This is a genomic window from Ketobacter sp. GenoA1, from assembly GCF_003671475.1.
Lineage (GTDB): Bacteria > Pseudomonadota > Gammaproteobacteria > Pseudomonadales > Ketobacteraceae > Ketobacter.
The window spans coordinates 1-57,671 of the sequence record NZ_RCHM01000046.1; the positions used below are offsets into that span (position 1 = coordinate 1).

48 protein-coding genes (1 of these 48 running past the window's edge) are annotated in these 57,671 nt (G+C 55.8%); 30 read left to right on the plus strand and 18 right to left on the minus strand.

Features of this window, described 5'->3' with window-relative positions; translation table 11 throughout:
* From D9N13_RS22800 to tssI, 7 genes are all read right to left on the minus strand, one after another.
* Window positions 1-422 (minus strand): formylglycine-generating enzyme family protein (locus tag D9N13_RS22800; protein ID WP_290594290.1); only part of this gene is annotated, 422 nt, incomplete at its 3' end.
* Between the two features lie 29 nt (window positions 423-451).
* Window positions 452-1,204 (minus strand): formylglycine-generating enzyme family protein, encoded by a 753-nt coding sequence (locus D9N13_RS22805; RefSeq protein ID WP_290594291.1) that lies wholly within the window; start codon window positions 1,202-1,204, stop codon window positions 452-454.
* Window positions 1,205-1,296: 92 nt separating this feature from the next.
* The gene (locus D9N13_RS22810) at window positions 1,297-2,115 is read right to left on the minus strand and encodes a formylglycine-generating enzyme family protein (RefSeq protein WP_290594292.1); all 819 of its coding nucleotides are present in this window, start codon (window positions 2,113-2,115) and stop codon (window positions 1,297-1,299) included.
* A 29-nt stretch (window positions 2,116-2,144) separates the two neighbouring features.
* Window positions 2,145-3,026, minus strand: coding sequence for a formylglycine-generating enzyme family protein (locus D9N13_RS22815; RefSeq protein ID WP_290594293.1), 882 nt, complete (start codon window positions 3,024-3,026; stop codon window positions 2,145-2,147).
* Window positions 3,023-6,292, minus strand: coding sequence for an OmpA family protein (locus D9N13_RS22820; RefSeq protein WP_290594294.1), 3,270 nt, complete (start codon window positions 6,290-6,292; stop codon window positions 3,023-3,025). The genes D9N13_RS22815 and D9N13_RS22820 overlap by 4 nt, the downstream gene beginning before the upstream one ends.
* Window positions 6,293-6,332: 40 nt before the next feature.
* Complete coding sequence (locus D9N13_RS22825) at window positions 6,333-6,983, minus strand: peptidoglycan-binding protein (RefSeq protein ID WP_290594295.1); 651 nt, start codon at window positions 6,981-6,983, stop codon at window positions 6,333-6,335.
* Between the two features lie 32 nt (window positions 6,984-7,015).
* Entirely contained in the window at window positions 7,016-9,307 is a 2,292-nt protein-coding gene (tssI, locus tag D9N13_RS22830) for a type VI secretion system tip protein TssI/VgrG (RefSeq protein WP_290594296.1), read from the minus strand.
* Between the two features lie 106 nt (window positions 9,308-9,413).
* Here tssI and D9N13_RS22835 point away from each other — a divergent pair, with 106 nt between their 5' ends.
* A complete protein-coding gene (locus D9N13_RS22835) occupies window positions 9,414-10,154 on the plus strand; it encodes a nitroreductase family protein (RefSeq protein ID WP_290594297.1) in 741 nt (246 codons plus the stop codon).
* On the opposite strand, the gene lnt is transcribed toward D9N13_RS22835, so the two are convergent.
* The 3 genes from lnt to D9N13_RS22850 are packed head-to-tail and all read right to left on the minus strand — an operon-like array spanning window position 10,115 to window position 13,079.
* Complete coding sequence (lnt, locus tag D9N13_RS22840) at window positions 10,115-11,707, minus strand: apolipoprotein N-acyltransferase (protein WP_290594298.1); 1,593 nt, start codon at window positions 11,705-11,707, stop codon at window positions 10,115-10,117. The two genes, D9N13_RS22835 and lnt, sit on opposite strands and share 40 nt — an antisense overlap.
* Window positions 11,704-12,237, minus strand: a complete 534-nt coding sequence (locus D9N13_RS22845; RefSeq protein ID WP_290594299.1) for a hypothetical protein — start codon at window positions 12,235-12,237, stop codon at window positions 11,704-11,706. The genes lnt and D9N13_RS22845 overlap by 4 nt, the downstream gene beginning before the upstream one ends.
* Entirely contained in the window at window positions 12,237-13,079 is an 843-nt protein-coding gene (locus tag D9N13_RS22850) for a lipase secretion chaperone (protein WP_290594300.1), read from the minus strand. The genes D9N13_RS22845 and D9N13_RS22850 overlap by 1 nt, the downstream gene beginning before the upstream one ends.
* 378 nt (window positions 13,080-13,457) lie before the next feature.
* Here D9N13_RS22850 and D9N13_RS22855 point away from each other — a divergent pair, with 378 nt between their 5' ends.
* The 19 genes from D9N13_RS22855 (at window position 13,458) to D9N13_RS22945 (ending at window position 35,233) form a co-directional block, all read left to right on the plus strand.
* On the plus strand, window positions 13,458-14,330 hold the full coding sequence (locus D9N13_RS22855; protein WP_290594301.1) for a dienelactone hydrolase family protein: 873 nt from the start codon (window positions 13,458-13,460) through the stop codon (window positions 14,328-14,330).
* A 103-nt stretch (window positions 14,331-14,433) separates the two neighbouring features.
* On the plus strand, window positions 14,434-15,009 hold the full coding sequence (locus tag D9N13_RS22860) for a TetR/AcrR family transcriptional regulator (protein ID WP_290594302.1): 576 nt from the start codon (window positions 14,434-14,436) through the stop codon (window positions 15,007-15,009).
* Window positions 15,010-15,064: 55 nt separating this feature from the next.
* Window positions 15,065-16,126: an NAD-dependent epimerase/dehydratase family protein gene (locus D9N13_RS22865; RefSeq protein ID WP_290594303.1), complete on the plus strand. Its 1,062-nt coding sequence runs from the start codon at window positions 15,065-15,067 to the stop codon at window positions 16,124-16,126.
* A 213-nt stretch (window positions 16,127-16,339) separates the two neighbouring features.
* On the plus strand, window positions 16,340-16,825 hold the full coding sequence (locus D9N13_RS22870) for a hypothetical protein (RefSeq protein WP_290594304.1): 486 nt from the start codon (window positions 16,340-16,342) through the stop codon (window positions 16,823-16,825).
* Between the two features lie 22 nt (window positions 16,826-16,847).
* A complete protein-coding gene (locus tag D9N13_RS22875; RefSeq protein ID WP_290594305.1) occupies window positions 16,848-17,825 on the plus strand; it encodes a trypsin-like serine peptidase in 978 nt (325 codons plus the stop codon).
* A complete protein-coding gene (locus D9N13_RS22880) occupies window positions 17,822-19,129 on the plus strand; it encodes a hypothetical protein (RefSeq protein ID WP_290594306.1) in 1,308 nt (435 codons plus the stop codon). Before D9N13_RS22875 ends, D9N13_RS22880 begins: the two co-directional genes overlap by 4 nt.
* 1 nt (window position 19,130) lies before the next feature.
* Window positions 19,131-19,745, plus strand: coding sequence for a hypothetical protein (locus tag D9N13_RS22885; RefSeq protein WP_290594307.1), 615 nt, complete (start codon window positions 19,131-19,133; stop codon window positions 19,743-19,745).
* A gap of 67 nt (window positions 19,746-19,812) precedes the next feature.
* Window positions 19,813-20,844: a hypothetical protein gene (locus tag D9N13_RS22890; RefSeq protein WP_290594308.1), complete on the plus strand. Its 1,032-nt coding sequence runs from the start codon at window positions 19,813-19,815 to the stop codon at window positions 20,842-20,844.
* A 61-nt stretch (window positions 20,845-20,905) separates the two neighbouring features.
* Window positions 20,906-21,841, plus strand: coding sequence for a hypothetical protein (locus tag D9N13_RS22895; RefSeq protein ID WP_290594309.1), 936 nt, complete (start codon window positions 20,906-20,908; stop codon window positions 21,839-21,841).
* A 26-nt stretch (window positions 21,842-21,867) separates the two neighbouring features.
* On the plus strand, window positions 21,868-22,188 hold the full coding sequence (locus tag D9N13_RS22900) for a hypothetical protein (RefSeq protein WP_290594310.1): 321 nt from the start codon (window positions 21,868-21,870) through the stop codon (window positions 22,186-22,188).
* 50 nt (window positions 22,189-22,238) lie between these two features.
* On the plus strand, window positions 22,239-23,000 hold the full coding sequence (locus D9N13_RS22905; RefSeq protein WP_290594311.1) for a lytic transglycosylase domain-containing protein: 762 nt from the start codon (window positions 22,239-22,241) through the stop codon (window positions 22,998-23,000).
* A 3-nt stretch (window positions 23,001-23,003) separates the two neighbouring features.
* On the plus strand, window positions 23,004-24,605 hold the full coding sequence (locus D9N13_RS22910; RefSeq protein WP_290594312.1) for a hypothetical protein: 1,602 nt from the start codon (window positions 23,004-23,006) through the stop codon (window positions 24,603-24,605).
* Window positions 24,602-25,156, plus strand: coding sequence for a hypothetical protein (locus D9N13_RS22915; RefSeq protein ID WP_290594313.1), 555 nt, complete (start codon window positions 24,602-24,604; stop codon window positions 25,154-25,156). Before D9N13_RS22910 ends, D9N13_RS22915 begins: the two co-directional genes overlap by 4 nt.
* Window positions 25,156-26,259, plus strand: coding sequence for a hypothetical protein (locus tag D9N13_RS22920; RefSeq protein ID WP_290594314.1), 1,104 nt, complete (start codon window positions 25,156-25,158; stop codon window positions 26,257-26,259). Before D9N13_RS22915 ends, D9N13_RS22920 begins: the two co-directional genes overlap by 1 nt.
* A gap of 58 nt (window positions 26,260-26,317) precedes the next feature.
* Window positions 26,318-26,740, plus strand: coding sequence for a hypothetical protein (locus tag D9N13_RS22925; RefSeq protein ID WP_290594315.1), 423 nt, complete (start codon window positions 26,318-26,320; stop codon window positions 26,738-26,740).
* A 41-nt stretch (window positions 26,741-26,781) separates the two neighbouring features.
* Window positions 26,782-32,385: a PKD domain-containing protein gene (locus D9N13_RS22930; RefSeq protein WP_290594316.1), complete on the plus strand. Its 5,604-nt coding sequence runs from the start codon at window positions 26,782-26,784 to the stop codon at window positions 32,383-32,385.
* A 239-nt stretch (window positions 32,386-32,624) separates the two neighbouring features.
* Entirely contained in the window at window positions 32,625-32,891 is a 267-nt protein-coding gene (locus D9N13_RS22935) for a DUF4212 domain-containing protein (RefSeq protein WP_290594317.1), read from the plus strand.
* An 11-nt stretch (window positions 32,892-32,902) separates the two neighbouring features.
* A complete protein-coding gene (locus tag D9N13_RS22940) occupies window positions 32,903-34,633 on the plus strand; it encodes a sodium:solute symporter family protein (protein ID WP_290594318.1) in 1,731 nt (576 codons plus the stop codon).
* A 105-nt stretch (window positions 34,634-34,738) separates the two neighbouring features.
* Window positions 34,739-35,233, plus strand: a complete 495-nt coding sequence (locus D9N13_RS22945) for a hypothetical protein (RefSeq protein WP_290594319.1) — start codon at window positions 34,739-34,741, stop codon at window positions 35,231-35,233.
* 336 nt (window positions 35,234-35,569) lie between these two features.
* Here D9N13_RS22945 and D9N13_RS22950 read toward each other — a convergent pair whose 3' ends face one another.
* Window positions 35,570-37,111 carry an outer membrane protein transport protein gene (locus D9N13_RS22950; RefSeq protein ID WP_290594320.1) on the minus strand — a complete coding sequence of 514 codons (1,542 nt, stop codon included), beginning with the start codon at window positions 37,109-37,111 and terminating at the stop codon, window positions 35,570-35,572.
* A 372-nt stretch (window positions 37,112-37,483) separates the two neighbouring features.
* Here D9N13_RS22950 and D9N13_RS22955 point away from each other — a divergent pair, with 372 nt between their 5' ends.
* Entirely contained in the window at window positions 37,484-38,218 is a 735-nt protein-coding gene (locus D9N13_RS22955; protein WP_290594321.1) for a PEP-CTERM sorting domain-containing protein, read from the plus strand.
* 48 nt (window positions 38,219-38,266) lie between these two features.
* On the opposite strand, the gene D9N13_RS22960 is transcribed toward D9N13_RS22955, so the two are convergent.
* On the minus strand, window positions 38,267-39,028 hold the full coding sequence (locus D9N13_RS22960; protein WP_290594322.1) for an ABC transporter permease: 762 nt from the start codon (window positions 39,026-39,028) through the stop codon (window positions 38,267-38,269).
* The gene (locus D9N13_RS22965) at window positions 39,025-39,963 is read right to left on the minus strand and encodes an ABC transporter ATP-binding protein (protein ID WP_290594323.1); all 939 of its coding nucleotides are present in this window, start codon (window positions 39,961-39,963) and stop codon (window positions 39,025-39,027) included. Before D9N13_RS22965 ends, D9N13_RS22960 begins: the two co-directional genes overlap by 4 nt.
* Window positions 39,964-40,157: 194 nt before the next feature.
* Here D9N13_RS22965 and D9N13_RS22970 point away from each other — a divergent pair, with 194 nt between their 5' ends.
* Both D9N13_RS22970 and D9N13_RS22975 read left to right on the plus strand, forming a co-directional pair.
* The gene (locus tag D9N13_RS22970; RefSeq protein WP_290594324.1) at window positions 40,158-42,011 is read left to right on the plus strand and encodes a putative nucleotidyltransferase substrate binding domain-containing protein; all 1,854 of its coding nucleotides are present in this window, start codon (window positions 40,158-40,160) and stop codon (window positions 42,009-42,011) included.
* The gene (locus D9N13_RS22975) at window positions 42,011-42,640 is read left to right on the plus strand and encodes a 3'-5' exonuclease (protein ID WP_290594325.1); all 630 of its coding nucleotides are present in this window, start codon (window positions 42,011-42,013) and stop codon (window positions 42,638-42,640) included. Before D9N13_RS22970 ends, D9N13_RS22975 begins: the two co-directional genes overlap by 1 nt.
* A gap of 34 nt (window positions 42,641-42,674) precedes the next feature.
* Here D9N13_RS22975 and D9N13_RS22980 read toward each other — a convergent pair whose 3' ends face one another.
* Both D9N13_RS22980 and D9N13_RS22985 read right to left on the minus strand, forming a co-directional pair.
* Window positions 42,675-44,780 carry an EAL domain-containing protein gene (locus tag D9N13_RS22980; protein WP_290594326.1) on the minus strand — a complete coding sequence of 702 codons (2,106 nt, stop codon included), beginning with the start codon at window positions 44,778-44,780 and terminating at the stop codon, window positions 42,675-42,677.
* Between the two features lie 102 nt (window positions 44,781-44,882).
* Window positions 44,883-45,257 carry an MmcQ/YjbR family DNA-binding protein gene (locus tag D9N13_RS22985; protein WP_290594327.1) on the minus strand — a complete coding sequence of 125 codons (375 nt, stop codon included), beginning with the start codon at window positions 45,255-45,257 and terminating at the stop codon, window positions 44,883-44,885.
* A gap of 88 nt (window positions 45,258-45,345) precedes the next feature.
* On the opposite strand from D9N13_RS22985, the gene D9N13_RS22990 reads away from it, so the two are divergent.
* The 4 genes from D9N13_RS22990 (at window position 45,346) to D9N13_RS23005 (ending at window position 49,665) form a co-directional block, all read left to right on the plus strand.
* The gene (locus D9N13_RS22990; protein WP_290594328.1) at window positions 45,346-47,409 is read left to right on the plus strand and encodes a diguanylate cyclase; all 2,064 of its coding nucleotides are present in this window, start codon (window positions 45,346-45,348) and stop codon (window positions 47,407-47,409) included.
* Between the two features lie 109 nt (window positions 47,410-47,518).
* On the plus strand, window positions 47,519-48,106 hold the full coding sequence (locus D9N13_RS22995; RefSeq protein WP_290594329.1) for a hypothetical protein: 588 nt from the start codon (window positions 47,519-47,521) through the stop codon (window positions 48,104-48,106).
* A gap of 78 nt (window positions 48,107-48,184) precedes the next feature.
* Window positions 48,185-49,027 carry an LEA type 2 family protein gene (locus tag D9N13_RS23000; protein ID WP_290594330.1) on the plus strand — a complete coding sequence of 281 codons (843 nt, stop codon included), beginning with the start codon at window positions 48,185-48,187 and terminating at the stop codon, window positions 49,025-49,027.
* A 59-nt stretch (window positions 49,028-49,086) separates the two neighbouring features.
* Window positions 49,087-49,665, plus strand: a complete 579-nt coding sequence (locus D9N13_RS23005) for a PhnA domain-containing protein (RefSeq protein ID WP_290594331.1) — start codon at window positions 49,087-49,089, stop codon at window positions 49,663-49,665.
* A gap of 17 nt (window positions 49,666-49,682) precedes the next feature.
* Here the strand turns inward: D9N13_RS23005 and D9N13_RS23010 are convergent, their stop codons facing one another.
* Window positions 49,683-51,101 (minus strand): cellulase family glycosylhydrolase, encoded by a 1,419-nt coding sequence (locus D9N13_RS23010; protein WP_290594332.1) that lies wholly within the window; start codon window positions 51,099-51,101, stop codon window positions 49,683-49,685.
* A 195-nt stretch (window positions 51,102-51,296) separates the two neighbouring features.
* Between D9N13_RS23010 and D9N13_RS23015 the strand changes: the two genes are divergently transcribed.
* Entirely contained in the window at window positions 51,297-51,773 is a 477-nt protein-coding gene (locus tag D9N13_RS23015; protein WP_290594333.1) for a DUF1456 family protein, read from the plus strand.
* Here the strand turns inward: D9N13_RS23015 and D9N13_RS23020 are convergent.
* Complete coding sequence (locus D9N13_RS23020; RefSeq protein ID WP_290594334.1) at window positions 51,770-52,597, minus strand: helix-turn-helix transcriptional regulator; 828 nt, start codon at window positions 52,595-52,597, stop codon at window positions 51,770-51,772. The two genes, D9N13_RS23015 and D9N13_RS23020, sit on opposite strands and share 4 nt — an antisense overlap.
* A 176-nt stretch (window positions 52,598-52,773) precedes the next feature.
* Between D9N13_RS23020 and D9N13_RS23025 the strand changes: the two genes are divergently transcribed.
* Together D9N13_RS23025 and D9N13_RS23030 are read left to right on the plus strand one after the other, a co-directional pair.
* Window positions 52,774-53,397 (plus strand): hypothetical protein, encoded by a 624-nt coding sequence (locus D9N13_RS23025; RefSeq protein ID WP_290594335.1) that lies wholly within the window; start codon window positions 52,774-52,776, stop codon window positions 53,395-53,397.
* A gap of 78 nt (window positions 53,398-53,475) precedes the next feature.
* Entirely contained in the window at window positions 53,476-56,976 is a 3,501-nt protein-coding gene (locus D9N13_RS23030; protein WP_290594336.1) for a PAS domain-containing hybrid sensor histidine kinase/response regulator, read from the plus strand.
* Window positions 56,977-57,166: 190 nt separating this feature from the next.
* On the opposite strand, the gene D9N13_RS23035 is transcribed toward D9N13_RS23030, so the two are convergent.
* Window positions 57,167-57,671: the 3' portion of a response regulator gene (locus D9N13_RS23035; protein ID WP_290594337.1), read on the minus strand. 158 nt of this gene lie beyond the right edge of the window; only the last 505 of its 663 coding nucleotides appear in the window; the start codon falls outside the window, past its right edge; its stop codon occupies window positions 57,167-57,169.

A 57,671-nucleotide genomic window follows, 5' to 3' on the forward strand; every position in this document is an offset into this window, starting at 1 on the left:
CGGCTGCGGGCTGCGTATTCCCACTGCGCCTCAGTCGGCAAATCCATCGGGTAGCCAATCTGCTCACCCAACCACTGACAATAAGCTCGGGATTCATGCCAGGTCACACCATCCACTGGATAATTTGGCCCTGCATAGGTTTCACTTCTATAACGTAGTAATGGTTTTTCTCGGCCTGTTACCTCGGCAAAAAGGTCATACTCCGCAAAAGTCACCTCATACTTCAATATACTGTAATTACTCAAGGTGACCTGATGCACCGGGAACGCGTCCGCATCCGGACCAAAAATCTGCTGCTGACCGTTCTCGTCAACGTACCCCACATCCCCCATCATGAAGGTTCCGCCTTCGACAAACACCAGGTTATCCAGGGTCCGTTGCTTGAGAGCATTGATTTCTTCAGTAGGCGCGCACGCTGCCATGCAGACTAGGGCTAAGACAGCTACCCACCTCAAGGTGTTTCCCTAAGGGTTGTAATTGGTTCAGGGTGATTGGCAACGCAGCGGATACCGATGCCCGCTCCGGTGTTGTCGGGTTCTCTCACCGCTCGAACATACAGGGTTATTTGCCCTCGACCACCTATGATTCCTGAACCTCTTGTCACTTTAGAATCTGAGTATTTTGGCATTCCCTCGTCAAATATCGGATCTATCAAGGCATGATCCTGATAAAGGTGCCAAGCATCCACTGTCCACTCATCCACGTTGCCGGTCATATCATGAATACCCAATGGATTGGGTGGCCAACTGCCTACCGGCATTTCACGTTTATTCTCTTTCGCATCCCTAATATTTCTTCCCGGCTCAAACTCACCGTTGTCCGTGGCATAGGCAACCGCCTTACCCCGGCTGCGGGCTGCGTATTCCCACTGCGCCTCAGTAGGCAAATCCACCGGGTAGCCAATCTGCTCACCCAACCACTGACAATAAGCTCGGGATTCATGCCAGGTCACACCATCCACTGGATAACTTGGCCCTGCATAGGTCTCACTTCTATAACGTAGTAATGGTTTTTCTCGGCCTGTTACCTCGGCAAAAAGGTCATACTCCGCAAAAGTCACCTCATACTTCAATATACTGTAATTACTCAAGGTGACCTGATGCAGCGGGAACGCGTCCGCATCCGGACCAAAAATCTGCTGCTGACCGTTCTCGTCAACGTACCCCACATCCCCCATCATGAAGGTTCCGCCTTCGACAAACACCAGGTTATCCAGGGTCCGTTGCTTGAGAGCATTGATTTCTTCAGTAGGCGCGCACGCTGCCATGCAGACTAGGGCTAAGATAGCTACCCACCTCAAGGTGTTTCTCTAAGGGTTGTAATTGGTTCAGGGTGATTGGCAACGCAGCGGATACCGATGCCGGATCCGGTATTATCGGGTTCTCTCACTACGCGAACATATAGGGTTATTTGCCCTCGACCACCTATGATTCCTGAACCTCTTGTCACTTTATGGGAGGCATATTCTTGATACTTAACCGTTTCATAACGAGGGTCATTTTTTGGTTTATCGTTGTAAGGGTGCCACCAATCTAACGTCCACTCATCCACATTACCGGTCATATCGTGTATACCCAATGGATTGGGTGGCCAACTGCCTACCGGCATTTCATGCCATATTTGCTTTGCATCCCGAATATTTCGACCTGGTTCAAATTTCCCATTATCCGTGGCATAAGCAACCGCCTTACCCCGGCTGCGGGCTGCGTATTCCCACTGCGCCTCAGTAGGCAAATCCATCGGGTAACCAATCTGCTCACCCAACCACTGACAATAAGCTCGGGACTCATGCCAGGTCACACCACTTACTGGATAATTCGGCCCTGTGTACTCTTCTTTCCTGAACCGCTGAGAAGGAATGTCTCGCGCTGTTACCTCAGCGAAAAGATCGTAGTCTGCATAGGTGACCTCGTATTTGAAGATACTGTAACTGCTCAAGGTGACCTGATGCACCGGGAACGCGTCCGCATCCGGACCAAAAATCTGCTTCTGACCGTTTTCGTCAACGTACCCCACATCTCCCATCATGAAGGTTCCGCCTTCGACAAACACCAGATTATTCAGTGTCCGTTGCTTGAGGGCATTGATTTCTTCAGTAGGCGCGCACGCTGCCATGCAGACTAGGGCTGAGAGAGCTACCCACCTCAAGGTGTTTCTCTAAGGGTTGTAATTGGTTCAGGGTGATTGGCAACGCAGCGGATACCGATGCCGGATCCGGTGTTGTCCTGGTCTCTCACTGCGCGAACATACAGGGTTATTTGCCCTCGGCCACCTATGATTCCTGAACCTCTTGTCACTTTCTGGTCGGACTTAAACTTCTCATATTCATCATTCCTCGGATCCGTTACTGCACCAGGCCTGTACGCTCTCCAATAATCCACTGTCCACTCATCCACGTTACCCGTCATATCATGAATACCCAATGGATTGGGTGGCCAACTACCTACCGGCATTGGGTGCCATATTTGCTTTGCATCCCGAATATTTCTTCCCGGCTCAAACTCGCCGTTGTCCGTGGCATAGGCAACTGCCTTACCCCGGCTGCGGGCTGCGTATTCCCACTGCGCCTCTGTAGGCAAATCCATCGGGTAACCAATCTGTTCTCCCAGCCACTGGCAATACGCTCTTGATTCATTCCATGTAACACCTTTCACCGGATATTCTCGCCCGGTATACACCTCCTTTCGGAACCTCTGCATCGGCTTCTCCCGCCCTGTGACATCAGCGAAAAGATCGTACTCAGAAAAGGTAACCTCGTACTTCAATATACTGTAATTACTCAAGGTGACCTGATGCACCGGGAACGCGTCCGCATCCGGACCAAAAATCTGCTTCTGACCGTTCTCGTCAACATAACCCACATCCCCCATCATGAAGGTTCCGCCTTCGACAAACACCAGGTTATCCAGGGTCCGTTGCTTGAGAGCATTGATTTCTTCTGTAGGCGCGCACGCTGCCAACACGCTGAAACACAGCGCGAGGACGCCAAAACGCGGCCATATATTTGGTATTTTCTGTACACTCACTTTGGTAACCCGCTAATAAACTGCTCTAGACGATCCCAATCTTCCGGATCGTTTAGGAGCCTTGACTTTAAGAAATGGGCATTCTGCATAACACGTTCTGCCTTATTAACCGGATCCGCTTTGGGCGTCACCTGGGGCACCAACTCACCACCCTGTATCTCACCAAGGTGCTCTAAAGTTTCCCGCCAGTCACGCCGGCTGACCACCCCCTCCTCGATCAGGATCAGCGCTGCCTCCTCCCGCTTTTTGTTAACATCAAACTCCACCAAATTGCCAAGGTATTCATCCGTTCCGACTTCAACCGTCATCAGATCATACAGGATTCGGCCTTTGCTTTCTGGAGTCAGGTATTTTAACAGTTCCGGTTTTTGGTGCAGCGTATCAATCAAGGTCTCAGTTTGCTCCCCAATAACTTTTTGCTGTTTCCACTCAGCTAAAAGTTCATCCGTATACTCCAAAGCATCAATTAGCACCTCAACACTTTTTCCAACAGCAAACGCCGGCCCGGCCCAGATGTTACCTTGTTGCAACATCCTCCAGGCCCAAGCGCTATACAGATCAAACACATCCAAACCGGATTCATCTTTTTCTTTCTCAAAAATATCCAGATAACTGAAGTTGTGTCGCTTAAGCTCGCCGTGAATCAACGTAATGAATGCCCAACATTGACCCACACCCACAGTGATATTGAGCTGGCCACCGCACCCTGGGCCCAGGCACGCTTCCGCCTTCATTTTAATCACAAAACGGCTGCTATCCTGATCAAACCCTACCTTAAATTCGGCCGTGGCCCCAATGCCCAGCATACCCGTCAATGTATAACCGGCACTGCCCAGGGCGCCAAACTGTGGCGGCTGGTGAGACTTGCCTGGGGCCGGGTCTTTGGGTGGGGGCCGCCAATCCACCGAGGCACGCATGCCCAGCTCGGCTTTGGCACCGGCAAAGGCACCGGCATTGGCCCCTGCCTCCAGGGCGCCTTTTGCCTGCACAATGGTTTTGTCGCTGACTTTACCCGCCCGACTTTCATCGCGCACCGCGCCCACCACCGCCAACATACCTTGCGGCGCAGCCAGGGCGATCTCACCCCCCAAGTTAACGTTTGCACCGGCCCAGGCGCTGATACTGCCTTCGAAGGTGGCCCGCATTTCCCCCAGATAAAGTTCCACCTCTTTCTCAACGACTTTCGAATGCTCGCGATCGATTTCCCAGGCGATGAAATCGCATCGGCGATTTTCGAAAATTTCCTGATCGGTTGCTACCGCTGGCGCCGTTTCACCTTTGCTGATATAGGGCGTACTGAATAACCTAATATTGCTCAGCAAATTGTAATCCCAGGTGATTCGGGTCTGGTTCTGCTGGCTGGCGTACAGCCTGAGGGCTTCGGAGTATTGCTCGATCAAACGCTGCAGCTTGGTTTTTGGCTTACCATTGCGGAAGCTGGGGTGTGGCGTATCCCATTGGGCCTTGCTTAAAAACAGCATGCTTTGCAACTGCGGCAATACCTGCTGCCGCATTTCTTCCAGATTTGGAACCTGTTGTTTGATCTGGTCCACCAGGGAGGCCTTGGTTTCCGAGCGGCCGACCAAGTCCCAGTTGACTGCCGCGGGAATACTGCCACTGCGAATCAGGATAACATAGGCCATAAAATCCACTTCCGCCCGGCCCCAGTGGCCGCTTCTAAAATGACCGATCCAGTTTTCCAGTTTCTGGGCGATAAAATCCGCCACAATGGCGGCACGGCGCTGGCCTAACCTGTCATTATAATCGTTCGATCCGGTGGCACTGGTGTGCCCCACCACCTGGATAAACAGATCCCTGCGCCCGGCATCGGTATTGGTGCGGTTCACCGTTTGCGCCAACACCTCCCAGTGCTGCAGCATGGCAAAAAGATTGTCTGCACCGGACGGCGTGAGCAGGCTGTCATCCACCGCAAAGTAAGGTGTGTCCGCCCGCTGGTTGAAGTTGTTTTTTCTGTAATCGATTCCGGCGCTGTTGCCGTAGGGCTTAGGTACAATTTCTTCGGTTTTAACTTTGATTTTTGGGCGCAGGCCATGGCCTTCACTATTGGGAAACATAAACCGGCCTTCGGCCTTGGCCTCGGCCAGAGCCGCATCAAATGAGGCATCCGCGCCCACTGCCAACTTGCCCTTTTTCAGCAGATCAAATTCGGCTTTTACGGTGGCGCCCAGGGTATAACGCATAAACTGGGCTCCGGCGCTGGCATCCCAGCAAGTCGGGGGGAGAGGCTTGCGTGCTATCAGGTCTTTGTAATGTTCTCTCCCCTCTTTACCGCAAACTGTTTTATAGGGCACATCGCGCAAATCAAGGTATAAGTCAGAACTCTTACCCCAAATATCCCCCACCATTCTCTTCACAAAATCCCAATCCTCCGGCAAAAAATAGTTGGCGGGATTGGTTTCGCTGCGGCTGGTGGTTTTATCCAGTGCCTTTAGGGCGTCATCACGATACTGCTCATAACGCTTCCAGGACGCGTTGGCATCCTGGTTGATCTTTTCGATCCAGTTGTCGATCAGTGCGTAATTGTCTTTGGTGAGAAACGCTGACAGCGTCGGCAGCAGCGTCTTGATCAGGCGCTCTGAAGGAATCTGACCGGTTGTCTCACCCTTGGCCAGTTTCCAATCCTTGGCGATCTTGGTTTTAACCTTGCCAAAGGTTTCGATGACTTTGTCACGATTCAGCTCACCGGCCTTTTTACTCCCGTCGGCTGCCTGATCCGCCTGGGTATAGCGCCAGCCCTTAAGGGAATCCTCAACTGGTTCTGCGTTGATGACTTCGCTCAGTGCGCCTTTTATGGTGCCGGGCATCTGGTACAGGTGGCCTGGCCTGGCTTTGTACTTTTCCACGAAGTCTGCCGGGATCAGGGAGTATTTGGCGGCACCAATGCGCATCATTTCCTGCAGCCCAACACGGCCTTTTGCCAGGGGTGCCAGTTTCTTTGTGCCCGCACTGCCATCTCCAGCCACGGCCTCCGCCAACGCGGCACGCACACCATCTTGTGCCTGCAACAGATTACGGTGATCAGATCCGGTTTGGGTGCGGGCTGCTTCTAACTGTTCTGCAGCCTGATCCAGTTTTTTATCCAACGCTTCCAACTCAGCCAGGCCTGGCTCATCCAGTACCAGAATGATATGTTCATTGGGGCAATATAGGAGCTCATAGATTTCACCGGGTTGTGTCAGAACCAGTGTATTCTTGCTGCCATAGGCAACATTCAGCTCTTTTGGTGCTGGAGTCGGAGCTGTCATAACGTATTCCCTGTCTTATTCCCTGTCTTATTCAAGCGGTTCAGCAGCCGTATTCCCGTTCCACGGCGCCATAAAGTGATGCCGATATTTGGCCCGTTACCGGCAGATCGTTTGCCTGTTCAAAGGATTCAATACCGGCTTTGGTTTTGTTGCCGTAAATGCCGTCCGCCACACCGCAATCGTGGCCAAGGCTGTTCAAACGTGCCTGAATACCCGACACCGGATCGAGAAATCCCGGCTTCACTATAAAGCGGTGGCTGGGTTGCTCCGCGGCCGGATCGGCATACACATTAAGCGGAAATTCCTCTATGTCCGTTTTCTTCACCACAATCTGAACTTCTCCGCTGTGATTGCTCACCCGGGTTTGCGAACGGCCGTCCAGTTGGAAATCCACCGCCACATTGGGCATTGGCCGCCCGCCATGATCCGTCAGACGAAACACCAGCGTCTGTGGCTCCCCTTCTTTCACCACAAAACGGTGCTTGGCACCGGTGCGTACGTACACTGATTTCTGTTTTTGTTCCGGAATGAAAACTTCATCACCGGCAAACAGGATGTTGGGATTGGGCCGCCGTTTACGCAGTTGCGCGTTATCCGCATGGTGGTAGATATCACGCCAATTGGCGATCTTATGGCGGCGGGCAATCTTCGCCAGGTTTTCGCCGGGCTTTACGATGTGAATGGTCGACATGAATTTAATCCTGTGGCATGACTCGTTCCGTATCAGTCCCAAGGATCACTGTCCGGGAAGCTGACCTGACAATCACCCGGCGGCATTCCCTGTATACGCGCAATTCCCTGAGCATCCGTGGTACCTGTGTACTCCTTACCGTTTTTATCCGTGATGCGGTATTGGGTATTGGCCAGCGGCTGACCGGACTCCGTCTCTAACTGCACACTCACCCAACTGTTTTCCGCCTCCAGAGCGGCAACGGTGGCGGTGGTATCCCGACCCGGTACCGCAATCCGCGGCAACGGTGCATTCGGGTTGGCTTGGCCGCCCTCAACCGATTCCACAGTCACTACTTTTTGCACCACAGGTGCGGTGTTGGGTAATGCCGGGGCACTGGCCTTACCGGGCTTGTCACCCTGGTCAGCAGGCTTGGGTGCCTGCGGCGCGGTGATCGTTGCCGGTTTAGCCGGGGTGGCGGCGCCACCGGTATTGATGCGCACCATGGGCCCCTTGATGGTGACGCCACTGGGGTCCAGCTTCACCAGGCCTCCCCCGGCTTTCAGGGTCAGCTCCACTCCCGCTTCAATCACCAGCGACATGCCGGCTTTCAGCACAACATCCTGCCCTGCCTGTTCGGTATGGGAGCCATTGATGCTTAACTGGGCCGTTTGGCCGATGTTTTGCGACAGGTTTTGGCCCACCTTGAGGTTGTGATTTTGCTTCACCGTGGTGTGCTGATCTGCCGCCACCCGCTGGTTCAGATTATTGCCCACTGTGTTGTGCAGTTCGTTGCCGACCCATTCCTTCCAGTCATGGCGCACATACAGATCCAGGTTTTTCTCGGCGTGCAGGTAAATTTGCTCCCGGCCTTTTTTATCGTCAATGCGCAGCTCGTTAAAGCCCCCGCCACCGGGGCTGCTATCGCTCTTGAATGTGGTTCGACTGTCATTGGCGGGCAGCGCATACGGGGTGGCGTTGGCACCGTTGTAAACCGTGCCGGTGACCAGGGGCCGGTCCGGGTTGCCTTCGAGAAAGGCCACGATCACTTCCTGCCCCACTCGGGGGATCACCATGGCCCCCCACTCGTTGCCGGCCAACCCCTGACTGACCCGCAGCCAACAGGAGCTGGTTTCATCGTATTGCCCTTCCCGATCCCAGTGAAACTGGACTTTTATGCGGCCATGTTCATCGGTGTAGATCTCTTCTGCCGCCGGGCCGGTGACAAAGGCGGTCTGACTGCCGTGCACGGTGGGGACAGGGGTCTCGGCCAGCGCCCGGAACGGTACCGTGGCGGGTATGGCACTGAACTCGACACTGAAACGGGTGCCCTCACTGCTGCTGCCCTCCTCCAGTGCCTGGGGTTGGCGGCCCTGCACCCGCACTGCGGTCAATGTGTGCTCTGAGTTCAGCGTCTGCTGCGGGTGATCTTTGATACTGAAGCGGGCACCGGGCCACAGCCGCTGGCAATCGCTTTCCCCTTCAATGCTACGGGTGCGGGCCTGATGGGCCTGCAGTTGCCGCTTTGCATACCGGGCACCTTCGGCAGGGTCAGTAAAGTGACCCCGATAGTGATACTGCTCCAGGCCGGCATACCCCCCCTGCCGCTCACTCTGCTCCAGGCGCAACCGGGTCTTCTCAAATGAGTAATCCCGCAGCGTCACACTGCCTGCCTGGATACTGGCGTGGGCGCGCAAATCATAGATGGACTCCTGATCCGAGACCATGCCGGTGCGCTCTTTGTAACGCAGTGTCGACAGACCTTTAACGGGTTGGAAGCGGCCATTGTGATCGGTGATCACCAGCACATGGCGATCAAATTGATGTTCAAAGAAATAGAAGATGCCCTCCTGTTCCATCAGGCGCTGGATGAAATCGAAGTCGGTTTCCCGGTACTGGGTACAATACTCCCGCGGTGGATAACGCCCTCTCAAATCAAAGCTCACATCCTGGCCCTGGACATTGGCCTCTTTCAATACTTGCTTGAGGATGTCCGGCACGGATCGTTGCTGGAAGATGCGCAGGTTGCTGCGATACTGCAGAAACGTCAGTTTGGGCACCAGCCGTACCCGGTACAGGGTATAACGGTGGCCGCTTTCCCCTTGTTGCAGGTGCTGAATCTCGCCATGCAAATACTGAGGATGACGTTCATCAAACAGGGTCAACAGGCCGTTCTTGCCAACCAGGGTTTCCTGTTTGAGAGCGGGGTTTTCACAGGCTAATTCAACGTCACAGGTGAATACGTCAGAAACCGCCGCTTTAATGTCAAAACCCACCACGCGCAGGGCCTCGGGCAGGCTGGGAATCTGGAATAAAAAGCGAGTCACATTGGCAGGTACGGTCATGGGGTCAGCACTTGAATTTTGTTAGCCTAGCCAGGATCTGTTCACACTGATTTGTACAGAGCCTGTTTTCCATAAAGACAGCGCCACAACAAAAATAGAGGCCGTTATGACCGATTACCGCGATGAAGCCGTCGCCCCTGAGACCAGCATTGAAGAGTTCCGCAAGATCGTGGAAAGCCGCCGCTCCGTGCGCCGCTTTACGGACGACCCCGTGCCCGATGCCGTGGTGGAAGACTGCCTGGATCTGGCCATGCTGGCCCCCAATTCCTCCAACCTGCAGCCCTGGGAGTTTTACGTGGTGCGCGATGCGCAGGTGAAAGCCCGGCTGGCGGAAGCCTGCCTGGGCCAGAACGCGGCAAAAACCGCCCAGGTGCTGATTCCCATTATTGCCCGCCCGGATACATGGAAACAGAACAGCCTGCGTAACCTGGACTACTGGCCGGAAGAAACCATGCCCAAGATCATCAAAAACTACTACTCGAAGATTGCCCTGTTTCACTACAACCCCGGGCCGCTGGGATCATTTGGGCTGGCGAAAAAGGCCCTGGGCCTGGTGGCGGGATTAAAGCAGGCGGTGCCCCGCGGGCCCTACGGCGTCAACGAGATGAAAACCTGGGCGGTTAAATCCACCGCCCTGGCGGCGGAAAACATGATGCTGGCATTCCGGGCTCACGGTTACGACACCTGCCCCATGGAAGGTTTTGACGAACGCCGGGTACGCAAGATTCTGGATTTGCCCGGTGACGCCATCGTCACCATGATCCTGGGGGTTGGCAAGCGGGCAGAAAACGGCATTTATCACCGCCGCTACCGCTTTCCACGGGAGGAGTTTATCCACCGGATCTGATCTGCTGCGCCAAGCAGGGGGGAACACCAGGCCCAAAGCACACACAGCAACAGACTCCACCGGCAAACACTGGAGAACAGCCAGGGATACCGGGTATAAACGGTGTTGCCCGCCGCCGATGAGTGGGGGATATTCACCAAATAGCCACCGGCTTGCTGGGCGGGGGTCAGGCTGAGGATCTCACCCGTAGGCGCGATCACAGCAGAAGGTCCATTATTCATGATATGCACCATAGGCAGGCGATTCTCCACCGCCCGCAGGGCCCCGCCGTATAAATGCTGAAAGGGTTCCCGGCTGCGACCAAACCAACCGTTACTGGAAAGCACCGCTAAAATCGTGTTGGTGGGGCGGTACTGAAGGCGCTTTGCAACCTCTTCACCGAACATGACTTCAAAACAGATCAGCGGGGCCACGTTCGCAAAACCCAGATCAAAGAACCCGGCTTCCTGCCCCGGCATAATGCGATCGGTAAAACCGCCGAAGAACGCCGACCAGATCGGCTCCAACACCGGCAGTTGATCAACCAGAGGCAGATACTCACCAAAGGCCACCCGCAGCATTTTGTAGTGCACACCCACTTCGGCCCCCTGTTGATCCAGCAATACCGCTCCATTTTGCATTGCAGCAATCGACCCACTGGTGTGCTGGCGCATATCCTGAAACAGCAGCGGCACAGACAGGCGCCGCACGTGCTGCTGGAACGCCCTGCGAATGGCGGCCTGATCCAAATACCCCTTATAACGCGCTTCCGGCCAGAGAACCCATTGCGCGCCCTGATCGACCAGCGAATCGGTCAACGCAAGCGCCGCAGGATACGTGCGGCTGTAGCCCGAAGGTGACGGCAGGTAGCGGCGATCAGGCAACTCATTAGGCTGCACCAGCCCAACCCGCACGCTGGGCCAGGTGGGCATCCGCGGCTGCCACAGGGACAGCGCATAAAAACCATAGCCGAACCAGGCAACCAGAATCAAACCCGCCACCGCGTAGCGCCCCCGCTGCAGGGGCGGTTGCGGCCAAGACACAGACTGCGCCAGCACCGTATTACACAGCACCATCACTGCGGCCAACGCCTGTTCACCCAGCAGATCGGTTGCTTGCAGTGCCAACGGGAAGGCGATCTGCGTGCCCCCCAGATAGGGGGAGAACAGCATGGGAAACTCATGGATAAAAACACTGAACACTAAGGGATAGATCAGCAGGCCCGGCAAACCGCCGCGCCGGCGTAGCCACCCGCACAGCAGACTTGCCAAAGCAAAAAGCTGGGCGCTGTAGAACCAGAACACACACCCGACAAAAAAACTGGGAACCGCCCCCAAGCCCTTCAGCAGATGAACAAACGGCGTGATCCAGTGGCCCGCTACGATTACAAAGCCCAGACCAAACAGCAGCCCCATGACGTACTGCTGCCAAGAATTGTCACTGCGATTAAGCTGCCATATCAACGGGGCCAGGGCACACCAGGCCACCCAAAACAATCCGGTGAAAACAAATCCGCTGCCCAGCAGCATTCCACTCACAGACACCAACAGATACCCGTACACAGATCGATTCAAGGGCGGACGCCTCTGGCGGAGACCACATCGAGCAACGCATGCTGTGACGGGAATAACTGTTGTGCCGTTTGCCTGCCAAAGTGCTGATGCTGCAGGCGGATTAAACGCTGCAATTGTTGAACTCCGCTCACTTGCCGGCGGCCCTCGCCTTCAGCATCCAGCAGGTATTGCCGGTAACGGACCAATAAAGAAGTGAGTTCCTCTCCATGCAACGGATTAATCCGCGCAGACAACCACTTAATACGATCGAACTGCCTGCTGGAAAGTGTGTCAGGAAATGCCAGTACAGCCTGACGCAGTGCGCGCTCTGTGTGCTCCGACAGTGCTACCCCGCTGGGCGTATACTCAATGGTCAGCAACGCCGTTTCGATGGGTTCAAAATCCAATGGATGGACACTGGATTCATCGGCTTGGACTGCCTTGTCGAATTGCGCCTGCTGCAGCTGGTAATACGTCACAGCAAAGCCAACAAAAAAAATCAGCACCAGACTGGGAACAATGGTGGCTGTTGCGCTGCACCAGAGTTTCATTACCATAGATTCAGGTGACTCAATCGAGCCTGCTCATCCGGTTTGAAGTTGTAATCCACCAACGCCTGAATTTGTTGCTGCACCTCCTCTTTAGGGTACCCCGCCGCTTCGATAACCGCTTTCTCAGACTGAAAGGCATAATACCGCGCCTCCCATTGATCAACCTCAAACTGATCACCGGCATAACGTATTTGCAGTGCCTGTTGCTGCGCCTTTTTTTGTTCCGCCGACAAAGACGTATCCTGCTCCAGGGCTATGGCTTCCAACATGTAATTGCCGTTGGCGTTCTCGACCCGAAACAAATCGGCCGCAACACCATCACCCAGATACATTGCCTGTAATCCCTGCAGTTCTTCCATCATCAGCAGCTCATCCCCCGGCGCTACCGACGCAAACAGGGATTGCCGCGCGCGCAGATAATCGTGAAAGTTTTCAATGATGGTCGCCACCTGCTCACTCACCTGTGTTGGCAGGGATGATTTCACAATGGCGATAAAATCCTGTAATTCCTCTGCAGTGAATAACCGCTGCCCGTGGGCGAATGCAGCGTTCAAGGATTGCAACGCTGCATGATTGGCAATCACAGTGCCATTCCGATCCAACGCAATATTCCGCAATGCGCTGCGTATACGCTCACGATCAAACTTGAGGGATGATTGCGCTTTGTCGTCCACTGAGGATGAAGTTGCTTCGAACTCTGTCCAGGCATTACCCACCGTAACAAGCACTTCATTGGCTTGTGGAGTATTGGTTTGCGGAGCCACCGCAGGCACAGACTCTAGACCAAGGATCTGACTCTGTTGGTTGGATTCTTTATCAACAAACCACACGTGATTTATCACGAACCCAACACCCAAAAACAAGAGCGTTAATAGCAAATGATATAACGAATTCCGTTTCATATTTCTTTATCTTCTTGTTGTTATCTCTACTGTCACCATCATATCCGGAACATGCCTTTCTTCGCGGCCAAAAAGCAAAGCGAATCGGACAGGCCATGTATATCACACATGTGATTCCTGTAACCCCGTGCAAGTATTCCCAGCGTGTTTGCGCAGACACCCCAATCCGACTTTGTTGTATTGGCGCGCTTGAAACCGACGCGATGTCGTTTCGAACCACCAATAAAGCCTGCAATTAACGAAAAGAATCAAGGCACTTATATGAATACCTATTTATTAAGAATCCTTTCAATCTGTCTTTTTGCCGGTTTGTTTAGCATGCAAGTACAGGCAATAACACCCGACCCTGACCCTGATCCTGATCCGGATCCCGATCCCCCCTCCACCTGTTCCAACTGCTATCAACGTGGGCCCAATCCAACGGCATCCGCACTGGAAGCGGATAGCGGTCCCTATAGCGTGCGCACAATCAACGTTTCTTCCTGGGTATCCGGGTTTGGCGGAGGTACGATTCACTATCCTGTGGGAACAGAAGGCACCATGGGCGCGATTGCGGTGATCCCCGGTTACGTCTCTTACGAGCGTTCCATCAAGTGGTGGGGGCCGCGCCTGGCTTCCTGGGGATTTGTCGTCATCACCACCGACACCAACACCATTTATGATCAGCCCGATAGCCGCGCGGATCAACTGAGCGCAGCATTGGATTACGTCATCAGCCAAAGTAATTCTTCAAGGAGTCCAATCTATGGCATGGTGGACGCCAATCGTTTGGGCGCAATGGGATGGTCCATGGGTGGCGGTGGCACCCTTAAATTATCCACTGAACGCGAACTGAAAGCGGCTATCCCCCAAGCCCCCTACTACGCGGGGTTCAATCCGTTTGATGAAATCACCACGCCCACACTCATCATTGCCTGTGAACTGGATGTCGTCGCTCCCGTCGCTCAACATGCGTCACCGTTCTACCGGGAGATTCCCGGCTCCACCGCCAAAGCATTTCTTGAGATCAACGGCGGTGATCACTTCTGTGCCAACAGCGGCTATCCAGACGAGGACATACTGGGCAAGTACGGGATTGCCTGGATGAAGCGCTTTATCGATGAAGATCGCCGCTACGACCAATTCCTGTGCGGCCCCAATCATGAGGCAGATCGAAGTATCTCCGAGTATCGCGACACCTGTAATTACTGAGACTCGCCGGTGAGGAGTGGGGATAAAGTGCTGTTCCCCACTCTCTTCTGCCGTCTGATCAACCGCCTTGCAATAATAAACCAATCGGTCTATTATTGCCTTCATGAGTAGCAAAGGCCAACAAACACAGGAAAAAATCCTCTCCGCCACTTTGGACCTGATCGAACGCCAGGGCTTCCACAACACGGGGCTGCAGCAGATCATCAAGGCCAGCGGTGCGCCCAAGGGGTCACTTTATTTTCATTTCCCGGACGGCAAGGATCAGATTGTGGCGCTGGCCCTGGAACAGGGCACCCAGCTGATCGGCAGTATGATCGAACACGCGTTCAACATGGCCGACAACCTGGAGGTGGCCGTGGGCTGGTTGTTCGATGGGTTATCCGTGCGCCTGCAGAGTTCGGCGTTCGAGAAAGGCTGCCCGGTTGCCACGGTGGCACTGGAGGTCAACGAACAACACCCCGATGTGCTGGAGGCCTGCAGAAAAGCCTTCGACCAATGGCAAAGCGCCATCACACTGGGTCTGCAGGCCAAAGGCATGAGCAACGAACGGGCAGCCAGTGAGGCGGCCCTGATGTTATCCCAACTGGAAGGTGCAATGATGCTGGCCAGAATCCGGCGCTCACGAGAGCCCATGGATCAGGCACGGGATGCGGTGCTCAGCCGCCTGGCCCCGGCCTGAATTTTTTTAATCTCTTTATATATAGACTGGTCTATTATTAAAAAGGAGCACCATCATGACAAACCCAGCCAACACCATTCTGGTCACCGGCGCCAACGGCTTGATCGGCCGCTGGCTGGTACCCGCCCTGCTGAACCAGGGTTATGAAGTGATTGCCGCCATGCGCAAGGCCAACCAGCGGGAGCAGGCCTTCCGCCACTTTGTGCAACGTCAAGCCACCCGGCAGCATGAAGAAACCGACGTGCAAACCCGGTTGCAGGTGGTCAACTTTAGCCTGGAGCAGGTGGCGGATCTGTTTCAGGACCGTACCCGCAATGACAGCATCATTGCGATTCACCATCTGGCAGCGGCCTTTGACTGGGGTTTGGAGCGCAACAATACCCACCGGGTGAACGTGGATGCCAGTGAAACCCTGCTGCAGTGCGCCGCCGCACTACCCCATCTGCAACGCTTTATCTGGGTGGGGGGCTATCGGGTGGCCAACAAACCGGATGTGAGCGAGGCGCGGCTTTATAAAACCCTGGGGGCGTATGAGGCCTCGAAGCTGATCGCCCATGAGCGCATGAAGCAGAGAGCGACGGCCCTGAACCTGCCCTGGACCGCCCTCAATCCTTCTACGGTGATTGGTGACAGCCGTACAGGGGAAACCACCCAATTCATCGGAGCCGCTGAAATCATTCAACAATTATCCACCGGTAACATGCCGGCCATTCCCGGCAATCGCACAACGTTCCTTCCCCTGGTGCACGTGGACTTTGTGGCGGAATTCGCGGCGCGCCTGCTGCAGCACGATCAATCCATCAATCAGGAATACTGGTTGCTGGATGAGAACACTCCCAATTTTGCCGAGCTGCTGCAACGCTTGGCAGACCACATGGGCGTACAGGCACCGCGCCTGTTCGCCCCACTTTGGCTGCTAAAACGGGTGCCGCAATGTCTGCTGCCCAGCCCCCGGGAAACGTTGTCGTTTCTGTCTTCGGATCGCTATGACGTTACTACCACCCGGCAACTGGCACAGGAGATGGGCATTGCCGACCGCCTGCCGCTGAACAACGTGGAAGGTTGGGTGGATCACCTTATTGCGCAACAGTTTGGAGACAACCCGGCCATGGCCTGACTGTAATTCCCCCAAAATCAGGTCTATTGACAGAGCAGAAAAAGAAAACCCATACTACGCCCGGGGATACGTTGTTACTGATTCTTATTCAGCATGCGTTTAGTTACTGGGGTTGCTGCCTATTTCCCCATTTTAGTTATCTCTTTGCCGTTACAAAAATTGCCTGAACCTCCCATTATTTGAGGTCAGGCTAATTATTAAAATGGATGAATCATGAAAGTTTATCGAAAAGTCATACACCCGAGGTGGATGATGGTGCTGCTGTCGATCAGCATGTTGCCCACTTTATGCGCCTGTCAATCAACGGAGTCAACACGGGCAGACATTGCAAACAGCCCGTCAGCACAGGAGCTCACCGAGTTCCAGTGGTCACTGATGAGCCAGGGTTCACTGGTTCTGTATCAAGATAATGCTCGGTTGCTGCCTGCACGGACAACTGGCAGCGGGGTACTGGAATCCATCCCTTTGAAAATCCAGATTCAACCCTACGCGCAGCAGCACACTCTGACCGTACCGCTTATCACCATACTGTCACCTTACCAGGTTCACCCGGATGAGTGGCGGCTTGAGTTACAGCAGGATAACCGCTGGGTTGAGGCCGCTTCGTTTCGATTTAGCGAAGGCCGGTTTGTGGCTGAGATCAATGGGGAATCCGCCACCTTGTACGAATTGAACAGGGTTCGTTTTATTCAGCAATAACATCTTTATTGGGGAAAACAGCATGAAACACCTGATGATTGTGCTGGGGTTTATGTGCCTGTCATGTCCGACACTGGCCGATACCCTGTCGTTGAGCATTGATGAACTGCAAACCTGGAATGCCATAGGATCAGATGGCGAGGTGAACAGCCAAGGGGAAGCGGTCCAGGAACGCATCATGGGCAAACCGGACTTTGTCAAAGTGATCGACCTGCCGGCAAATGACGCCAACGTGGAACTTAGCAAAAAAGTCGGTTTCTTCATGGACGTAAAACGCAAAGGATTCTGCTCCGGTTCGCTGGTGGGCCCAGACCTGTTCCTGACCAATCATCACTGCATCGCGGCGGATAACGGCGGCATAATTCCAGCCACGAACATTGTTGTGTGGATGGAGTACACCAGCCCCAAAAGCAAACCAGATGCTAACTCCACGGCCCAGGCCACCCAAATCCTTTCCTACCACGAATCCCTCGACTATGCCTTGCTGAAGCTAAACAAACCGCTGGGCAACCGTTACGGCTGGCTGCAGTTGGAACAGAACCCGAACCTGGTGCAACAGATCCGCTCGGTCAAAATCATTCAACACCCCGATAGTCGCCCCAAGGAAATTGTCACCAACAATACCCAAGTCATCAACTGCCAGTCCCCCTTTACCGGCAATAAGGCGTATCTCTGCTATCTGGCCGACACCCAGGGTGGCTCGTCAGGTTCGCCGGTATTCAGTATCGACGGTGACAAAATCGTTGCGCTCCACCACCGGGGAGTGGAGGGCCGCTTTAACCTGGGCACCCGTATTCTGTTTATCGCCGAAAAAATCAAACCTTATCTGCCGGTAACCGGCACTGCCACCAGCTCCGGCACCAGCAACAATGCAACACCCGCTAAAACATCAGCCAAACCAAACCCTGCGGCAGCACCAAAGGCAAAGCCCACCCCCAAACCGGCAGACCCGCCTTCCGATACCCAAGACAACACCGGCGGCTGGAAACCCATTATATGAAAACCTTAACTCGCTATTGGATGCTGCTGCCGCTGTTGATGCTGGTATCGATAGCCGGAGCCAAACCGCAGAACAATATCATTCTTTACGGCGGCATCGGCTATACCGAGGAAGCCACTCAGCAGACGCTGTTTGATCTGTTGACCGACGGCAGTTATCGACTGGAAGACGCCACCGAACAAATGGTCATTCAACTGAACCGGGAAACCGGTGGCTTGCCTCAGCTGTCACCCTATCCCGTTGCGCTGTTGGTGGATGACGCCGAGGCCGCCATCGCCAGGGAACTGGGTAAGGAGCGTGCCCCTTTCGACTCCGTAACGAAACTGCAGCGATACTTTGATCGCGTGCTGGGTATTTTCCTGGTGGGCTCGTTTGAGCAGCACATGGGGTTCGTCTACCCCTACCAGCTAACGAATGGCAAGGTCAGGCACTCCTATCACGACTATTTCTTTACCAGTGTCACTGCTCTGCTGCTGGATCTGGAGAATGATGAGATCGTACTGTCTGCATCAGCTTTGAGCCAGGTGCACAACAAATCCGCCGCCAGCCAAATCAACAACCCGAAAGAACAGCAACAACAGTTTCTGAAAGCCTATACCCAGGCGTCGGACAAAGCGCTGGAGCGACTGGTGAGCCTGATTCAAACACGTAACCTGAACAAAATCCGGGATGAAGACCGCCACATTGTTACCGGGGTCTGGGTGAATGGCAGCAACGCCGGCCAACTGTTTCAATGGCAACAGCCTGGGGCCAGCCCGAACATGTGCAACATTCCATCCGGCTGCAAACCCGGCTCCACAGCTTGCGCCCAAATGGCGGGGCTGCTGGCCCATGGCACCACTGATGCCTTATCGGCCAAAGGCCTGATTACCCTGCCACCGCTGGGCTGGTCCACCTGGCGTTCGGACAACGCCTGGGAAGTGGCGGCCCGCTTCGCCCTGCCACAAAACCGCAAATCCCTCACCGACCGCCTGATTGATTTCTCCATCAACCCGAAACAGGCGGCCAACAAATACATTGCCACCATCGACGACATTGACTCCGCCACCAGCGCCAACGGCCAGGAGGCTCTGCTCAAAGTCGACGAATACGTTACCAACCTGAGCCTGATCAAGGCGTTTACCCCACCCGATAGCTGCACACCGCAGCGCGAGTTGGAGTTCCTGGACGACAAGGCTTTCTACGGGCTGTATCAAGCCAGTCGGGTTGAGGGCCGGGCCAAAGCCAACCCGGATCAGCAACGCCTGTTTCACCAGATCGCATTGATTAACGCACTGTCGCATTTGCCGGTTAAGGGGAACTGACATGAATTTTCGTTTTGCTCTGTGCCTTATGGCATTGTGCGGCCTGCTGAGCTTCCCGGCCCAGGCCCAGTCGGTCGCCACATTGATGCGGGTCACCATCGACGGCCGGCCCGCCAGCCGGGAAGTACTGGAAAGCAGTTTCAATTTTGAAACCCTGCTGCTGACACACCTCAGCCGTCATGGTTACGAACATGTGGATCTGACGCCGCTAAAATCCGGTTTCCAGCAACTGCGGTATTCCCACGAGTGCCCAGTGGTGGGCGGTGATTTCAGTTTTCGCAATTGTGAGAGCTTCGGCAACTATGCCGAAGCGGTATTACAGATACTAAACAACATCAAACTGGGGGTGGAAAACCAGTATCTGCCGGAGTTCACCGCCAACGACCGCATCATCATCAGTGATACCCAGATCGCCAACCTGGGCCGCAATATCCGCGTTGACATGTACCTGCGGGTGTACGACGCCGCCAGTCACAAGCTGGTAACCAACGATACCCTGCACCGGGAGCAACGCATGGGGAGCCGGGGCACACGCGAAGGTATGATCGTAAAGCTGGTGGATAGGGTGGTGGCGCAGGCCGTGGACACCCTGGCCAATGGAAGCCCCGGCAAATAGGAGCCCGGAGAAATTCTGGCTCTAAACCTGCCAATTAATCGAGTAGTTGTTAACAAGGGGGAAAACAATGAAATCTCGTCACATGATCACCAAAACTATTCTGATCGCTCTGGCTTTGGCTGCAGGCACACCCGCCTGGGCGAAAGTAAACATATTCAATACAGGTCTGGATGGGGCCTGCCTGTATATGAAAGAAAACAAAATCAAGATCGACTACCAGGACCGCATGGTGAATGATCTGCTCGATATCGCCAAGAAAGCCTGGAACGTATTCAAGAAAGACAAAACCCCACTCTGCGAAATCAACAGTCCCGCAGGTCTGCTGCTGGCGTCGGCGGACTACATTGACCGCGCCACACTCAATGCGGCACAGGGCATCGACTCCATTGAGAAAGCCCTGGGTATGAAGCAGACCCTCAGCAAAATCATACTGGAGCTGGAAAAGGCCCTGGAGGGGGAAAACCCCGCCGCGCAAATCGATGCCGACGTGATCAAAGCCACCGAGATGATCGGTAGCCGCGCCAAGGAAATCGAGGCCGAGTTGGAAAAGCGCAAAGACAAGTACCTGGGGTCCGACGAGTTTCGCCAGCATGTTGTGGAATCCCAGATTTCCCTGAACGCAGCCAACTACTACCAGGCGCAATCCGCACTGGGTGTGACCACCTTCCGTAAATACTGGATGGATGCCGATAAACAACAACGGCTGGATCTGGTATCCGCCAACAGTGCTGTGGGCATTACCTCCGAATTTGCCGAAAATCTACCGGAGCGGGCCACCGGCATGGTGGAAAACATCACCTCCGCCATCCAGCTGGCCATGGACATCAACAAGTCCCTGGATAAATCGGCGCTGAAAAAACAAAAGAACATGATCAAAAAGGCCCAACACGCCGAATCCAAAAAGGCGGTGGAGGTGGCACGCGCCATCGACCAGCGCACCACCAGCACATTCTCCCTTGCAAAACAGGAAGATAACACCAAGCAGACGGTGCTCGCAGACAAGTCCGACTGCGAACCAAAGAAGAATATGCTGACCGGACTCATCGGTACCGTCACGGAAAAAGTCACCGGACAGGAACAATCTGCGGACTGTCCGTAAAAAAAGACTCAAATCCTGCCATTTACAGGGATAACCCATTCAATCATCAGGAACCATCATCATGAAAAGATTACTGCTTGCCACCTTAATCAGTCTTGTGCCGCTTTTTGCCTTTGCCAAAGGCGGACAGGGCCTGCCCGTGATCGTCATGGCGGAAGATTCAGACCCCAACAGCGTCAAGCGCTCCAGTGATATCCACCGCCGTGTGATGACCGAACTGCAGCGCCAACTGGCCACCGATGACTGGTATGTGATTGATGAAAGCGCCATCGCCGCCAAAATGGACTGGAATTTCCGCGATCGCCGCCCCAAGGAAGAACTGATTAAAGTGGTGGACCTAGCCTGCACGTCGGAAGACGCGACCTTATGCGGCCGCGCCCTGGTGGTGTTCAAAATCCGCGCCATGGCCAAAGACTACGGCTTCGGCACCAAGGCCCAGGTGCGAATCAATGGGGATATTTATGATGTGGCCTCCAACCAATACCTGGCCGGCTGGGAGCCCCTGAAAATGGAGTTTCCCGCGCCCCGGGAATGCGCCGGTATCTGTATCGAAGAAATCGTGGGTGATCATGCCCGGGACATCGCCGCCAGCCTGGGGGATGTGTTATCCAACAAGCTGAAGTATCTGGCCCGCGACGATGTCAGCAGCAACAACGCCGATAACCGCAATGATCCCGGACTGATCAACAACATGAACTTCACGTTCCGCAACTTCTCCATGAAAGAGATTCTGGCCATTACCGAAGTGATGGAAAAGGAGTTCCCCGAGTTTGTTGATGTGCGCGGAGTATCCGGAGACGCCACCGTGTATAAGTACAACTACGCCACCCGCGCCACCAGCAAGGATCTCTATAAGTGGTTGAACATTCTGTTGCTGGACATGGGTTATGAAGAGCACGAATACCGCGTCACTGTGCGCAACGGCCGAACCTTCTCGGTGGAACAGGTCATTGCCGATCAGCGGGCCCGATCCGATCGCGAAGGTCGCTTTAACTGATCCATGACCGGTGCGGGAGATTCAACATGAAACTACGTAATATACTGCAACTCGCCGGCCTGGTAGCGGTTGTCAGTGGTTGCTCGACACAACAACCCATCGCGGCACCGGCGTCTGCCACCGGCTACCGGCAGGGGCCGGTGACCGCCGAGGGCACCGTGGTTGCCACCCGGCGCTTCCAACTGCGCAGCGCTCCCAGCATCAGCGCCAAGACTGTGGCCCTTTATCGCAAAGGTGACCGGCTTGATGCCAGCATCAGGCCCTACGATGAAATCTGGCATTTCATCGAAGTCGACAAAGGGCCGGAAGGCTACGTATTCGGCATGCCACTGCATTCAGCAAACTGATCCATCGCCACCAGCTGAAGCAGTGGGGGCACCCTGAGGAGGAAAGCGCCATGAGTAAGTATCAATGCTTTTACTGTTTTACGTGTTTATGCTGCGTGGTAAGCGTGATGCTCACCCATCAACCAGCGTACGCTGGCAACGAACTTTCGTCAGAATCTCTGGCGCGGTGGTCACAGGGAGCCCATGCCACCCCCATGCCGGATCGATTCAGCAAGCAACGAATTAAATTACTGATCCGACAGGAGGCCCGCTCACACCCTGAGCTTCCGCCGGAACTGGCTTTGGCCATCGCCAAAGTAGAGTCCGATTTTGACGCCGCCGCAGTCAGCCCCAAAGGCGCCCGTGGGGTGATGCAGATCATGCCTGTCACTGCCCGCGACGTGTTCCAACTGGACCCCGATCACCTGTGGGACCCGGTGGTTAATATTCGCACCGGGCTGCAGTACCTCACGGATCTCTATCGGCAGTACGACAACAACTGGGAAGCCGCGCTCTCCCATTACAACGGTGGCAGCCTGAAGGCAGACAACAACTACCAGCCACACTCATACACCCGATCCTACGTGGCCAGTGTGCAGCGCTGGCAACACCATTTTTCCGACACTGACACCAGCCTGGTTCAGCACCAAACGCAACAACCGGTCTTCAGCCCCCAGGCTGCTGCCATGGCCCGTCGGCTCAGGGTGCCGGTGCCCGGACACGATCTGTACGCAGGACGCTCCCCGCTTGAAATGAGAATGCAGACAATACGATCCCGCTTTCGGGAATCACTCCAACGCTGGGAACATTCATCCACCTATGGCTGGGACTGAACGATGACAGTGAGCTTTAATCTGTTTAATGAACTGTTCAACGAGACGCTGCCCATTATTGAGGATGATTACGGCATCTTCGCCACCGATTCCGAATCACATCGCCGCCGCATACTGGCCGGCTGCATCAAGACCCTGTTAACCCGGGAGCGCTTTCAGCTGTTACGGCGCTTGAGCCATTTCGTGGCGGCAATTCATCAACAGGGGCTCAATTATATCGAGTTGTTGTTTGTCACCCCCGTCAGCAGTAGCACCATCAGCCACTGCTTTTCCGGGGCAGACCAGATCCACGCTCACTATTCCGATGGCAGCTCTTTCTGCATCTATTGCGGATCCACACCGGAGCTTATCTACACCGCCAACGCTTTCGCGGAGTTATTGGAGCTGCCCGCCCTGCAGGCGCTGTGTGATCGCATCGGTTGCAATTGCAACGATCGCAACCAGGTCGATCAGATCGCCAGGGAATGGAGTGATCAGTTTGATGCCTACCGCCGCCGCCGTGGCGGTTCCAGCCACAAAGAAAAGCAGTTCAAATCAATTGTCGCCTTTTGCGACGATCAATTCGATGGCGGCCGTTACTCGCCACGGGATATTGGGCCGGATCAGCTATTAGGCTATTGGCAAACCCACTGGGCCGATCCACAGCTGAATGTTCAGCGCTACCAAAAAGTACATCAGTTACTGGTGTTGTTTGTGGATAGCTTTGCTTCCCATCTGAATCAAACGGCAGCATCCGAGCCCGGATTATTGGATGACAACAGCACCGACGAGACGGTGCTCAGCGGTGTGTCCGGCGCCGACGACTGGACTGCGCTGCACACGGAATATGAACCCATCCGTTTTCTGCTGGGGACAGGGCTGAACTCGGTCGGCTTTTTCATCGACTTGCCCTATCCGGCACACCATTTAATGCTGTCCGCGCTCCGTGCCCATTGTTTCGCGCCACTGGAAAACCGCATGATCAACGCCCGTCGCGGACCACAGGCCGAAGCGTTGATTGCGGGTATTCTGCAGCAGTTGCAGGGGGCAGAGTTGCCCATGGATTATCAGGCGATTCTACAGCGCTGCAACAAGACATCCGGTTTGTTCAGGCGTTCGGTGCAGGCGTCCATCTATCATCTGATTGTGAATGAGAACAGTGACGGCCTGCGGCTGCTGTATCTGGTGTCACCGCAACTGGGCGGTCGCGCCGGCTGGTTACGGGACCTTACCCGGATGGGCATCACAGTGCCGGAGCTGGAAGAAGATCAGGGCGACCTGAGCGCCGTGATGGAATCCATTTATCGGTCCGCTTATCGGGCCATCGCCCACCAGAATGGCGTTCCGCCGGAGCTGAACGACGCCATCACCCATTGCAAACAGGCCTGGCAGGCCTGTACCCAGTCGGGTTTCAGCCGAAAAGACAGGGACGATCCACTCATCACCGATCTGTTGTCACAGGCCAGCGATCGTTTTATCGGCGCATTAACCTATTTTGAACAGTGCCACCGCCAGTTGCTGGAACAGGTTGGCGACGTGGAACAACAACAGACCTTCGATCTAACCACCATGCACGAAAACTTCAAAACCATCTACCAACCACAGAGCGAGGCGCAGCCATCATGAACAGGCAATGGAAAGACCTCGATTCGGCTACCCGCAACCACATTCAGCAGGCATTCATTACTGGATCCCTGGTGCAGGAATGGGCGGAGCAGGTTCCCGAGATCAGCCTGCGGCAGTTGTTCGCATACGCCAGCGATCCCAACCCCGGCGAACAGCCGGCCATAGCCCGGGCCTTACGACGCGACCCCACCACCCAAACCCGCTATCAACAGGTGCTGGATGCACTGTGCGCCAATACCCTGGTGGTGGCCTCGGCGGCGGCCAGCGTTCCGGACGCGCCCGCTGCCGGACTCACCGCCAATGATTCACCACAGCGTTGGCGCTATCGTTTACAGGTATCCTCTCATCCGCCCCACGACTATTATCTGATCATCGAAGTGGGCGCCAACTCGGAGGCACCCACCCGGCTCTGCGCATCCAGCAACACCGAGGGCGCAATCGACCTGGTTCTGGATACCGCTCATCGCGGGGTGATCCAGATGCTATTGGAAAAAGATCATCCGCTGATATCCATCATGGCTGATCCCGACCGCATAATCAGGATGTGGTGATGACCGGAACCGCCGTCTTCATTGCCACCACCCAAACTCCGGTGCGCATACTGCGCCTGGTAGTGGAACCCCGGGTATCCCTGAGCACCGCCTGCCTCAATCTCCGTGCCAGTAAGGCCAGCATCAGCGATGCCTATAACGATTTTGTCAGCCTGGATACCGGCATCATCGCCCGCCACACGCAACAGGAAAACTATCGGTTGGACCTCAGTGACGACATCGCCCAGGGTAACAGCTGGCAGTTGGGTGCGTTCATCGTGCACCAGTTGTCCCACGCCGGCAAGCTGGCCCACTGCGACCCCAGCGCGGCAACAGAACTGGCCGACGTCGACCGGATAATCTGGGCCAGCGGTGAGGTGGATGTGAGCGGCAGAGTCCATGCGGTTTCCGATATCGAACGCAAACTGGCACAGTCGCGTGCGTTGTTCGCCGACGCTCACCGACAGTGCCTGCCCGTATGCTTAATGCTGCCGGAAGGCAACCGGGAACCTTCACTGCAGGTGACCTTAGGCGCGCTGCAAGCTGAATACCCCTCACTGAGCGTTCAATTTATCAGCCAGGTACGCTTCGATGATCCCTCTGCCCTGCCCCCCACCGCCGATCCGCACCTGACGCTACCGGCGCCCCGCCCCCCTGCCCAGGGTTTTATGGGCAAGTACCGCAGTGCCATCGCTGCCGTCTCCGCCGGCACCTTGCTGCTGGTGGGCGCCCTGGCAGGCGTAAAAGGGTTTGTGGCAAACAGCGGCGCCTCATCCGCCGTCGAGGTCAGCATGCGCTGGGAGTACGCCAAAGACGGCCGGTGTTTCAGTGAACGCACCCGCAGCGAACCACGTGCCGTGCGCTGGGAACGCCTCAATAAGCTGTCCTTGGAAGGCGCCCTGTGCCGTATTGAATTCGACCTGGATAAGGCAGCGCCCCCCGGCACCTCACTGGAGATCCTGGCCGACCAGCGGCCTCTTGACCTGAGTCTGGACCGTAGCCGGGTTGCTCCCCGCTACTTGCTTAACCTGTATCTTCTGCAACTGCCAAAAAACAGTCTTTTTACCATCAATCTCATGCAAAACGACAAAAAAATGGAGTCCGCCCAGTTGCAAGTGGAATAAATTGACCCTGATCCTCCCACCTTAACTCCTGCAATCATCTATCACGCAGGAGTTAAACATGGCCAGCCAACATGACCAAGACTGGGTGGAGTACCAACTGGGACTGCAGGGCACACCAACCGGCTCAATGCACAATCAAATGGGGCTGAATGATCGACCGGTTTCACAGCCCAAACCGATCGCCACACCCGCTCCCAAACCGCGCAAAACCAAAGCCAGCACCCAACCAAAATCCAAGCCCCAAACCAAGCACCAAACCAAGGCGCAATCCGGTTCTGATGAGGATTTCAGTCCACTGTTCGCGTTAATTGCGTTCGCCGCCTCAGCACTGGCCGTATACCAACCCAATGAGGAAAACGGTGTTGCCGCGCTGGTATTGGGCGTCATCTGCGGGGTGCTGGCAGGAAAGCTCTACAAAGTGATTTTGGGGTTGGGCTTTCTGGCGCTGGTTCTGTTCGTACTTTCACAGCTACCTCAGTAAACCACTTTATCTCAGCAGGATACTTCACAGGGGATATCACCATGAAGACACACTCACTACTATTGATCTCAAAAACCGCCCTGGTCGGCGGTATGCTCGGCCTGCTCTCCGCCTGTGGCGGGGGCAGCAGCGGTGGAGGCGATGATGACGACACGCCGCGGGACAACGAAAACGCTCCACCCACTGCCATGATCGCCAACCTGGTTTCGCCACAACCACTGAGCGCACAACTGGCGCTGGATGCCAATGCATCCACTGACCCGGACGGTGATGCACTGCAGTATCAGTGGTCCATCCTGACCGGGCCCGCGGGTCACAACGCCAGCATCACTGACGCCGTTGCCCCGCTGGCCACCCTGGTGGCGGACGTTCCCGGTGCATACACCATTCAACTGGTGGTCAACGATGGCACGGTTAACAGCGCTCCCGCCAGTGTTTCCATCGTCCTGACCAACACGGTTCCGCTGGCTGAGGCCGGTGCGGATCGCGCGGTGGACCTGCAGCCGGGCACGCCCTTGAACGTGACGCTGAACGGCAGCGGCAGTTCCGATGCCGACGGCCATCGCCTGAGCTATGTTTGGCAGATTCTGGACACACCGGAAGGCAGCACGGTCATTCTGAACGGCGCCACCGAGGTACAACCGACGCTAACCGGGCTGGATCTGCCGGGCACCTATACCGTCGGCCTCACGGTGAACGACGGTTATGCCGATAGCGCTCGGGATCAGGTACAGATCACCACCAACAACGTCGCCCCGGTGGCGGACGCCGGTAATGATATCGGCGGCAAGCAGGTTGGGGATTCCGTTACCCTGAACGGCACCCAGTCTAGCGATTTCGATGGCGACAGCCTCAGCTATCAGTGGGCCTTCACCGACAATGTGCCCACGGGGCCCCTTCCGGCACTGGACAACGCCACCAGCAGCATGCCCAGCTTTACCATCGAACAGAAAGGCAACTATGAACTGGAGCTGACAGTATCCGATGGTGAACTCAGTGACCGCGATACCGTCTGGGTCAACGTGGGCAATACCGCACCGGTGGCCAATGCCGGCAGCGATCAGGTGGCAAATCTGGGCGATACCATCAGCCTGAGTGCTGATGCTTCCACCGATGTGGACGGCGACCGCCTGCAGTTCAGCTGGTCGATTCTCACGGCACCGGCGGGTAGCAGCGCCGATATCAGCGATCCCAACGCCCTCAACACCGGATTCACACCGGATATCAGCGGTACTTATGTGGTGCAGTTGCGGGTGTCCGATGGCGAAACCGACAGCATCGATAGCGTACAGATCGATGTTGATTCCATCCTCAACTACGCCCCGGTGGCCAACGCCGGTTCTCCCCAGTCCTTCGACAATCCAGGTGTGCAAGTGGTGTTGGACGGCTCCGCTTCCAGCGACCCGGACAACGATGCCCTGCTCTACAGCTGGAGCTTCAAAAGCAAACCGGACGCCAGCATGGCAGAACTGAACGGAGCCGACACGGTTTCCCCCAGCTTTATTGCCGATACCGCCGGCGTGTACGAAGTGCAGCTGTCAGTGAGCGATGGCGAACTCTTCAGCATCAACACGCCCACCGTAATCGTAACCGTGGCAGAGAACACACCGCCACAGGCGGATGCCGGTACCGATCAGAGCGAGCTGATTCTGGGGGCCACGGTCGCACTGAACGGCTCCGGCTCCAATGATCCGGATGGCGATACCCTCACCTATCAGTGGTCAGTGACCAGCGCACCGGCCGAGTCACAGTATCAATTCAGCGACAGCACCGTGGCCAGTCCCGACTTCACACTCAACCAAGCCGGTGACTATCTGCTGCAGTTGACGGTCAGTGACGGCATGATGGACGACGTGGACACCGTGCAACTGAGTGTCAGCGACGGTGACCTGGACGGCGACGGCCTGCTCAGTTCATTTGAGCTGGACCAGGGCCTGCTCCCGAACGCCATCGACAGCGACGGCGACAGCATTAACGATGGCCTGGAGAACGAAGACGGTGATTCCCTCAATAACCAGTGGGAGCAAACCTTCGGTTACCGCATTGATCTGGCCGACTCCGATGATGACGGCATCGCGGACGGTGATGAGGACTTCGATAACGACGGTTACAGTAACCAGGTGGAAATCGATGCCGGTACCGACCCCACCAACCCGGACAGTCGCCCGGTATCGATGGCGGACCAGTTCCACTTTGAAATCAAGTCCAGCCCAGTGGTAGCCGGCGGCCAGCTGATTTACAGCATCACCGCAGGCAACCTATCGGAAGTCGACACCCTGAGCAATCTGGTGGTCTCCATGACGCTGCCCGCCGGGGTATCCTTTAATCGCTTCGGCAACGCCTCCCTGGACAGTAGCGGGCAAAGCGGCTGCCTGGCCAACGGCTTCTGTGATGATGGCGACACCGTGACCTGGTCCCTGGGCGACCTGGAAGCCGGCGCCAGCATCAGCTTTGAAGTAGATGCCGATATCGGCGCTACCGTGCTGCCGGGCACCACGTTAACCACCCCCCTCAGCATCAGTTCCGACAGTTTCTCCACTCCGCTACAGTTGGTGCGCAGTGTCGATGTGGTGGCGGAACAACCGGTGCATTTCACCCTAAACGGTAGCGACGAACCCATTGCTCCCGGCGAACGGTTTGAGTACCGCGTTTACATCGGCAATACCAGTGATGACGTGGTGGACAATATGGAACTGAACCTGACCCTGCCCGACGGACTCGGCGCCGAGTTTGCAGGACAAGGTGGCGTCATCAGTGGCAACACAGTCACCTGGTCAATGGCGGATCTACTGCCTACACAAAGCCTGGAACGCACTCTGAGTGTTCGCCTGTCAGCGCTGACGGAAGAAGCGGCTAGCCTGATTACCCGCGCCACCCTGAGCCACGATGCCGGCCCGCTGCAGACGCTGCACGATACCATAACGGTGTCCGAGCCACTGCCGCTGGAAGTGGGTTTGCAGACCCGGCAAACCGTAGTGGCCGCCGGTGACAATCTGGTGTATGTCATCAACCTCAGCAATGTATCGACGGTGAGCACGGTGGAAAATCCGGTGCTGATGCTGCGGGTGCCCAACGGCGTTTCCTTCAATCGCTTTGACGATGCCTCCTTCGACAGCAACGGGCAACGGGGCTGCCTGGCCAACGGTTTCTGTGACGCGGGTGATGAAGTGTTCTGGTCCCCGGGCAATCTGGCCGCCGGTGACAGCCTGTCGTTCCAGATCAACGCCACCGTGGATGAACTGGTGCCACCTGGCAGCCTGCTGCAAACACCGATCTTTGTCAGCGCCGACGGCCTTGGGGATCTGATCCAGCAACAGAACACCGCCCGTGTGGTCGCGGAGGAAGAGGTGTACATCAGCCTGCATTCAAGCAAGGATCCGGTGGCCCCCGGTGAAACCTTCGACTACATTCTGCACTACGGCAACGCCAGCGACGATGCTCTGCTGAACGGCACCCTGTCCATGACCGTGCCCATGAGTCTGATCATCGACTCCGTGAGTAACGATGGTGCGATCAGCGGTGATACCATCACCTGGAACGTACCCGCCCTGCTGCCCACCCAAAGCCTGCAGCGTCGTATCCGCGTCACCATGGCGGAGAACGCAGTGGAAGGCGCCACCCTGAACACCTACGCCGCACTGACCTTTGACGGTGGACAGGAACTGGATCAGAGCCTGTCCGGCTCCGTCACTGTGGCTGCCCCCCTGAAACTGGAGACGGACTTCCATTTGGCCCAGAACGTGGTGCGCGCCGGGGGGGAGCTGAAGTATCACATCACCCTGAGCAACACCTCCCTGGGCAGCACCGTGGAAAACCCCACTATTCTATTGCGGGTCCCACAGGGCGTGAGCTTCAATCGCTTCAGCAATGCCTCCCTGGACAGCAGCGGCCAACGGGGCTGCCTGGCCAACGGCTTTTGCGATGCCGGGGATGAAGTGTACTGGACCCCGGATAACCTGGGAGCAGGCGAGAGCCTGAGCATTGAGATCGACGCCACCGTGGATGACGCTGCGGTACCCGGCACCATCATCGCCACACCGGTGTTCATCGACGCCAATGGTCTGGGGGATACCCTGATCCTGCAGGAAACCGCCGCGGTGGTGGCTGCACAGCCTGCACACTTTCAACTGCAGTCCTCCGCCGATCCGGTGGCCGCCGGCAGTCGCTTCACCTACCAGCTCAACATCGGCAACCCCAGCGACGATGCCCTGGAAAACCTGGCAGCGGTGCTGACCCTGCCGGCCGGTGTCAGCGTGGTGAACAGCAACGGCGGCAGCGTGTCCGGGGCTACCGTTACCTGGACCCAGTCCGCCCTGCTGCCTACGCAAAGCCTGCAACGCACGGTGCAAGTAGAAGTGGATGCCGCTGCTGCTGAAGGGGATATCCTCACCGCACAAGCCGCCCTCACATTGGATGGCGGCCTGGAACAGGATCAGGGGCTGGAACACAGCGTCACCGTGTCCGAGCCGTTGAAGCTGGAGGTGGACTACCATCTGGACCGTACCGTGGTCGCCCCTGGTGACGAGTTCGTCTACCGGGTGACCCTCAGCAACACTTCATTGGGCAGCACTGTGTCCAATGCGGCCCTGATGTTGCGGGTGCCGGATGGCATCAGCTTTAACCGCCTCAATGATGCCCAACCCAACAGCAGCGGCCACCGTGGCTGTCTGGCCAACGGCTTCTGTGATGCCGGGGATGAGGTGTACTGGGCTCCGGGTAACCTGGCCGCCGGTGACAGCGTCACCATCCAGATCCGTGGCCAAGTGAGCAGCGATCTGCAACCCGGCTCGTTGGTGGAAACGCCGATCTACATCACAGCCGACAATCAGGGCGACACCATTCAACTGGAACGCAACCTGTTCGTCGTGGCCGCGGCTCCAGCGCAACTGACCCTGAACAGCAACGCCGATCCGGTGGCACCGGGCGGCAGCTTTCAGTATCAGGTAAACCTGGGCAACCCTACCAATGAGGCACTCAGCAACCTGAGTCTGGATCTGGTGTTACCGGCAGGCCTCAGCGTCATCAGCATCAGCGATGGCGGTGTGCAGAACGCTAATCGCATCCAGTGGACTCAGGCCAGCCTCGGCGCTGCCGGCTCGTTGCAACGCACCGTCACGGTAATGGCCGCCAACGATTCAGCGCAAGGCAGCACCCTCACCAGTCGGGTGGAACTACGCCACGACGGCGGGCTGGAACTGGATCAATCCGTCAGCAGCGCGGTTACCGTATCCGAACCGCTGAAGCTGGATGTGGATTATGCGATCTCCAGTGCCACTGTGAATCCTGGTGATAATCTGGTGTACAACTTCACCCTGCGCAACACCTCCGTGGCCAGCCTGGTGGAAAACCCGGTACTGATGCTGGAACTGCCCGATGGAGTTAGCTTCAACCGCCTGGGCGACGCTGACCCTGACAGCACCGGACATACCGGCTGCCTGGCCAACGGCTTTTGCGATACGGGGGACGAAGTGTTCTGGAGTCTGGATACCATCCCCGCCGGTGAGACCATCACCATCCAGGTCAGCGCCTCTGTGTCCGGAACCATGGCACCGGGGAGTCTCATCGAACTGCCCATCGTGGTGACCGCCGACGGCCTGGGGGATAACCTCACTCAACTGCGCACGGTGCGGGTTACCCAACCCTGACCAGGTCCGTTCACTGAAACCATAAGGCGCCCCACGGGGCGCCTTTATTCATGCGGGTAAACTGGCAAAAGGCCCTGTTTCTATTTGAAAAATTTTGTTAGGGCAGGTCCGTAATAGGTGGATAGAAGCCGTATTCCAGGCCCTTGTCTCGACCAACGTCTAATACCCAATCCACAACCACTGGTTTAAAACGAACAGTGTACAACGACAATAAAACAGGATTTTCGGAGGGTTCGTGTATGGCGTTCAAGAGTAAAGAAGACGCTACCGCCTATTGGTCGGCCAACGTCAAATTGATGTTGACCCTGTTGGCGGTGTGGTTTGTGGTGTCCTTTGGCTTCGGTGTGATTCTGGTGGATGTACTGAACCAGATCAGAATTGGTGGCTATAAACTGGGTTTCTGGTTTGCGCAACAGGGTTCCATCTACACCTTTGTGGTGTTGATTTTCGTGTATGCGAAAAAGATGGGTGAGCTGGATCGCAAATACGGCGTAGAAGAGAAGTGAGGTAAGGCACAATGGATTTACAAACCCTAACATACATTGTGGTGGGCCTGACGTTTGCGCTGTACATCGGCATCGCCATCTGGGCCCGGGCCGGCACCACCAAGGATTTCTATGTGGCCGGCGGCGGCGTCAACCCCGTTGCCAACGGCATGGCCACGGCAGCGGACTGGATGTCGGCGGCGTCCTTCATCTCCATGGCTGGTATGATCGCATTTCTGGGCTACGGTGGCTCGGTGTTCCTTATGGGCTGGACCGGTGGATTTGTGTTGCTGGCCATGCTGCTGGCGCCCTACCTGCGCAAATTCGGCAAGTTCACCGTACCCGAGTTCATTGGTGATCGCTATTACTCGAAAGCGGCCCGTATCGTTGCCGTGGTGTGTTTGATCATCGCCTCGGTTACCTATGTAATCGGCCAAATGAAAGGTATCGGGGTGGCTTTCTCCCGTTTTCTGGAAGTGGACTACGGCACCGGCCTGTTAGTGGGCATGGGTATTGTCTTCGTCTACGCGGTTATGGGCGGTATGAAGGGCATCACCTACACGCAAATAGCGCAGTATTGTGTGCTGATTTTTGCCTATACCATTCCCGCCATTTTCATCTCCCTCAACCTGACCGGTAATCCTATTCCGCAACTGGGCCTCGGCTCCACCATGGTGGGCAGTGACACCTTCCTGCTGGACCGGTTGGATCAAGTGGTGACGGAACTGGGGTTCCATGAATACACGACACAGTCGAGGCTAAGTCAGCTCAATATGTTCGTGTACACCATGTCGCTGATGATCGGTACCGCCGGCCTGCCCCACGTCATCATTCGCTTCTTCACTGTACCCAAGGTGGCCGACGCACGCAGTTCCGCCGGTTGGGCTCTGGTGTTCATCACCATTCTGTACACCACCGCGCCGGCGGTAGCCGCCATGGCGCGCATGAATTTCATGAACACCATTGAGCCTACCAAGGGTGAATACCTCACCTACGATGAACGTCCACAGTGGTTCAGAAACTGGGAGAAAACCGGCCTGTTGGAATTCCAGGACAAGAACGGTGACGGCAAAGTTCAATACAGCGCCAACAAGGATACCAATGAAATGGTAACGGTGGACCGTGACATCATGGTACTGGCCAACCCCGAGATCGCGCGCCTGCCTAATTGGGTGATTGCACTGGTGGCGGCCGGCGGTTTGGCAGCAGCATTGTCCACTGCGGCGGGGCTGCTGCTGGCCATCGCATCGGCCATCTCGCATGATCTGTGCAAAGGGGTGTTCATGCCGGACATTTCAGAAAAATCCGAGCTGATGGCCAGCCGTATCGCCATGGCCGGTGCCATTGGTGTGGCCGGCTACCTGGGCTTCAACCCGCCGGACTTCGCCGCAGGAACGGTGGCACTTGCCTTCGGCCTGGCCGCCTCTTCCATTTTCCCGGCGTTGATGATGGGTATCTTCAACAAACGGATTAACAAGGAAGGGGCGATTGCAGGTATGATTGCCGGGATTACCGTGACACTGCTCTATGTGTTCCAACACAAAGGCATCATGTTTGTGGCCAGCACTTCGTTTATGGGTGATCTGCCACAGAACTGGTTCCTGGGCATCGAGCCCAACGCGTTTGGCGCCATCGGTGCTGTGGTGAACTTTGTGGTGGCCTTCCTGGTATCACGGGTTACACAGGAGCCACCGGAGCATGTGCAGGAGATGGTGGAGAGCATTCGCATGCCGGCCGGAGCCGGCGAGGCGCAAGCTCACTGATCCAGACGTTCACAACGAAACCTGGCCCGGACACAATCCGGGCCACCACCCAAGCCTCCAACACCACAAGTAATGGGGGCTTTTTATTACCACAAAGAGACTGTGATGTTGACCAACAAACATGTTGTTATCGCGCTTATTGTTGCCCCGATTCTGGCGGTGATTGCCTACTTTGCCACTGATGCCGCCGTAGGAGAGAAACCGCACAAAGCCCAGGCAGGCAAATCCTATGCCCTGGCCACACTGCCAAACTGCCGTTACCCCAGTGGCCATTGCACGTTGAAGAATGCGGAGTTCGAAATTGACATGAAGGTGGAACAGGCGGGAGTCAACATGATGACCCTGAGCCTGACCTCCAAACACCCCCTGCAAGGCGCCAAAGCCGCTCTGGCCACCACCGACACTGAAAACCAGGCGCCTCAAGATCTGGTTGCCACCGATGACAGCGCCCTGCACTGGACCGTTGATTTAAGCGGTGAGCACAGCACAGACAGCCAACTGCAGATCGTGGTGGCTGCCGCCGATTCATTTTACTTCGGTGAGACCAGCTTGGGTTTTATTGATTATGAAACCACTTTTGGTGAAGATTTTCGGCACTGATAGCCACACCCGCAACCTGTCGACATTCTTTGCAGTAGCCACCCGGCAACGGCCCCACACCTGCATCATCTTCCTGTAAAACAAACCATTTTAAAAACCGGCCCGCAATGTGCTTGTACTGTGTTCAAGCGAGACCGATTGGTGTCGCTAAGCGAATTCATTTCGTTTTTGCGTTGGCACGGGGGTGCCGAGCACAGGGTATTAGGTGTTTTGATCCATTGGGGGTGAGTTGTATGACACCGTTCTTCAAGGTATTTCTGATGCTGTCCATTACATTGCTGGGGGCAATCAATGTGGCGGATGCGTTTATTCTCAAGCAACCGGAACAGGCCCAACTCAAAACTGAGCGTGATAGCTCAGTTCCAGCAGATAGGCACGCACGCTGGTTTTAACATTGACTCCGGCATATGGGTTATAGATAAGCTGGTTGTAATCGTTCACGTTGCTGCTGGTATTGTCCGGTGCGCTGCTGCGTGACACCAGGGTGCCGATGCCCAGCTCCAGCAGTGCGCCCTGTTGCGGAACATAAGCAAATCCGGCGCCCAACAAATACGCCTCACCAAAGGGTGCCAGATAATCCGCTTTGTTGGCAGGAATGGCGTTACCCCGGTCTTCATAACCGATGCGCAGCGCCAGTCGATCCGTGTATTGATGCTCCACACCCAACGCCCAACTCCAGACACTCTCATATTCACGGGGAAAGGCCAGTGTCGAGGCACTGACCTGGTCCGGCGCCAAAAAGCTCAGCACCGGCAAAAACTCCGGCGGGTTTTCAAACTCCAGCTTGAACTCATCCCACTGCGCCGTATCGGTCCATTTCAGATCCACATTCAGCGTCCAGCTGGGGGTGACCTTAACACTGACCCCGGTGGCAAAATGCTGTGGGATCGTGAATTCCAACGCAGCATCCCCCTGCTCTTTTTCCAAACCCTTGGGTAACGCCAACACCCCGGTCACCGCGTTGCCCACGGCCGTGCCATTAAGCCCCGAGAAGAAATCCAGCCAGTCATCCCCATAGCGAATCTGATACTCCCCTTTAAGGGTTTTACTGGCCCCGCTTTGATACACCATGCCCAACCTGAACCAATCACTGGGCTGCCACAGCATTCCCAGATTGAAGGATGGGTTCAGGTAGTTCTCCACCTCCACTTCGATATTACCGATGTCGGTGAATGGGCCCAGGTCACCTTCACACACATTCACCACGGCATCGATTTCCGGCAATTCGCACAGCAACCCGCTGAAGCTGTCCACTCCCACCAATATGGCATTGGGCAAACGAAAATCCAGATCAATACCAACACCGGTGTAATTAAAATGCAGGCCCACCCCGAAGGTCAGCTCGTCGCTGATGGGGAACGCCACGGTGGGCGAAAAATACGTGAGATGGGTTAACCCCAGCTCGTTGCCCTGATAACGCAGGGGGCTGCCATCACCCCGCTGGTAGCCCACAATCATCGGTGCAAATACCGAACTGCCCCACACCAGGTTACGGTCTTTCACCTCCACCGCCGCCCCGCCCAAGGGCGCCATCAGCACCGGTATTTCGGTCAACCCCAAAAACGGCAGCATGACAGACACATCCTCAGTGGACGAGGCCCCCTCCGCCACCGGGTCATCTGAGTAGGCGTAACCGTACTGATCCATCAAGCGGTTATAACGCTCGGAGCGTTCCACCTCCCCGGTTACGGTGAAGCGGCCCGCGATCACCTTCAATTGGTACTGCCGGCCTTTGACCTGATAGAGACCCGCCGGGTTATAGTGAATGGAATCAATGCCCGGGGTATCGGCGGTAACCGAGTTGCCCAAAGACAGAGCCTTGGCACTGCCCACAGTTAAGTTTTGCGCCAACTGGGCGTGCGCGGCGGAGCAGGTCACGAAACTGACCCAAACAAGAAATCGGCGGATGTTCATCATTATTTTTATTATGGTCGATTCACGCCTGGCGGCTTTTACTTTGAACAGAATTCAACCAATATTATGGGTTATCAGCAGTGGCTGCAAAGTCCAAATGAACAAGAACCAGCGGTTTTCCGTGACCGACCGGTTCCAGCCCAGAGTTTTCAATGGTTTGCATGAGATGTCGATATTCCATACGGCTACGCGTACGCTCAACCAGCCAAAATCAAACACCACTAACAAAAACAATCGGATATACCACTGGCATAGGATGTGCTTGTGTAATGATGCCTAACTCTAGTCAGGTTAATTAATAATCACATTACACTTTCACATATTGGGGACTTTAACATGATACAACTCTTGAGATACTGCCGCTGCGTAACGGTGGCCCTGCTTTTGGCAACCACTGGTGTCAGCCATGCACTGGTGATGTCAGATTCAACCAGTTTCAATACAGGCACTATCTATACCTCCACCGCGAACAGCACCACTCCCACCAGCGCCTCCAACTACGGTTACGCCTACACATCGCTCAATGGATTTGATTCCAGCCTCGGGACACTGACCGGCGTTTCCATCAGCTATGATACCAGCGCTTATATCCGCAGCAGTATTGCCGTTAGGGATCCGTCAGACTGCTGGGCGTTCTGTGAAGACAATGTCTCCGGAGGTGGCTACGTACGGGGGGACTTTTATCTGGATCTGTATGATCCAAACCTGGGCTACAATCCTTCCACCAGCCGCTCTTCCAGTGTCAACTGCAGTGACAACGACGGCTATTGTTCACGCACAACCTCAACCTATGCCAACTACTTGGACGGCATCCTGTTCAGCACTACGGATGCTTCACTATTGGAGCAGTTTCTGGATGAGACCCTGAACTTCCGCGCCAGCGCCCGTACAACTGCCACCACATCCTATTGTTATGACACCGAAGATACCTGCCGCACCTACGGCGAAACCCGATTCTGGGGTAATCTGGTGGTAAACTACACCTATGACGAAGTGAGCGTGCCTGAGCCCGCCACAATTGGCCTGTTTGTACTTGGACTGCTGGGTTTTGGTCTACGTCGCAAAGGTTAAACCGTTGCCATGTTTTGGCGCTGAACCTTTAGCGCCAAAACATCCACTTCAGGTTTTCAAGCGATAGCCGGTTTTGAAAATCCACCACACCGCCGCCAGACACAGCAACAGAAACAACGCCGTCATCGCCAGGCTGACGGCCACATTCACATCCGCCACCCCATAGAAACTCCAGCGAAATCCACTGATCAGATACACCACCGGATTAAACAACGTTATGGTATGCCAGATGGGCGGCAACATGTTGATGGAATAAAAGCTCCCCCCTAAAAACGCCAATGGCGTAATCACCATCAACGGAATCAGCTGCAGTTTTTCAAAGCCATCGGCCCAAACCCCGATAATAAAACCGAACAGACTGAAGGTGATGGAAGTCAGGATGAGAAAACTCACCATCCACAGCGGATGCTCGATGTGGTAATCCACAAAAAACCGGGCCGTGATCAGGATCAATATCCCAACAATGATGGACTTGGTGGCTGCCGCCCCCACATAGCCCATCAGAATTTCCACAAATGAAACCGGTGCCGATAACAATTCGTAGATGGTGCCGGAGAAGCGGGGAAAATAAATCCCGAACGAGGCATTGGAAATGCTTTGGGTAAGCAGGGTGAACATCACCAGACCGGGAATGATAAAGGCACCGTACTCCACACCGTCAATGGCCACCATGCGTGAACCGATGGCGGAGCCGAACACAATAAAATACAGTGACGTGGACAATACCGGTGACGCAATGCTCTGCATCAACGTGCGCCAGGTGCGGGCCATTTCAAATTTGTAGATTGCCCGCACAGCATAAAAATTCATACCCGATCCCCCCGCGCACCTTTTACCAGATTGACAAAAATCTCCTCCAGCGAACTTTCGCTGGAATGCAGATCGCGAAAATCAATGCCATGCTGATTCAACTCCCGCAACACCTGGGCAATTCCGGTTGCTTCACTCTGCACATCAAAGGTGAAGGTCAGCGCCTGGCCATCGTCGGACAACGCCAGGGGATGGCGACTCAACGCCTCCGGTATTGCTTCCAGTGGTTGCTGTAAATACAGCGTTAATTGCTTCTTGCCCAGCTTCTGCATCAGCGACTTTTTCTCGTCCACCACCACGATTTCACCCTTATTGATCACGCCAATGCGATCGGCCATTTCTTCGGCCTCTTCTATGTAATGGGTGGTGAGAATGATGGTGACACCCTGGCTCCGCAGATCACGGACCATGTCCCACATATCCCGCCGCAGCTCCACATCAACCCCGGCAGTGGGTTCATCCAGGAACAGAATCCGCGGCTCGTGGGACAGTGCCTTGGCAATCAAAACGCGACGCTTCATGCCACCGGACAACTCCATGATGCGGTTATTACGCTTGTCCCACAGTGACAGTGCTTTCAACACCTTTTCGATATGCGCATCGTTGCGCGGTTTTCCGTACAGACCGCGGCTGAACGACACCGCACTCCACACGCTTTCAAACGCATCGGTGGATAATTCCTGCGGTACCAGGCCGATAATGGAACGGGCTGCCCGATACTCTTTGACCACGTCGTGGCCATCCGCCAATACCTGGCCGGAGCCCGGATTCACGATCCCGCAGATGATGCTGATCAGTGTGGTTTTGCCGGCGCCATTAGGGCCCAGCAACGCAAATATTTCACCACGATGAATGTCCAGATTGACGTCTTTCAACGCCTGAAAGCCACCTTCGTATACTTTGGAAAGATGACGTACCGAGATTACAGGTTGCACAGTTTCTCCCTTCAATCAGGTTGCCTGCCGGATGTGAGGCACAAGCCTACCAGAGCCGACACCAATCCGACAGGTGCGGAAGTGACACCTGCCCGGATCATTGGCAAGAGTCATCAACAAGAATCCACCAAAGTCTAATCGCCCCATCAAGGTTGATCCGCTAACATTAAGAAAAACCAAGGCTGATGTGCACTATGACCCAAGACCCGAAGCAACCGGAAATACAGGCGGTGGCGGATTTTTTGCGCCATTGCCTGCCGTTCAACGAGCTGCCGGAAGCCGCGCTGCAGGCCGCCGCCCGCCAGATTCAGATCACCTATTTTCGCAACGGTCATCGCTTCAGTGCCGACAGCGACGATTATGCGCTGCGCATAGTGCGCAGCGGAGCGGTGGAGATCCGCAGCAGCCGTCACCAGTTGATGGACAAACTGGGTGAAGGGGAAAGCTTTAATATCCATGGCCTGGATGTGGGGGACGAAGGGGTCTATGCCCAGGTCATCGAGGACAGCCTGATCTATCATCTGCCCAGGGTGCACTACGAGGCCCTGCGCGCCGACCATCGCCATTTCGACCGCCACTTCCACAGTCAGCGCAGCCGGCGTTTACGTCGCGCGGCCCGCTATCAGCCCAACACCAATATGATGATGTTGCCCATTGCCGGATTGATCAGCCGTGATCCGCTCACCCTGAGCGCTGCTGCAACCCTGCAACAGGCCGCCCAGGCCATGTCGGAACGACGGGTATCATCAGTGCTGGTTATGCAGGGCAACCAGCTGGAAGGCATTGTCACCGATCGCGACCTGCGCAGCCGGGCCCTGGCACTGGGGTTGCCACTGCACACCCCCATTGCCCAAGTCATGACCCGCAACCCCAAACACATCGAACTGGATGCCAGCCTGTTCGATGCCATTCTGCAAATGACCCAGCAGGGAATACATCATCTTCCTGTGTTGGAAGGCAACCGCCTGGCGGGCATCATCACCTCCTCCGATCTGATGCTGGCCCGACGGGATGATCCGGTTTACCTGGTACAGCATTTGTCCCGCCAGCAGGATACCGGGGCTATGCGCGCCATCATCGACACCCTGCCAAGCCTGTTAGTGGAAGTCATCAAAGGCGGTATGCGCGCCCATCAGATCAGCCGTGTGCTCACCGCCATCAGCGACACCGTAACCTGCCGCTTGATTGAGCTGGCCATCGAACATCTGGGCCCGGCGCCGGCCCCATTTTGTTGGCTGGGGTTCGGCTCCCAGGCCCGTGGTGAACAGCTGATCGGTGCCGATCAGGATAATGGCTTATTGATCGATGACCGCGCCGGTGAACTGGATCTGGCCTGGTTTGAAAAGCTGGCTCATTTCGTGTGCGATGGCCTTAATGAATGCGGCTACCCCTACTGTAATGGCAAGGTCATGGCCACCACCGCTGAATGGCGCCAGCGCCTGCAGGGCTGGAAAGCCACCGTAGACGGCTGGACCCGAACCCCCACCCCCGATGCGGTGATGCGGGTATCAATATTTTTCGATCTGCGGGCAGTGTACGGTGATCCCGGCTTGTGTCAGCGCCTGCAGCAACACATGCTCATGCGCACGCAGAAGAATACTATCTTTCAGGCCGCTCTGGCGGCCAATGTACTGGACCAGACACCACCCCTGGGCATCTTTCGACGCTTTGTGGTGGAACGCAACGGCGAGCATCGGGACGAGTTCGATATCAAGAAGCGCGGCGTGATGCCCATGGTGGACCTGATCCGTATTCATTCCCTGGCCCATGGGGTCGATGCCGTCAACAGCCGCGAGCGGCTGCAACAATTAATGCAGAAAAAAGTGTTCACCATCGTTGATGGGCGCAACCTGCAGGATGCCTTCGACACCATTCAGCAACTGCGCGTGGAAAACCAAAGCCGACAGCTTGCCGCGGGGTTACAGGCCAGCAATTATCTCAACCCCAAGGATCTGCCGGAGCTGGAGCGCAAACATCTGAAAGATGCCTTCACCATTGTGCATGATTCCCAGGAAGCGCTGCGCAACCACTACCGCCAGGGCCTGTAATGGCCACCGGTTTAAAGCTGACCTTGCAACGCATATGGTGGCGACACCAAGCCAGGCACCCGGCGTTGCAGGCTCTGCTGCGCGAACCCATACAGCAACGCCCTTTCAACGCCAGCCGGTACGTGGTCATCGACCTGGAAACCACGGCCCTGCAACCCACTGCGGGCGAAATTGCCAGCATTGCCTGGGTGGTCATCGAACAGGGCGCCATACACCTGAACCAATCCTGTTACTTTCACCTGGCACTGAACCGGGAAGTGGGTCAGAGCGCCGTGTTCCACCAACTGACGGACACCGATCTGGAACAGGGTGTGAATATCAAGGTGGCATTGGAAGCGCTACTGGATGCATTGCCCAACAGCATTCTGGTGTTCCACAACGCTCAATTGGACATGGGCTTTATCAACCAGGCCATGCGCACCCTGTGGGGTGCGCCATTGCTGATGCCGGTGGTGGATACCCTGCAGGTTGAACGTAAACGACTGCTGCAGCGCAGCGCTGCCATCCAGGCCGGCGACCTGCGTCTGTTTCAATGCCGGCAACGCTATGGCTTGCCGGATGTCAGCCTGCACGATGCCCTGGGGGATGCCCTGGCCACCGCCGAGCTGTGGCTTGCCATGAATGGGTAACGGTAGCCGCTATCTGAACTGAGATAAACAGGCCTTAATTGAGCGCCAGTTTGCGTTCCAACTCATGGTGCACTTGCGGCAACACCGGATGCAGTTCCGCCAGCGACATGGCCTGATAAAAATAGAATCCCTGAACCACATTGCAACCGCGCTCACGCACCAGCGCAATCTGATCCAGGGTTTCTATCCCCTCAGCTACCACTTCCAGACCCAGCCCGTGCGCAATGGTGGTTATTGCCCCCACAATGGCCCGGCTGGTTTTCTGATTTACATCGATAAAACAGCGATCGATTTTGATTACGTCAATGGGGTACTGCGCCACATAGGACAGGCTACAGTAACCTGTACCAAAATCATCAATGGCAAGCAATACCCCCATATCGTGCAATGCATTCAGTTTCTCCAACAACGATGCAGACCGGGACACCAGCATGCCTTCGGTGATTTCCAACTCCAATGCACAAGGCGGCAATCCACTGGCAGCCAACACACGTTGCGTCATGGTGATGAAATCCGGGTGCTCCAACTGACGGGGTGAAACGTTCACTGATACTCGGTAATCCAGCCCGGATTCCAATCGCAACCTCTGCATATCACTGCAGGCCTGCTGCAACACCCACTCACCCAGCTTGATGATGTATCCAGTGGTTTCCGCCATGGGTATAAAACGATCCGGTGCGATGGTGCCATACACCGGATCGAACCAGCGGATCAGTGCTTCAAAACCAAGTACCTGCCGGGTTTCGATATTGACCTTGGGCTGATAGAAAATCTGCAAACCGTTGCGTTTAAACGCCAGGTGTAACGCCTGTTCAATGGCCATTTCAGTCTGATTGGATCGTGCCAGGTCATGGGTAAAGACATGATAACCATTACGCCCGGTCTGCTTGGCCCGGTACATGGCAATATCCGCGTGCTTCAGCAAATCCTCAGCTGAATCGCCATCGTCCGGTGCCATGCTCAACCCAATACTCGGTGTCACGTTGAGGACATTGAATCCCACATCAATGGGCTGCGAAATCAAATGCAGAATCTTCTCGCACACGGTTTCGATATCGTCACGGCCACCGATGTCCGGCAGGATCACCACAAACTCATCACCCCCCATGCGACACACGGTATCAGAATCCCGCACCGCCGACACCAAACGTATCGCCACCGTTTTCAGCAGCTCATCACCGGCAAAATGTCCCAGCGAATCGTTGATGCGTTTGAAATGATCCAGATCCAACACCAGCACTCCCATTCGATTTCCGGTACGGTGTACCCGACGCAGGGCCGTTCTCATGCGATCATGCATCAGGGTGCGGTTGGGCAGTCCGGTGAGTTCATCATGGTGGGCAATGTGTTCAATCTGCCGCGTAGCCAGTTTCTGTGCGCTGATATCGGTAAAGGTGATTGCAAAACCGGTGTCGGCCACTTTGACTTTCTTCACCTCAAGAAAGCGCTCGGCAATAATGATCTCAAGCGCACCGCCGTCTTCCTCCAGCCATGCGCTGAGCACATCCGTATCCAGCCAACCCCAGTTTCGCCCTGAATGCTGGGGCAGCTTCTGCAACAACTCAACAAAAAAATGCAGGCCGGCACCCAGCAGGCTTTCCCGGTCATGTACGTTAAACAAAGCACAGAAAAAACTGTTGAGATAAGTGATGTGGAGCCCGTCATCCAACACCAGCACACCCTGCTCCATGGCATCCAGTGTTTTAAAACAGAGGTTTTTTTCCTGCTGCAGTTGCTGCGCGTGACGCCGGACCCGCGCCTGCAATTGATGACGTTCGCAGACGCGGTCCAGCACCGGCACAATCAGTTCCAGATACTGCCCTTTCATATCCTTGGAGATAAAGTCATCGGCACCGGCCCGCACGGCGGAAAACACCAACTGCATATCCTGCGTCGATGTCATCAGCACCAGCGGCACATCGATGTTCCGTGCGCGCATCTCGGACAACAATTCAACACCATTCATTTCCGGCATGTAGTGATCGGAAAGCACCACATCAAACACGGTATGACACACCGCATCCAACGCCGATCGACCGTTCTCAACACGAGTAACGGTAAAGCCTGCCTGGGTTAAGAGTGAAGACACCACCACCGCTTGAATACGATCGTCTTCCGCGTACAAAACTTTCCGTGTCATAACCTGACCACCACGGATCAATATCCCCTAGTATTGGATCAGTATAGAAGTGATCCGGCCAGCGTGCTTTTTTGCACATTTAACCCTGTTTGGTATGGGGTTTTAGCGGAACGATTGGCCGGTGCGCAGCGCCAGACCGCGCCTTTGCGCGCGCGTTAGTCCATTCACCACCAGCCGATAGGAATTATCCACCATGCGTTCTATTTCACCGGGCGGCAAGCTGCCGTCAAGGCGCACCGTATTCCAATGACGTTTGTTCATATGGTAGCCCGGTAACACCGCATCAAATACGTGGCGCAACTCCATGGCCTCCTGCGGATCACACTTAAGATTGACCCGGCACTCCCCCTGCTGAACAAAGACCAGGGCAAACATTTTGCCCTGCACCTTATACACCGCCGCATCGGGCCCAAATGGATAATCTTCAATCGCCTCCGGCTTACCGGATAGATAAGCCCTCAGTGTCTGCTCCAACATATTTTATTCCCCGAGAAGTTATGCTCAATATCGTCCATACTGTAGGGGCATCTTGCAACTCGCCAACCACACCTCTGGATCCGATGCCATGCTCAAATGCATTGTATTTTTGATCGCTCTGGTTTTCAGCAGCGGCCTGCTGTCACAGGAGGCCCGGTCGGTCTTGTTCATCTCATCCTATCACCCCGGTTTTCCTACCTTTTTTGACCAACTGGCAGGGTTGCGCAGTGTTCTGCAGGGCGAAAATCTGCGCCTGGATATGGAGTTTCTGGATTCAAAACGCTTTGTCAGTTATGAGGACCTTTTCCAACAGGGGCTGGAATACAAACTGTCTGTGTTACCGGCCTATGATGTCATCATTACCGCTGATGACGCTGCCACCTGGTTTGCCACCCAGCACCGGGAATCCCTGTTTGCCGATACCCCCATTGTTTTTTTCGGGGTCAACGACATGAACTTCGGCCTCAGCTTTAATCAGGTACCCCAGGTCACCGGAATTCTGGAAGCCACCGCCAATCGTGAAACCATAGAAACCGTGTACTCCCTCTTCGGTGAGGACACGCCGATGTATATCATCACCGATGCCACCCCGACCGGCCAGCTGGACTTCCAACGCTTTGAGTTTGAACTATTGAATATGAAGGTGCAAAAGTATGAGGTGCTGTCGCTGACTACCCTGTCTCATGACGAGCTGATCCGGAAAGCATCCAGCCTGGATCCTTCCGGGGTCATTATCATGATTGCCTGCTTTCGGGATCACAATGGCGAATCCCGTGAATTCTCCAATACCCTGGCACGATTGCGCAAGCAGACGCCGATCCCCATTCTGCACCTGTGGCGGCATTCCATCGGCCAGGGCATCCTGGGGGGCAAAGTGGTATCCCATTTTCATCAGGCGCGCTCCGCTGCCACCATGGCGTTGTCGATTTTAAACGGCGCCGACCCGGACCAATTTAAAGTGGATTCCACACCACCGACCCAATACCTGTTCGATTATCAGGTAATGCAGGAATACGATCTGGACCCCCTGGACATGCCGGTGGGCAGCGAGTTCATCAACCTGCCGAAAAATCCCAACCCACTGTTTTCCCGGGTGCTGTTGGTGGCGGGTATATTCATTACCCTGCTGGGTGCCACCGTGATTGGTTTGTTAATCAGAATCAAGATCAAGCATCGTCAGGAGCTCAAAATCCGCCGCGCCAACCAGGCGTTACAGGCAAAAGTGGCCGAGCGCACCCAGGAGCTGGAGCATTCCATTAAAGAGACCGAAGCCCTGCTTCGACTGCGCAACAGCATACTGGATAACACCGTTGCCGGCATCGTGCTGGTGAGAAACGAAACCATCCAGTGGGTGAACCGCCACGCAGAAACCCTGTTTGATTATCCCGAACATGAATTGATCGGCAAGCACGTCAGCACGCTCTACTGCCAGCAACAGGATTACCGACGGGTTACCATCGAATCACCCAAAATTCTGTCTCGGGGCAATGCCTATCAGGGTGAATACGCCTTTCGGCGCAAAGACGGCAGCAGCGGCTGGGGGATGTTCAGCGGCAAAGCGCTGAACCCGGACAACCTCGATGAGGGGGTACTCTTTATCCTGGTGGATTTCACCTCCCGCAAAGACATGGAAAACCAGTTGCGGGAAGCCAACCAAACGCTGGAACAACTGGTGGTGACCGACCATCTCACCCGCATTCATAACCGCCGCTTTGCCTCCGACCAGGTGCAGGCGGAACTCATCCGCTGTGAGCGCTACCAACAGGTGTTCGCCATCATCCTGATCGATATCGATCATTTCAAAAAACTCAACGATAGCTTTGGCCATGACACCGGAGACGCGGCCCTGTTTCAGGTGGCGCAACTGCTCAAGCAGTGCTGCCGCGAAGTGGATACGGTGGCGCGCTGGGGTGGTGAAGAGTTTCTGGTGGTATGCCCGGAGACCAATCAACAGCAAGCGGAGCAATTAGCCGAGTTGTTGCGCCAGCGTATTATGGATTTGTCCTTGGGTTTGCCTTGCAACATTACCGCATCCTTTGGTGTGGCCGCCTACCGGCCAAAACTCTCCAACGAAGCCCTGCTCAAGGCAGCGGACGCCGCCCTCTATGACGCCAAACACAGCCGCAACTGCGTCAAGGTTGCCAACTTCTAAACAGAGCAGACCTCCATTTTTCACATATCCGGCAAAGTGGAATTATTACGCATTGATTCTGCACCGCACTGATTTACAGTAACCACTTTGCCCAGGGGAGAAACACAGCATGTCGGAATACATTATTCTGCGGGATACCCGCCTGCACGGAACCTTGCCCAACGCCTTTACCGCCTGGTGGAACAACCTCAATATTATTACCACCTCCGGCAGCACGCCCCTGCGCAACGCCTTTCGGAGCATCAATGACCTGTATCGGGAACACGGCCGCATGCACACACTGTTCATCCTGTGCCACGGCTTTGCCGGGCAAAGCGAACGCCTGGGTGTCTGCGGTGACGTGGGTGGCCAGGGCCTGCAACTGGGACGGGAAACCGTGCTCCATGACAACGTCAGCCTGTGGGAACAAATCCAGGGCACCGTGGACAACATCGTGGTGTACGCCTGCGCGGCCTCCAACACCGAAGCCGGCAATGAATTCACCCGCGAAGACGGCCGTTATCTGATGGGGGCGCTGGCCATTCACACCAATGCCACCGTGTATGCAGCCAACCGCATTCAGTGGTACAACGCCAGCAACTTCGACTTCGGCCGCTGGGAAGGCCAACTCTACCGCTTCAGCAGCAGCGGCTATGACCCGCGCCCGGTCAGCCATCCACCGGTGGAGTTAAGGGACGTAGCCTCGGTATTTGCCTGAGTGTTTGCACCGGCCGGCTTTGTTACAATGGGCTCCTGATAGCATTATTGTTGATTGTTTCCCTGCCCAGGAGGCCCCATGGCCCGTCGTTTGCTTACTTCCCTCTGGATTTTGTTTACCTTGCTCTGGATCACCGGCTGCGAGCAGTTGCAGCTGGACAAGATGGTGCAAGAACCCACGCTGCGCGTACAGAACATTGCCGTCAGCCAGGTTAACCTGAACTCCGTGGGCCTGAATCTCACCATGAATGTCGCCAACCCCAACAACTATGCCCTGGCGTTGGCAGGTTATGATTACCGGATTCGCTTCAATGACCGCGAACTGGTGAAAGGCAGCACCGATCAGGGCTTTCGGGTGCCCGCAAACCAATCTAGCCAGGTTACCGTTCCCTTCACGGTGGGCTTTCGTGAGGTGAAGCAACTGATTGATTCCATGGGCGCCAGCAATACCCTGCGCTACGAAGTGGACGCCGATATGCGGCTGGATGCCCCGGTGCTGAATCTGTTCAACATCAAGAGCCATAAAAAGGGAGAAATCACCATTCCACAGTTGCCGCAGGTGTCGTTCGGGGATCTGCAGGTGAAAAGCTTCAACTTTACCGAAGCCAGTTTCCAGTTGGCCATGCACATCACCAATCCCAACTCATTCGGACTGGACCTGAAAGACATCGATTACCAATTCAGTATGGGCGGTGAACGCTGGTTTGACGGCAAGATTGATAAAACGGTAAAACTCGGCGAAAAGCAAACCACCAGTGTGAACATTCCCGTCAGCATCAGCGTGATGAAACTGGGCAGCGGCGCCTTGAAAGCCTTGCGCAGCGGCAATTTTACCGACTACTCCCTGGATGCGAACTTCACGCTGGACAGCACCTACCCGGCCCTGCAGAACCTCAACGTCCCCATCCACTACGCACCATAACCATGAATCAGGGCGTGTTTTTAGGCATAATGCGCCCACATTTCCCAAAGGCATTATCTATGAGCACCGAATCCACGCTATTGCAGCGCTGCCAACAACAGTGCGAACTCTGTTCCGCCGATACTGCACTCTCCGTGTTTGACGTTCCCCCCGATGCCGACGGCAGTGCCGATCGCGCCATCATGATCTGCGGCACCTGCCGCCACCAGATCAACCACCCGGACAGTATCGAAGCCAACCACTGGCGCAGCCTGAACGACACCATGTGGAGCCCGGTGCCGGCGGTTCAGGTCATGGCCTGGCGCCAACTGAAAACGCTGTCTGAGCAGGGTGAAGTGTGGGCGCAGGCACTACTGGATATGCTGTACCTGGAAGCGGATGTGAAAGCCTGGGCCGAATCCGGTGTGCCCCCGGAAAATGAAGACCGTGAGCCCACCCTGGACAGCAACGGCACGCCGCTGCAGGCGGGCGATACCGTCACCATCATCAAGGATCTGGACGTCAAGGGCGCCAACTTTACCGCCAAGCGCGGTACCGCCGTGCGCAACATTTCCCTCACGGATAATCCGCAACATATCGAAGGCCGCGTCAACGGCCAGCGCATTGTGCTGTTGAGCTGCTATCTGAAAAAATCCTGAACCCGGCGCGTGGGCCCTTACCTTTGCTGTTCAACGCTCAGTACCACGGCCTGCGCCTGCCGCACCCGGCATAGCAGCCGGTTACCCTGGCGGCGGCAGGCTCCGGCCCGCTCTGGTGCCAGGTGGATGCTCACCCCCTGCTGCCACCACAAAGGGGGAATAAACACCTCGGTAGCCCCCCGTTCAGGCGCATGCTGCCAACGGTATTCCATCCGCTGCGCTGTCACCTGCAGTGCCAGCGGCACACCGGCCGTGGCCACCGCATAGGGCCGCACCTCAAAACTATCCCGCAGCGCACCGGTGTCGTCGGTGATGCTCAGATCCTCATGATTCCAGCCGTCTTTAGTGGCCGCGTTCCAGTTCGGAGTGTAATTCCAGTGTGCACTGGAAACCTGCGCCTCATCCAGCCAATCGTATATTTGGCGAATGTAGGCTGCCCCGCCCCGGGTACCGGCCGGGGCGCCGAATTCCCCCAACAGCATGGGCACATCCCAGGTCTGCGCCTGGCGCAGCATCAGATTCAGGGGCGGCGCCGAGGTGTTACCCAGCCACCATTTAAAGGTGATCATGATCGGATCGTAATAGTGGGGTGCGTAGGCAAAGTTGTGCAGGTTGGGCCGCGGGATGCCGTTGCCCACCAACCCGGAAGACAAAAAGGCATGGGGGGGTATGAACAACACGGCCTGTGGGTCCTGCCGCCGAATCACCGCAGCGGCATCTTCATACAGGCTCAGTAATTCACGGTTGGTGCCCCAGGGTTCGTTTATCACATCATAGCCGATCACATTGGGATGCTGCGCCATACGGTGGGCCACCCGTTCCACCATGGCTAAAAACCGGGTGCGGGCGCCTTCGCTGTCGCGGTGGAAATGATACCAACTGCGATGATGGGAAACATCGATCAACATGCGGGTACCCCAGGATTCACAGCGCTCATCATTGAGGGGTTCGCGCAGTGTAATGGAAGAATGCACCGCCCAGGCCGGAAAGCCCTCACCACAACCTCCGGTGGAAAAGCGGGAGAACGCATCCTGATGAAAGTCGACGATCACATAGAGTCCACGCTGCGCCGCCCACCGGGTGACCTGCTCAAAATACTGCAGATAGGATTCTTCATAATCGCAGGGGGACGGCTCAAACGCCTCCCAGGTGAACAGCAGACGCAGGGTATTCAGGCCCCACTCCGGCAACGGGTCCAGCTGACGGGCGGCGGTCACCCCATAAAATGGCGGCACCTTGGCATCACCGGATACGTTAATGCCCCGCAACACCGTGACGCGGCCCTGGGTATCCACAAAGCGCTGACCGCTCACCTGCACCGGCACCGTTCGGGTGGTCGCAGCCGGGGCCGGCGCAACACAATTGTCCGCCCACAGCTGAATGGGCCAAAAACACACCAACCAACCTGCCCATAACGGCAATCCCTTCCAATTCATAGCCAACCTCTTGTTATTATTTGCTTTTTATTCTCAGAGGTTTGGACAGCGCAGCCCAACACGGGCACCAAACAGAACCATAGTACCAGAATCACAACAAATCACCTCCTCCATTTGCACTAGAGCAGTCCCTTGGCATTTACTTTGTACAGGCAGACTTGTAATCTCGCCCCCCAGATTCACAGGAAACCCCATATGAACCACAATGAACTGATGCGAAACCTGCGCCGGGCACTGGCCGTGAACGAACACGGCCTGGCGGAGATTTACGCCCTTTCCGGGGAAACCATGGATCCGGAGGCCCTGAAAAACCGTCTCAAGCAATCCAATGAGCCGGGCTATGAGGAATGTGAAGAGGCCACCGCCGCACGCATGCTGGAAGCGCTGATCGTGCATCGGCGGGGTGCCAGGGAAGACAGCCCCCCTGCGCCACCGCAATTGCCGCTGAACAACAATCACGTGCTGAAGAAGCTGCGTATCGCCTACGATCTGAAAGACGAAGACATGCATGAGCTGTTTGCCGGGGAAGGCCATGAACTGGGCAAGCAGCAACTGAAATCCCTGTTCCGTAAAGAGGGCAACAAAAACTACCTGCCCTGCTCCGACAAACTCCTGCGCCTGTTTCTAAAAGGGTTGATTAAGCGGGCCCGCACCGGGGTTAACAGCCCCTAGCTGAAGCAGCGCACCCGTTTGAACTTGCGGGGATTGCTGCGCTCGGACAGGCTGATGCCGAACATATCCGAATACACCCGGTAAAAATGGGAAACATCGTGGAATCCCAGGGCATGGGAGGCGGCGGTGATGGTGTAATCCTGCTGGGTAATCAGGTTCAGTGCCCGCCACAGCGCCGTCTGCCGGGCGTACTGGGACACCGTACAGGCGGTGGTCTCCTTGAATAAATGACGGAAGCGGTCCGGGGACAGGTTCACCGCTTTGGACAGCACCTCCAGGGAGATGTCCGCCAGCGGCAATTCTTCAATCATCTGCAGGGCTTTAACGATGCGGGGATCGTACTCCAGGGGGGGTATTTCGGTGCCGGTGATGCGAAACACCGCGGTTTGCAGCAGGCTCTGCACCTGATCGCAGCTCATGGAACCATCCTGCCCGGCCCGACACTGCGGCAACAGATCCGCAAACAACTCCGCATCCAGCTGCACCACCGAACGCCCCCCAAGATAGTTATCCAGTGCCGCGTATTCAGCGCTGGCCGGAGCGTAATCCAGCAACGCCACATCCGCCAGAGGGCCGTCGATACTGCACAGGCCAGAGTCTGCTGCCACCAACAAAGCCCTGCCGGACACCGCATCGGCGTTTTCAAAATCCAGCTGCACCGGCCCCCGGCCGCCCAACAACAGGCGGATGGATTTGCGTTTGTGGGTTTTGTCACCGGGGCCTATCACCAGGGAAGGCGCCAATAACAAAATACTGCGGGTCCGGTAGTAAACCACCCCTTCAAAGTCGACGGCGGTCTGCGCCTTGATACTTGGTAACGGCATACGCAACTTCTTTTTATTATTGGTGGAAGTAAACAGGTGTTGCACTGTACTCTAATACCATACTAAAAATGCTGCCTGAAGCGAATGCTCCGGCATCGGATTCGTCCTCTGCCATTGAAAAATTAGCCGAACATTACATAAATCTAACCTCTATAACCCGCTTTTTGGACCTAAACATGACCCTTCGACCCCTGCTTTCCCTGTTGCTGCTTCTCTCTCTGTCCGCCTGTTCCACCACCAAGATGACCGATACCTGGCAGGAACCGGCATTCCGCGGCCAGGACATGCAGAAGGTGCTGGTGGTGGCGGTCGCCTCCAACACCACCAACCGCTTTCTGTTCGAAACCGGCTTCATTGGGGCGCTCAACCAAAAGGGCATTGATGCCACCGCCAGTTTCACCACCCTGGGGGATGCACTGCCCACCAAAGAGGCTGTGGCCGCACATCTGAAAGAAAGTGACTACGACCATATTATCGTCACTGCCCTGGGCCGGGTGGATATCGAAACCGACTATGTGCCGGAGCGGGTTCGCACCTACTACACCGGCGCCTATTATCCTCACTGGAGCGGGTACTGGGGCTCCGGCGTGGGCTACTATGGCGGCGGCGGCAGCCTCACCACCATGACCCGGGAAGCCTATACGGATACCCAGACCAACGTGATCCTCACCACCTCCATCTATGATGTAAAGACCGAACAACTGGCCTGGGTGGGTCGCAGCAAAACCTTTGAAGTGGGCTCGGTGTCGGACATGGCCGACAGCCTGGCCAAACAGATGATCCGCAAGATCAAGCACTGAAACCTGGGCCCACCACGAAAGTCGAATAGTTCCCGGCGGCCACTTTTGCTATATGCTTAAGGTAAAAAAGGCGCTGCTATGTTTTCCGTCTGGACACTGGCCGGCTTTGCGCTGGCCTATACCTGCATACTGTTTCTGATCGCCTGGTACGGCGACCGGCGTTCTGCGCGCTCCCAGCAGGCCCTCAACAGCCCCTGGCTGTACAGCCTCACCCTGGCGGTGTACTGCACCTCCTGGACGTTTTTCGGCGCCGTGGGGCAAGCCGCCAACTTCGGCTGGGATTTTCTGCCGATCTACCTTGGCCCCATGATCGTGTTCATCCTGGGCACCCCCATGCTGTTCAAGATCATCGCCATCAGCAAACAGCAGGGCATTACCTCCATCGCTGATTTCATCGCCTCGCGCTACGGTAAATCCCAGCCGCTGGCGATTCTGATTACCCTGGTGGCCATCGCCGGCACCATCCCCTACATCACCTTGCAGCTGAAAGCGGTGACCATGGCCTTCGACAGCCTCACCAACGGCATGGAAAGCAGCTGGCCCATCAACAGCGCCCTGGCGGTGGCGCTGCTGATGGCCATGTTTGCGGTGTTGTTCGGCACCCGTCATATCGACGCCAGCGAACACCAGAACGGGCTGATGCTGGCCATCGGCTTTGAAAGCCTGGTCAAACTGTTCGCCTTTGTGGTGGTGGGCGTGTTTGTGGTGTGGCAGGTATTCGGGGGCATCGGCGATCTGTTTGTCCAATTGGAACACAATCCGGTATTGCGGCAACGCTTTTCCTCCGACTTCTTTGACCAGGGCTTTTTCACCCAGACCCTGCTGGCCATGGCCGCCATTATCTGTCTGCCGCGCCAGTTTCACACCACCGTGGTGGAAAACCGCCGCAGTGGCGATTTGCACAAGGCCCGCTGGCTGTTTCCCGGCTACCTGTTACTGTTCACACTCTTTGTGGTGCCCATTGCCATGGCGGGCCTGCTGCACCTGCCTGAGCAGATCGGGCATGCCGACCGTTACATCCTCAGCCTGCCCATGCATTTCGATCAGCCATCCCTGGCCCTGCTCAGCTTTCTCGGTGGCGTGTCCGCCGCCACCGGTATGGTCATCGTGTCCAGCGTGGCTCTCAGTATTATGGTGTGCAATGAGCTGGTGATTCCCATCTACCTGAACCGGGCCCGTCGCGCCGGTGAGTTGCCACGGCAAATCACTCCCCTGGTGCGCAAGATCCGCCGTGTCTCCATCTTTGTGATTCTGCTGCTGGCGTACCTGCTCAATGACATCTTTGCGCAATTCGGAGCACTGGCCAGTATCGGGCTGCTGTCTTTCGCCGCCGTGGCTCAGTTTGCGCCGGTGCTGGTGGGTGGCCTGTACTGGAAGCAGGGTCACAAACGGGGTGCTGCCCTGGGTATCCTGTCCGGTTTCAGCGTGTGGTTTTACTGCCTGCTGCTGCCCGTGCTGCTGCCCGATGAACTGGCAGCAACTTTGCAGAACCAAGGTTTGCTGGGGCTGGGCCTGATTCGCCCCTATGCCCTGTTCGGGCTGGAAGGGCTGGACCCTCTCAGCCACGGTGTGTTCTGGAGTCTGGCGATCAACATTTTCTGCTATATCTACTTTTCCAAAACCGCTCTCCAGGAAACCATCGACCGCAACCAGGCCATACTGTTTGTGGACGTTCCCACCCATTATGAAAGCCTGCTGGGCCGCTACCATGCCGCCCATATCCGCATTCAGGATCTGCAGGACATTGCCGGCCGCTGCCTGGGCCGCAACAGCAGCGACATGGCCTTTGCCCAATACGCCGCCGTCAACCAACTGGAACTGGATCCCAAGCTACCGGCCACCGTGGACCTGTTCCGGTTTACCGAAAAAATGCTGGCGCGGGTTATGGGCGCAAGCTCTGCCCGGGTATTGCTGGGCTCCATGCTGAGCCGTCACACAGATGAACATTCCGACGCCGTAGCCATGATTGACGAGGCAGCCGAGCTGATCCAGTTCAATCACCAACTGCTGCAAACCACCATCGAAACCATCTCCCACGGCATCTGCGTGGTGGATAAAAATCTCAACATCGTGGCCTGGAACCGCACCTACATTAAATTGTTCGAATACCCCGATGGGTTGATTCAGCTGGGGCGCCCGATTGCGGATGTTTACCGCTATAACGCCCACCGCGGTTTCTACCCGGCGGAAAACGAAGACCAACAGGTACAACGGCGGGTGAACCTGCTGAAGCAGGGCGGCCCCCATCGGTTTGAGCGTGAGCTGCCCAATGGCATCATCGTTGAAGTCCGCGGCAACCCCATGCCGGATGGTGGTTTTGTCTCCACCTTCCTGGACATTACTGAAAGTAAAATGGATGAGCGCGCACTGCGTCAGATGAATGAAAGCCTGGAAATGATGGTGTCCGACCGCACCCAGAAATTATCGGAACTGAACGCGGCACTGCACACGGCCAATGAAGGCAAAACCCGCTTTCTGGCCGCGGCCGGGCACGATCTGATGCAGCCTCTGAATGCCGCCCATTTATTTACCTCCTCCCTGCAACAACGCTTGCAACTCAAAAACAGCAACCTGCAATGCCGGGAAGAACTGGAGATACTGCAGCACATCGACAACTCTTTGCACGTGGCGGAACATCTCATCAACACGCTGCTGGACATCAGCCGCCTGGATACCGGCACCATCAAGCCCAATGTTACGGCGTTCGATCTCCACACCTTGCTGACCAGCCTGGCCTCGGAGTTTGATGTCATTGCAGCGGAAAAGGGATTGCAATTGCGCTGGGTGGATTGCCACAGCTGGGTCCACAGTGATGACAAACTGTTACGTCGGGTATTGCAGAATCTGCTGCTCAATGCCGTGCGCTACACCCCCGGCGGACGCATCCTGTTGGGCTGTCGCCGTCGACCGGGGGCGGTGGACATCCAGATCTGGGATACGGGAGTGGGCATTCCGGACGACCAGATCGAACACATATTCAAAGAGTTTCACCGCATCAAACATCGCAACACTGACGGCACACTGGACAGCAAAGGGCTGGGGCTGGGGTTGGCCATCGCCCAGCGCATCAGTCAGTTGTTACAACACCCCCTGTCCGTACATTCCCGCGTGGGCAAGGGCACCGTATTTTCCATCCGGGTGCCCACCACCCAGGTAACTCAAACCGCGCAGGCCAACCAATCCAGCCCGGCACCACCAAAACTTTCCGGCCTCACCGTTTTCTGTGTTGATAACGAGCCCATGATCCTGAGCGGTGTTGAATCTCTGTTGAACCAATGGCAGTGCATCAGCACCAGCGCCTCCTCATTGAAATCCGCGTTGGAAAAAGCCAATACCTTACCCCGGTCGCCGGATGCTCTGCTGGTGGATTACCAACTGGATGACGAAACCGGTTTTGATGTAATCGATGCCCTGGATGAATGCTGGGAGGATGTGGTACCGGCTATATTGATGACCGCTGATCACGCCGAAGCAGTGAAACTCAAAGCCCGGGAAAGGGGATACTATTTTTTGCAGAAGCCGATTACCCCGGAAGGGTTGCAGGCAGCACTGAGCTCGGTACTGACGGATCAACAATAGACACTACCAGAAACTCCATGATTCAAAGGTTATTCAATACCCTATTGGTTATCAACATCTGGTTATCAACACCGTGGTTCTGATCTATCTTATCTGTTGCCACATGGATACCCAGCAGCCCGCGCCTCATATCTGATGCTGGCCTCCTTTGGGCTGGCCGGATTGTATGAGGAGAAATGCCGGTAATGGCCTAGGTGTTCGGAAAGGATTCCACATCCAGATTCTGCAAACGAATCACCGCCTGTGTCCGGTTACGCACCCCCAGTTTACGGAAGATGGCGGTCATGTGCGCCTTGATGGTGGCTTCGGACACCCCCAGCTCGTAAGCAATCTGTTTGTTCAACTGCCCTTCCGCCAGCATACCCAGCACCCGGAATTGTTGCGGGGTCAGTGAGGCAATGCACTTGGCCAGATCATGATCTTCCTGCTTTAACAGCGGATGATGTTGCGGCAGGATGTTGGGCGGCAACCAACGCGCGCCGGCACAGACCTGCTCAATGGCCTTCACCATCACGTCCATGGATGCCGATTTGGGAATAAAACCGTTGGCGCCGTATTCCACGGCCTTGTGAATGATCGCGGCCTCTTCAGAGGCAGACACCACCACCAGCGGGATTTCCTGGTATCGCTCGCGCAGGTAGATCAACCCTGAAAAGCCATGGGCTCCGGGCATGTTGAGATCCAGCAACAGCAGA

What these genes read in the sequence shown, in the direction of transcription:
- D9N13_RS22810 (WP_290594292.1), bottom strand. Translation starts at nt 2,115, where the DNA reads ATGGCAGCGTGCGCGCCTACTGAAGAAATCAATGCCCTCAAGCAACGG.
- D9N13_RS22820 (WP_290594294.1), bottom strand. Translation starts at nt 6,292, where the DNA reads ATGACAGCTCCGACTCCAGCACCAAAAGAGCTGAATGTTGCCTATGGC.
- D9N13_RS22825 (WP_290594295.1), bottom strand. Translation starts at nt 6,983, where the DNA reads ATGTCGACCATTCACATCGTAAAGCCCGGCGAAAACCTGGCGAAGATT.
- tssI (WP_290594296.1), bottom strand. Translation starts at nt 9,307, where the DNA reads ATGACCGTACCTGCCAATGTGACTCGCTTTTTATTCCAGATTCCCAGC.
- D9N13_RS22835 (WP_290594297.1), top strand. Translation starts at nt 9,414, where the DNA reads ATGACCGATTACCGCGATGAAGCCGTCGCCCCTGAGACCAGCATTGAA.
- D9N13_RS22845 (WP_290594299.1), bottom strand. Translation starts at nt 12,237, where the DNA reads ATGAAACTCTGGTGCAGCGCAACAGCCACCATTGTTCCCAGTCTGGTG.
- D9N13_RS22855 (WP_290594301.1), top strand. Translation starts at nt 13,458, where the DNA reads ATGCAAGTACAGGCAATAACACCCGACCCTGACCCTGATCCTGATCCG.
- D9N13_RS22860 (WP_290594302.1), top strand. Translation starts at nt 14,434, where the DNA reads ATGAGTAGCAAAGGCCAACAAACACAGGAAAAAATCCTCTCCGCCACT.
- D9N13_RS22865 (WP_290594303.1), top strand. Translation starts at nt 15,065, where the DNA reads ATGACAAACCCAGCCAACACCATTCTGGTCACCGGCGCCAACGGCTTG.
- D9N13_RS22870 (WP_290594304.1), top strand. Translation starts at nt 16,340, where the DNA reads ATGAAAGTTTATCGAAAAGTCATACACCCGAGGTGGATGATGGTGCTG.
- D9N13_RS22875 (WP_290594305.1), top strand. Translation starts at nt 16,848, where the DNA reads ATGAAACACCTGATGATTGTGCTGGGGTTTATGTGCCTGTCATGTCCG.
- D9N13_RS22880 (WP_290594306.1), top strand. Translation starts at nt 17,822, where the DNA reads ATGAAAACCTTAACTCGCTATTGGATGCTGCTGCCGCTGTTGATGCTG.
- D9N13_RS22885 (WP_290594307.1), top strand. Translation starts at nt 19,131, where the DNA reads ATGAATTTTCGTTTTGCTCTGTGCCTTATGGCATTGTGCGGCCTGCTG.
- D9N13_RS22890 (WP_290594308.1), top strand. Translation starts at nt 19,813, where the DNA reads ATGAAATCTCGTCACATGATCACCAAAACTATTCTGATCGCTCTGGCT.
- D9N13_RS22895 (WP_290594309.1), top strand. Translation starts at nt 20,906, where the DNA reads ATGAAAAGATTACTGCTTGCCACCTTAATCAGTCTTGTGCCGCTTTTT.
- D9N13_RS22900 (WP_290594310.1), top strand. Translation starts at nt 21,868, where the DNA reads ATGAAACTACGTAATATACTGCAACTCGCCGGCCTGGTAGCGGTTGTC.
- D9N13_RS22905 (WP_290594311.1), top strand. Translation starts at nt 22,239, where the DNA reads ATGAGTAAGTATCAATGCTTTTACTGTTTTACGTGTTTATGCTGCGTG.
- D9N13_RS22910 (WP_290594312.1), top strand. Translation starts at nt 23,004, where the DNA reads ATGACAGTGAGCTTTAATCTGTTTAATGAACTGTTCAACGAGACGCTG.
- D9N13_RS22915 (WP_290594313.1), top strand. Translation starts at nt 24,602, where the DNA reads ATGAACAGGCAATGGAAAGACCTCGATTCGGCTACCCGCAACCACATT.
- D9N13_RS22920 (WP_290594314.1), top strand. Translation starts at nt 25,156, where the DNA reads ATGACCGGAACCGCCGTCTTCATTGCCACCACCCAAACTCCGGTGCGC.
- D9N13_RS22925 (WP_290594315.1), top strand. Translation starts at nt 26,318, where the DNA reads ATGGCCAGCCAACATGACCAAGACTGGGTGGAGTACCAACTGGGACTG.
- D9N13_RS22930 (WP_290594316.1), top strand. Translation starts at nt 26,782, where the DNA reads ATGAAGACACACTCACTACTATTGATCTCAAAAACCGCCCTGGTCGGC.
- D9N13_RS22935 (WP_290594317.1), top strand. Translation starts at nt 32,625, where the DNA reads ATGGCGTTCAAGAGTAAAGAAGACGCTACCGCCTATTGGTCGGCCAAC.
- D9N13_RS22940 (WP_290594318.1), top strand. Translation starts at nt 32,903, where the DNA reads ATGGATTTACAAACCCTAACATACATTGTGGTGGGCCTGACGTTTGCG.
- D9N13_RS22945 (WP_290594319.1), top strand. Translation starts at nt 34,739, where the DNA reads ATGTTGACCAACAAACATGTTGTTATCGCGCTTATTGTTGCCCCGATT.
- D9N13_RS22955 (WP_290594321.1), top strand. Translation starts at nt 37,484, where the DNA reads ATGATACAACTCTTGAGATACTGCCGCTGCGTAACGGTGGCCCTGCTT.
- D9N13_RS22960 (WP_290594322.1), bottom strand. Translation starts at nt 39,028, where the DNA reads ATGAATTTTTATGCTGTGCGGGCAATCTACAAATTTGAAATGGCCCGC.
- D9N13_RS22970 (WP_290594324.1), top strand. Translation starts at nt 40,158, where the DNA reads ATGACCCAAGACCCGAAGCAACCGGAAATACAGGCGGTGGCGGATTTT.
- D9N13_RS22975 (WP_290594325.1), top strand. Translation starts at nt 42,011, where the DNA reads ATGGCCACCGGTTTAAAGCTGACCTTGCAACGCATATGGTGGCGACAC.
- D9N13_RS22980 (WP_290594326.1), bottom strand. Translation starts at nt 44,780, where the DNA reads ATGACACGGAAAGTTTTGTACGCGGAAGACGATCGTATTCAAGCGGTG.
- D9N13_RS22985 (WP_290594327.1), bottom strand. Translation starts at nt 45,257, where the DNA reads ATGTTGGAGCAGACACTGAGGGCTTATCTATCCGGTAAGCCGGAGGCG.
- D9N13_RS22990 (WP_290594328.1), top strand. Translation starts at nt 45,346, where the DNA reads ATGCTCAAATGCATTGTATTTTTGATCGCTCTGGTTTTCAGCAGCGGC.
- D9N13_RS22995 (WP_290594329.1), top strand. Translation starts at nt 47,519, where the DNA reads ATGTCGGAATACATTATTCTGCGGGATACCCGCCTGCACGGAACCTTG.
- D9N13_RS23000 (WP_290594330.1), top strand. Translation starts at nt 48,185, where the DNA reads ATGGCCCGTCGTTTGCTTACTTCCCTCTGGATTTTGTTTACCTTGCTC.
- D9N13_RS23005 (WP_290594331.1), top strand. Translation starts at nt 49,087, where the DNA reads ATGAGCACCGAATCCACGCTATTGCAGCGCTGCCAACAACAGTGCGAA.
- D9N13_RS23010 (WP_290594332.1), bottom strand. Translation starts at nt 51,101, where the DNA reads ATGAATTGGAAGGGATTGCCGTTATGGGCAGGTTGGTTGGTGTGTTTT.
- D9N13_RS23015 (WP_290594333.1), top strand. Translation starts at nt 51,297, where the DNA reads ATGAACCACAATGAACTGATGCGAAACCTGCGCCGGGCACTGGCCGTG.
- D9N13_RS23020 (WP_290594334.1), bottom strand. Translation starts at nt 52,597, where the DNA reads ATGCCGTTACCAAGTATCAAGGCGCAGACCGCCGTCGACTTTGAAGGG.
- D9N13_RS23025 (WP_290594335.1), top strand. Translation starts at nt 52,774, where the DNA reads ATGACCCTTCGACCCCTGCTTTCCCTGTTGCTGCTTCTCTCTCTGTCC.
- D9N13_RS23030 (WP_290594336.1), top strand. Translation starts at nt 53,476, where the DNA reads ATGTTTTCCGTCTGGACACTGGCCGGCTTTGCGCTGGCCTATACCTGC.